Raw genomic sequence first — 49,611 nt, 5'->3', positions numbered from 1 at the left:
CGTCCTCTGGGCACGTCAGTCGGTTCTGAAATACGACCAGGTAGCATTGGCTGCTTTCCGAGAGGCTCCACACAGTCGCAGGGCGCATCCTTCAGACGAATACTATCTGCCTTTGCTGGTGGCAGCGGCTGCAGCCAGTTCTAGCGACCCGATCACCGTCATTGACGGCGGCGTGACTTACGGTGTGTTGTCGATGGAGGGCTATGTCTTTGGTGAGTTACCCGACTCCGACATAGCGATGCCTATTGCAGCCGACGCCGCAGTGCCTTCCTAAGCCTGAGCTTGAGAGCGAGCACGAACACGAACTCTGATTTCCACATCGTCAAATAACCCGAAGGCCAATCCTGGCAGTTTGTGCTGTTCATGCATGGCCGTTGGTTCAGCGCCGCAGTCCTTGATGGATGCCGACCAAGTTTTACGAAGCATGAACCATTCAGGAAGGCACTGGCAGGATCACCGCAGTTATGCAAGATTTGGGGGCAGGGGCTGTTAGGGCGCAATCGCTGCATGGCGGCCCTGCGAGCACCGATGCAGGTGCAGACCCCTGACAGGTTTGATGCGCGGCCGTTAGATGCAACCCGAAGGTTGCTGAGGGCTGTTAAAGCGATTCATGAGCAGGTATCTGCAGCCTCTGAGAAGCCACATTTTGATAGCTTCGATTGCATCCCATGTAGTCTGCAGTGAATCGACCAGCCTTTCCTAGATAGTTTGAGATTACAGCTTCAAGTCGGAACAGGTAATGCGCTGCAGACCAAGTCGAACCTGTGCCACAACTGTTGGATCCGCTAGGCCTCTCTCAGGGTGTGATCTAACAAGCTTGTCACGACACCATGCAGGCCACTGGAGAAAGTCGTCGTCGATAGCGAGCCAATCGGATGGGCGGCGACGAAACACGTCTGCCCAAACTTGCATGCCTCGGTAAGCCGAGTTGAATTCGGCCCGGTCCATTTGACTATGAAAGGTTGCCCCGATGACTCTGTTGCGCAACTCAAGAGGTAGACGACGCGCGGCACCATGGCAGCCATACTTCATGGCCCAGGACGTAGATAGGACGATGCGGACTGCAGAATGCGGCTCCAAGAGCTCGACCAGCAAAGGAGCATGTTTGAACAAACTGTCACTGGAAGATGCGTCTAGGTAGGGCCCTTTTGACGCTGACCAGAGTACGTTATGGTGATGTAAAACGCCATCGAAATCGAGGTACAGCACGGGCCCGCAACCAGACAAGCCTTGAGACTCTGGCCTTTCGATATGCATGTTTGTCATGGCCGATCTTCTTGGGAAAAGTGCAGTCATTTAGTAAAAGGCGACAGTCAGACTCTCAAACTTCAAGCTTACCAAATGAGGGACAGAGAAAGCTGTATTTAATGCCAATCAAAATGCGTACAAAGAAGCCTCTCTCTGTCAAAAAGCGCTGGTTTTCCCTAATAATTTTGAGGTTGGCCGGCAAGCTCAAGAGCTTGTCATTGTTGGGGCGTTGTTGTACATCCAAACTCTCCTTTGGTCACCTTCCCTTGTGCAATAGCACTCTGCAAATCAAGTTCCTTCCGTAATGCTTCGTTCTTACTTACCAGCCGCGTGATCTCTGCAAGCTGATCTTTGACTTGCTTGTTCAGTTGGCGGTTCCGTTCCCGCGCCTCTGCAAGAAGATCGGCCGTGTCGTTTCGCTGCTGGCGAATTGTGCGACCCACGAGCGCTCGTACCTGCTCGGCGAAGTCGGGGTAGCGGTGGTTAATCAATGAAGGAGACACGTTGGCTTGATCGGCAACCGCCTTCAACGTGATTTTCTGACCAAGACTCTGCAAGATTTCGAGCGCATTTTGTAAATCGGCCATGGTGCGCTCACGGTCTCGACGGCGCGGGGTAGGGCGACTTTCTTGCCCAGCCGATGAACCGGATCGTTGCGTTGAAGAACGTTGCAAAGCCGTACTTTCTTTAGGTTTTCCTGTCTTGGTGGGCATTTTCTGCCTCCGGATTGATGCCCAAGTCACGAAGAATTTTGCTTGCTTGTTCCAGATCCGCGCTGACCCGCTTGAGAGCTCCAGCACCCCACTGTTCTGCTTCTACTAACAGTTCCTTGTGATGTCGGTAGGCTTCCTCCCAGATGTTGATGAACCGGTTGTCTATGACCCCATCACGGCAGCTTCCGCATCTACCTCTCTCATATATGCCCGACCCACCACATCCTTCATCTTGAGCTAGGCACCATGAATGGCCTGTGGAGCGAATTAAGACTCGCTTAGATGCTTCCATCACCAGCGTCTTGCGATCAGGGAACTTGTGGGCGCGCATTTCCATGATTTTATGGCCAGCACCTCCTGCTAGTGGCTCATCTTTTTCCAACCAACTGGCAATAATCTCCCCCTTATAACGCATCAGTTCTGAGAGGATGTCGTCATATAGCGCACTGTCCTGACGGGGGCTCGCGGCATAGAGCTGCGCCATGTTGATGCTCGAATGCTTGAATTGTTCTTTCAGAAAAAGCAGGTCACCCAATTTATGGCGCACGAAGGTGTGGCCGTATAGTCGGCGCATCTGATGAGGAGCCAGAGCCCAGGTTGTCCCAGCTTTACGGGCAAGCCTCGAGAGGTTGAAACCCCAACAGGAATCCGACAACGTTGTTATCCCGCTATGTGGTGCTTTGCCGAGAAACAGCCGCCTACAGTTACTGCGGGCTGTGGCAAGCCAATGCAGTTCCTCCGCTGTGTGCGAGCCGGGTCTAAGCTCCATTTCGACGATCTGCTTTGCGAGCAACTGGCGGTAGGGTTCCGACCAGCGTTCCAGAATATGCAGTATTCGGTGGCCCATAGACGGCATCAGGTAGTCCACCAAACCTTTTTTTGTCTTGTACTCTGTACCGGTGAGCCAGTGAAAGGGGATGCCGTTTCGTTCCTCCGTACGCCCCGCACCGACTTCGATGCTGGCGAGTTCGGAGCAGCGCATACCTGTGAGCACTCCTAGGAGATAAAAGCAGGCATCGCGGATAATTGTGATCTGGGGGTCATAGAACGTTTTACGTTCTCCCCGATCGCGTTCGTCCATCAGAGACTCGGCCTTGTCCAGAGTACCCTCGGCAAACAAAAACAGAGTGGATGCCACATCCATTGGAATGAGTGGCGTTTGAGAAACTTTGCGCGAATTAGCGCGCTGCATGCTGGTGTTTCCCGCCATGTCGGCGGCACTCGAATCTGGCCACGGGTGAAGCGATAGAGTTCCCTCGTGCTCGGCGCGAAAGAGATAAAGAAGCTCTATGCTAGAAAATAAGTTCATCAGCGTGCCCGGCGATTTTCCGGAAAGCTTCTGCTCATGAACAAAGTTGGCAATGTGGAGTGCTTGTAGATCGGCCAGAGACTTTAGCTTAAATGCGCTGGCGTAGCGACAGAGGTGTTTTAGTTGTTTGATGAGCTTTAATAGTGAACTAACTTCTGGGGTTTTCAGCCCAGGCCTCCCTCGTTTCCAATAGGCATAGAGGACGTTTTGCACGGCCTCTCGATAATCGTCAGGAATGTCCAACCAGTTCAGCTTCTTTTCTGAGTTTCTGATGTTTGCGGTTCTCACGAATGGCCACAACTCCCACTCTAGATCACCGACCCGACTTATGACCAACGTATTGCCCGAATTATCAATAACAGCGCTGACTACTACCTTGGCCCGCTCCTCTTGCGATAGACCTGCCAAGCTCGGCGGTTGTTCTGCCAGGAGACCATAGGCTTTTCCAGTCCGTTGGCTGCCCGTGTGCATAAGGTAAAAGCGCTTGGCTACCGAAGGTGTCGCCAATTTCAACTGCTCGCTTGGGGAGAGGTTGTGCTTGACCATTGGTGATCCTTTACAAGGTGTAGGCCGCCCAGAAGCCGAGAGGCTCTGCGCGGGAGCGCTCGCGGGCAGCGGCTACCAACTCGACATCAAACTTATCGGCTGTAAATCGTTCGATCAGTAGCATGGTTTGGCGGAACTCTGTCCGCCAATCTTCGGATCTAGCACGATGCATCTCCCGTTCCAAAAAGAAGTAAAAGGAGAACAGGCGGTGTAGGTCGTCGGGCGAACCGGTGATAGCGTACGAAGTGCATGAGAAGCACGCGAGAAAATCGTCGCAGGCTGTGCCGTCTTTAGGTGCCCTGTCGCCTTTGTAGGGGTCTCTGCAGCGTCCTGTTGGCGTCCTCTCAGGCAGGATCGGGATTATCTTGTCCGTGTCGCTGCCATTTCGATATATTTCGGGTAGGGCCTCCCCGACGAAGGTGGCATTTTCCCGCATCTGCTGAGTGCAGGCGAGGTAATGCATGTCCGCTACTTTGGGGCTGTGGCCCATAAGCGCTGCTGTCGCGATCAAGTCTCCGCCCGAGAGGTCGAACAGGCGCATTTCCACCGTTTTTCGTAGGCGTGACAGGTTTAGCCTTAGCGGTTTCCCGTCATCCCCGCACAAATTGTTGCGAGTGACAAATGCTTTGATGCCATTTTTAAGCATGGCTGAGCTCAGGGGGATGGCTTTTCCAGCTGCCATGCTGTTGCGCATTGATCGGTATAGAAATAGCCGGTTGCTGTATTCCGGCGCTGCTTCGCTTACTAGATGCGCTGAGTAGGTCTGCGCTTTTTGCACGAGTGCGACACCATCCATGGCGACTGATACCGAATCTTCAACTTCCTTGCTGTAGCGAAGTTGAACGATTCTAGTTCCCTTTCCTCGTCGCTTGAACAGAACTAAGCGCTTCATGTTGGGCATGAAGGGATGATCCTGCAAGCAATCACGCTTGGCTTCAAGTAATGGTGCCGGATTAGCCCCGCATCGGATTGCCACGGCTAATACCAGAACGACCAGAGCGTGCGACTCAGGTCCTAGGAACTGACCGTGGTGGCTGGCGATTAAGTCTTCTCGCAGCGCATTCGCCACACGCATTCGCTCGGTTGATGACAGCGGCTCCTCTCCTCTGGCCTGGCTGTTACTACGCGGGAATGGATTAACAGGAAACAGATCTTCATGCGCCGGAAAGATTTGGCGTCGGCTGAGTGCGGTTAATACAGACTTGATGTCCCTATAGCGCCCGCGTTGGGTGTCGTATGACCAGCCATGTATCGAGATCCAACCGAGGAGGCGACGAATGGTTCGTGGTTCGAGAGCTGCGGGTTCGGAGGGGCCTTGATTGGCTACAAGGAACTCGAAAAAGTACCGTAGGCCATGGCTCCAGTAATGAGCAACCGTGGTTGGTGTCACACTTTTCCCTTGAATGAATGTGCGCAGTAGGGCAGCGCAGGCATAGATCCAAGCATCGATGCCTTTATTGAGCCACGGGGTCAGGTCAATGTTTCGTGTACCCGTTGTATTCTCAGGCAAAGAGATCACCAGCGGGCTATCTGCTCCCAGTCGGGACTCGGACGGAGGAGTCGTTGTTATCGCTATTGGAGCTGGAGCATCAAAGTTCTTCTTTGTTCTCATGAGGATTCATTTCCTACTGTTGAGCTGAACAGTTGGTCTATTTCGTCCTCGTGCGCTAGCACAAGCTGGCCTTTTAATATTCGGATTAGGTGCAAGTAGTGATATGTGGTTGACACGTTGCTATGGCCCATCCGATCACAGACATAAAGAATCGGCTCGCCCTGGAAGGTGGGGCTTTTATCTAGGCTCCACAGGAGGTAAGTGGCATAGCTATGTCGAAGCATGTGAGCGGTGACCTTGAAGCCTACTCTTTGTGAGAGCTTCGCGAAGATGGCAGTCACGGCGTTCCTGCTGTAGGGAACGCCACCTTCGGTCAGGAATAGATGAGGCAATTCTTTGGCCTCAGGGTGGTTGTTTGCCCGGACTTGCCTCTGACGCACGCTGTAAATCCACAGTTTTTCCATCAGGTCGTAGGGCATATCAATATCCCGTGGCTTTTCGCGTTTCAGATCCATGTGCTTAGGGTCGAGGTACAGCGAGAACTTTGCTCCTGCTCGTAAGTCCTTGCGCCTTGACGGATCGAAGGTATAGGCATCAGGGAAGCTCCTGCACTCAATCTGGCGCAAGCCCGTACGAACCATTAATTCGAACATGAGCTGGTGAGTAGGGTTGACCAGCGTCTTATGACAGAGGTCGATCTGCTCTTTTGTCAAGAACCGTATGGTTCTTTGTTCTTCGGAAAGCAGGATGGCAGGTGTTTCCATCTTTCCGCCGCTTGCGTCAACATGGGCGAGAAAGCCTGGTTCGCGGCTGGTTTGAACCGTCACATAGTCGAACGGCACGCGCTCAATGTAGCCTTGTTGTTCCGCCCATTTGTAGAAGCGAATGACCACGCGCATGCGCTGATTTATCGTGCGCGCGCTCAAACCCAGAGTGCCACGCGACCAATCACGCCAAGCCTCAATGGCTCCTGGATGGTCACTGGTGGGTGCCGCGCGCCAGTCTAGATGATTGGTCAGGGAATAAGCGAAGAAGTCGTAGATCGCGCGGCCATAGGCCTCCCAGGTCTTCTTGCTTTGAATCCGGCCCGTACTGGGGAGTAGATGCCACAGAAACGATTGAGCCGGCTGAATGGCGTCACCATCGTCGTCGATCAGCAGTGGAAAGCCTTCATAGACCATACCGGCGACCACCAGGTTGCTGTCCGCTAAAACGAATCTCATAGAGTTTCCCCAAGTCGCTTCCTAGTCTCTTTGAAGTCGAGCTCGAAAAGATCTGTCACCAAATCGTTCGTCTCCGTTTCGCTCCGTTGCACGTGCTTATCAAAGGGCTTTGTGCCGGCATCGGATGGCTCACAGTAACGCTCCCCCACAGACGCACCTAAACGTACGAAGCTCCTGCATTGGTGCGGGCTGTGCGTGGGGCGAAGCTCGATATGAGCATGCAGAGCAGGGCGCATGACCATTGTCGCGGGCATGAGTGTCCAGCTCTCCAATTCCAAATTACCTTCAGGTCGAGTTCGCATATTGCATCCCTTTGGCCCCGTCATACAGAGGAAGACGGCTAAGGAACTCTATCGAGGGATTGATGCTAAGTCAATTTGGTAACTATTCTGATCACGGCAGCCCCATGAATGTGATCGAGGACACGCACTGGCGCCAAAGCTGGAAGGCCCTGGGCCAGGAGCTGACGGCCAAGGGCATTGCGCCGCAGCTGATTCTCTGCGTCTCGGCCCACTGGCTGACCGAGTCCGACTGGGCGCTGACCGGCATGGCCCAGCCGCGTACGATTCATGACTTCGGCGGCTTCCCGCAAGAGCTGTTCGATCAGCAATATCCGGCCCCCGGCGCGCCCGAGGTGGCCAGGCAGCTGGCGGCCGAGCTGCATTCGCCGCAGGACGGATCGGCCTTGCTGCTGGACCAGAAATGGGGTTTTGATCACGGCACCTGGTCGGTGCTGCTGCCCATGTTCCCCGAGGCGAAGATTCCCGTCATGCAGCTGAGCATGCCCTATGGTCTGGCGCCCGAAAAGCATTTCGAGATGGGCCGCCAGCTGCGCGCGCTGCGCGAGCGCGGCGTGCTGATCGTGGGCAGCGGCAATATCGTGCACAACCTGCGCGCCATGCAGCGCGGTGCCAGCGACAACCAGGCCTATGACTGGACGATCCAGTTCGACACCGAAGTACAGCAGCGCCTGGACAGCGGCAATCTGGCCGATCTGAGTACCTTCCTGGACTGGGGCCCGCAGGCCCGTCTGGCCCATCCCACACACGACCACTATCTGCCCCTGCTGTATGCGGCAGGGGCGGTGCAGGAGGGCGAAGCGCCGCGCGTGTTCAACACGGCCTACCAGTATGCGGCGCTGTCCATGCGCTCGGCCATCTGGGGATTGGAAGCCTGATATGTGATTTTGATAGCTTGATGCGCTTTTTTTAAAAGGTTTTCAGATGCTTTTCTATCTGAAAACAATATAGGTAAGGCGCTAGCAGCTATCAAATATTGGGCGGCACTGAAACGGGTACTGAAACAGGTACTGAAGCCGGCATTGAAGCAGGCATCGAAGCGGCCATAAAAAAAGAGCAAGGGACTAAAAGTCCGTTGCTCTTTTGCTTTCAGGGGCCAGGCCCTGAATCGCGCGCTTAGATCACGGCGGCGATGGCCTTGCAGACATAGTCGATGTTCTTGCTGTTGAGCGCAGCCACGCACATGCGGCCGGTGTCGGTGCCGTACACGCCGAACTCGGAGCGCAGGCGCACCATCTGGTCCTTGGACAGGCCGGAGTACGAGAACATGCCGATCTGGGTGGTGATGAAGGACATGTCTTGCTGCACGCCGGCAGCCTTCAGGCCGTCAACCAGCTTCTGGCGCATGGCCTTGATACGCACGCGCATCTCGCCCAGCTCCTTCTCCCACAGAGCGTGCAGCTCGGGGTTGTTCAGCACCGCTGCCACCACGGCGCCGCCATGGGTGGGAGGGTTGGAGTAGTTGGTGCGGATGACGATCTTCAGCTGCGACAGCACGCGAGCGGCTTCGTCCTTGTCGGCAGCCACCACGGACAGGGCGCCCACGCGCTCGCCATACAGGCTGAAGCTCTTGGAGAAGGAGGTCGAGACAAAGATGTCCAGGCCGGCGGCCACGAACTTGCCGATCACGGCGCCGTCTTCGGCGATGCCGTGGCCAAAGCCCTGGTAGGCCATGTCCAGGAAGGGGATCAGGCCCTTGGCCTTGACGACGGCAATCACTTCATCCCACTGAGCGGCAGTGATGTCGTAGCCAGTGGGGTTGTGGCAGCAGGCGTGCAGCACGACCACGGTGCCGGCGGCGGCAGCGTTCAGGTCGGCCAGCATGCCGGCGAAGTCGATGGAGCGGGTCGCTGCATCGTAGTAAGCGTAGGAGCCGACTTCAAAACCTGCGTTGGTGAAGATGGCCTTGTGGTTTTCCCAGCTGGGGTTGGAGATCAGGACCTTGGCGTTGGGGTTGAGCTTCTTGAGGAAGTCGGCACCGATCTTCAGGCCGCCGGTGCCGCCGATGGCTTGCACGGTGGCCACGCGGCCGGACTTGACCACGTCGGACTCGGCACCGAACACCAGGGCCTTGACGCCGTTGTCATAGGCGGCGATACCGTCGATGGGCAGATAGCCGCGGGCGGTGGGTTTTTCCATCATGGCCTTCTCGGCGGCCTGCACGCACTCCAGCAGGGGCAGCTTGCCGTTGTCGTCGAAGTACACGCCCACACCCAGGTTCACTTTGTTGGGGTTGGAGTCAGCGTTGAATTGCTCGTTCAGACCCAGAATGGGGTCGCGGGGGGCCATTTCGACGGCGGTAAACAGAGACATGAAAAAATCCTTGAGGGATGGAAATAAGTCAGGTCACCCCCAGCTACTGCTCCGAGCGCGTTAGACGGGCAGGGCATTGCCCGGTGCTCGAAAAAACGCATCAGCCTAGGTTAGGCTTGAGGGTTGGGCTGCCATTCTACTCCGCGCTTACCCTATGCGTCATGGACATGAGATCATGCAAGAACAAAATATGAATGCCGAGCCGCAAGGCCGTTTCGTGCAATACCCGGACTCGCCGTTCGAGCTGTTCCAGCCCTATCCACCGGCGGGCGATCAGCCTGCGGCCATCGAAAAACTGGTCGAAGGCGTCAATGACGGCGAGTCCTTCCAGACGCTGCTGGGTGTGACTGGCTCGGGCAAGACCTTCACCATGGCCAACGTGATCGCGCGTCTGGGCAAACCGGCTATCGTGTTTGCGCCCAACAAGACCCTGGCCGCACAGCTGTACTCGGAGTTCAGGGAGTTTTTCCCGAAAAACGCGGTCGAGTACTTCGTCAGCTACTACGACTACTACCAGCCCGAAGCCTATGTGCCCCAGCGCGACCTGTTCATCGAAAAGGACAGCGCCATCAACGAGCACATCGAGCAGATGCGCCTGTCCTGCACCAAAAGCATCATGGAGCGGCGCGATGTGGTGATCGTGGCCACCGTCTCGGCCATCTACGGCATTGGCGAGCCCGAGAGCTACCACCGCATGATCATGACGCTGCGCGCGGGCGACACGCTCAACCAGCGTGACGCGATTGCGCAGCTGATCCGCATGCAGTACCAGCGCAACGACCAGGATTTCTCGCGCGGCACCTTCCGCGTGCGAGGCGACACCATCGACGTGTTCCCGGCCGAGCACTCGGAGCTGGCCGTGCGCATCGAGCTGTTCGACGACGAGGTGGAGACCCTACAACTGTTCGACCCGCTCACGGGCCGGGTGCGCCAGAACATCCCGCGCTTCACCATCTATCCCAGCAGCCACTATGTGACGCCGCGCGACAAGGTGCTGGCGGCCGTGGAGACCATCAAGGAAGAGCTGGCCGAGCGCCTCAAGCAACTGGTGGGCATGGGCAAGCTGGTCGAGGCGCAGCGCCTGGAGCAGCGCACGCGTTTCGATCTGGAAATGCTCAGCGAAGTGGGGCATTGCAAGGGCATCGAGAACTACACCCGCCATCTCTCGGCCTCCAAGCCCGGCGATCCGCCCAGCACGCTGACCGACTATCTGCCGCGCGACTCCATCATGTTTCTGGACGAGAGCCATCAGATGATCGGCCAGCTCAACGCCATGTACAACGGCGACCGGGCGCGCAAGACCACTCTGGTGGAATATGGCTTTCGCCTGCCGTCGGCGCTGGACAACCGTCCGCTCAAGTTCGAGGAGTTCGAGCATCGCATGCGCCAGGTGGTGTTTGTCTCGGCCACGCCCGCCGAATACGAAAAAACCCATGCCGGGCAGGTGGTGGAGCAGGTGGTGCGTCCAACGGGCCTGGTCGACCCCAAGATCGAAGTGCGGCCGGCCATTCACCAGGTCGACGACGTGCTGCAGGAAATCCGCCTGCGCGTGGAGCTGGAGGAGCGCGTGCTCATCACCACGCTGACCAAGCGCATGGCCGAGCAACTGACCGAATACCTGACCGACAACGGCGTGAAGGTGCGCTATCTGCACTCCGACGTGGATACGGTGGAGCGCGTGGAAATCATCCGCGACCTGCGTCTGGGAGCCTTCGATGTGCTGGTCGGCATCAACCTGCTGCGCGAAGGCCTGGATATTCCCGAGGTCTCGCTGGTGGCGATTCTGGATGCCGACAAGGAAGGCTTTCTGCGTGCCGAGCGCAGCCTGATCCAGACCATCGGTCGCGCCGCGCGCAACGTCAACGGCAAGGCGATCCTGTACGCGGACCGCATTACCGAGTCCATGAAGAAAGCCATAGGCGAAACCGAAAGACGCCGCGAAAAACAGATGGCTTTCAACGAAGCCAACGGAATTGTGCCCAAGCAGATTGTCAAGAGGGTGAAAGACCTGATTGATGGTGTCTACAGCGAAAAGAGCGGCAAAGAGGCCGAACGCCTGCAGGAGCAGGCGCTACAACAGGCACGTGTCGAGGATATGTCGGAGAAAGACATTGCCAGGGAGATCAAGCGTCTGGAAAAGCAAATGCTCGAGCACGCCAGGAACCTGGAATTCGAGCAGGCAGCGCGTGTGCGGGACCAGCTTTCGCTGCTCAAGCAGCAATTGTTCGGTGCGGCGCCGTAGGAATATTCCTTCGCCTTTCTCAGGGTTATTACGTGAGTGCACGCTGTTACCCGACAAAATTGATGGGGAATGTGATATACTCGCGTCAAACACTCAACAACAAACTTCCCTCACAGAAGGGCTCTGAACCTAATCACAGGACGGAGTAAGGGCGGAGACTGTGCTCGTCTAGGTACTGTGACCAGACGTGCGTTTCTGTAACGAACAATCCTGACTGAAGGAGCTCGTATGCGTCTTACGACCAAAGGCCGCTTTGCGGTCACCGCGATGATCGACCTGGCTCTGCGCCAGAACAATGGCCCTGTGACCTTGGCTGCCATCAGCCAGCGTCAGCAGATTTCGCTGTCCTATCTGGAACAGTTGTTTGGCAAGCTGCGTCGCCACGAACTGGTGGAATCCACCCGTGGCCCCGGCGGCGGCTACACCCTGGCCCGAAAGGCAACGGACATCACCGTGGCCGACATCATCGTCTCGGTGGATGAACCCATTGATGCGACCCAGTGCGGTGGCAAGGAAAACTGTCTGGGCGAAGCCGGCCGCTGCATGACCCATGAGCTGTGGGCCGCACTGAATCAGCGCATGGTGGAATTCCTGGACTCCGTCACTCTGCAAAAGCTGGTGGACGAGCAACTGGCCAAGGGCATCCAGATCGAGGACAAGCCCGTGGTGCGCCGCGCCATCTCCACAGCACCTGTGGTCAAGCCCATCCGTGTGAACGCACCGAACTCGGTGTTCGCCCTGGGTAACGCCTTCGCTAAATCCTGATCCGGGGCCGCTTGAGCAGTGCTCGGGCGGCAACCAGATCGGCATGAAGCCCGACTCCGATAGTCAGGGCCTGGATGCATGCATGGCTGTGCGGCATGTTTCTTCGCCCTGATGGCACCACAAGGTGCATCGATTCCTCACGATTTGTCAGCCAAAAACAAGACGAGCCAGTCATGGACATGACCCCGCACTTTCCCATTTATCTCGACTACGGTGCAACCACTCCGGTGGACCCCCGCGTGGCGGACGCCATGATTCCCTGGCTGCGTGAACATTTTGGCAATGCCGCATCGCGCAGCCATGCCTGGGGCTGGGAAGCCGAAGAAGCCGTCGAGAAGGCCCGCAAGCAGGTGGCTGATCTGATCGGCGCCGACCCGCGCGAGATCGTCTGGACCAGCGGTGCAACCGAGTCCGACAACCTGGCCATCAAGGGTGCAGCGCATTTCTATCAAGGCAAGGGCAAGCACCTGATCACCGTGAAGACCGAGCACAAGGCTGTGCTGGACACCATGCGTGAGCTGGAGCGCCAGGGCTTTGAAGTCAGCTATCTGGACGTGCAGGAAAATGGTCTGCTGGATATCGAGGTGTTCAAGGCGGCGATCCGCCCCGACACCATCCTCGCCAGCGTGATGGCCGTGAACAACGAGATCGGTGTGGTTCAGGACCTGAACACCATTGGCGCTCTGTGCCGTGAGAAGGGCATCATCTTCCACGTCGACGCAGCTCAGGCTTCGGGCAAGATGGATCTGGACATGCAGACCATGCCCATCGACCTGATGAGCCTGGCTTCGCACAAGACCTACGGCCCCAAGGGCATCGGTGCGCTGTATGTGCGCCGCAAGCCGCGCGTGCGCCTGGAAGCGCAGATGCACGGCGGCGGTCATGAGCGCGGCATGCGTTCGGGCACGCTGGCAACCCACCAGATCGTGGGCATGGGCGAGGCCTTCCGCATCGCCAAGGAAGAGATGGCCAAGGACATGGAGCACGCCCGTGCGCTGCGCCAGCGCCTGCTCGACGGCCTCAAGGATCTGGAGCAGGTGTTCGTCAACGGCGATATGGACAACGGTGTTCCCCATTACCTGAACATGAGCTTCAACTTCGTCGAAGGCGAGTCGCTGATCATGGGTATCAAGGGCTTGGCCGTGTCCTCGGGTTCCGCCTGCACATCCGCCAGCCTGGAGCCCAGCTATGTGCTGCGTGCCCTGGGCCGCAGCGACGAGCTGGCACACAGCTCTTTGCGCATGACCTTTGGTCGCTTCACGACGGAAGAAGAAATTGACTACGCGATCAAGTCGATCCGCGAAAACGTGCTGAAGCTGCGCGAGCTGAGCCCGCTGTGGGAGATGTACAAAGACGGCATCGACCTCAGCACTATTCAATGGGCTGCACACTAAGCACAGATTACAAAGAGTTCAAGAGGTAGACACCATGGCTTACTCCGAAAAAGTTGTTGACCACTACGAAAACCCCCGCAACGTTGGCTCGTTCGACAAGAGCGATGACTCCGTCGGCACGGGTATGGTGGGCGCGCCCGCCTGCGGCGACGTGATGAAGCTGCAGATCAAGGTCAATCCCGCCACCGGCGTGATCGAGGACGCACGTTTCAAGACCTATGGCTGCGGCTCTGCCATCGCCTCGTCTTCGCTGGTGACCGAATGGGTCAAGGGCAAGACGCTGGACGAGGCTGCGGCCCTGAAGAACAGCCAGATCGCTGAAGAGCTGGCGCTGCCCCCGGTCAAGGTTCATTGCTCCATCCTGGCCGAAGACGCCATCAAGGCAGCCGTGAACGACTACCGCGCAAAGCGCACTGCAACGGAAGCCTGAGGCCATGGCCATCTCAATGACCGAGGCGGCTGCCCGTCATGTGAACCGCTATCTTTCACGTCGCGGCAAGGGGATTGGCGTGCGCCTCGGCGTGAAAACCACCGGCTGCTCCGGTCTGGCTTACAAGCTGGAGTATGTGGACGAGGTCCAGCCCGATGACGTGGTGTTTGAAGACCATGGCATCAAGGTTCTGATCGACCCCAAGAGCCTGGCCTATATTGACGGCACGGAACTGGACTTTGTCCGCGAAGGCCTGAACGAAGGCTTCAAGTTCCACAACCCCAACGAGCGTGATCGCTGCGGTTGTGGTGAGAGCTTCAGGATTTGATTTCTCCCTGAGTCGCTTCGCGCCTTCCCCCAAAGGGACGACACCTTCGCTGCGAGGCGGCTCTTGCTCGGTGTCCCTGGCGTGTGTAGCGCCCAAGCGTAAGAACGGAACCGCCTCAGCGCTGCTGTAGGCGGTTTTTTAATGCCATGAATCTGCAATCTGACGACTTTGAATTGTTTGGCCTGCCGCGGCAGTTTGCGCAGGAGCGCAGCCAGGTCGATGCACGCTGGAAAGAGCTGCAGCGCGAAGCGCACCCCGACCGTTTTGCCGCACAGGGCGCTGCCGCGCAGCGCGTGGCCATGCAATGGTCGGTACGCATCAACGAGGCCTATCAGCGTCTGAAGGATCCGCTCAAGCGCGCCGCCTATCTCTGCGAGCTGGCGGGTGCGCCGGTGCGCGCCGAAGACAACACGGCTATGCCTGCGGCATTTCTGATGCAGCAGATGGAGTGGCGCGAAGCGCTGGAGGATGCAGCCAGCGAGCAGGAACTCGATGTCCTGGAGGCCGAGATGCTGGCCGCCAAGAAGCAGATGCTTGGCGAATGCGCGCGTCTGCTTGACGAGGCTGGCGATGCCGCAGCTGCCGTGCAGCAGGTGAGAGCCCTCATGTTTGTTGCGCGATTTGCGCAAGATGTGGATCGCCGTCGCGATCAACTGGGACAATAAGACCCAGAGCAACGCTTTGCGCCCATGGCGCATGGCGTATCCATCTTGAGCGGGCCAGCCACGCTGGCCTCAGACGTTTCAAAAGAAGAATTTCATGGCGCTTTTGCAGATTTCCGAGCCCGGCCAATCCCCCGATCCCCATCAGCGACGCATTGCCGTGGGTATCGACCTGGGCACCACGCACTCTTTGGTCGCCGCCGTGCGCAATGGCGTAGCCGAATGCCTGCCTGACGATCAGGGGCGTGTGCTGCTGCCGTCGGTAGTGCGCTACATGGAAATGGGCCGCCGCCAGATTGGCTTCGATGCCAAGGCAGCGCAGGCTCAGGACGCCGTCAACACCATCAGCTCGGCCAAGCGCTTCATGGGGCGCAGCCTGGCCGATATCGAGTCGCCCGAAAAGCTGCCTTATCGCTTCGGTACTGGGGACAGCAGCGTGATCTCCATCGAGACCGTGGACGGTGCCAAGACGCCCGTGGAAATCAGCGCCGAAATTCTGGCGACCCTGCGTTTCCGCGCCGAAGACACGTTCGACGACGAGCTCTACGGCGCCGTCATCACCGTGCCCGCGTATTTTGACGATGCCCAGCGCCAGGCCACCAAGGATGCGGCCAAGCTGGCAGGCATCAATCTGCTGCGCCTGATCAACGAACCCACGGCGGCAGCCATTGCCTACGGCCTGGACAATGCGGCAGAGGGCGTCTACGCCGTCTACGATCTGGGTGGCGGCACCTTCGATATCTCGGTGCTGCGTCTTGCACAGGGCGTGTTTGAAGTGATCGCCACCGGCGGCGACTCGGCACTTGGCGGCGACGACTACGATGACGCGCTGGCGGCCTGGGTGGCGGAAAAGACCGACACGCAGCTGGAGTCGGCGGCAGACAAGACCGCCTGGCGTATTGCCGCGCGCAATTGCAAGCAGGCCCTGACTGAATCAGAAGTTGTAGCGTTTACCGCTGATGTTTCTTCGGGTTCAGTGTCTTTTGATGTCAAACGTGAGGAGTTCATTGCGCTGACTGCTTACTTAACCAGCAAGAGCCTTGCGGCCGTGCGCCGCGCGCTCAAGGATGCAGACCTGAGCCGCGATGAAGTGCAGGGCGTGGTCATGGTTGGCGGCTCCACCCGCATGCCCCAGATTCGCCAGGCCGTGGCGGACTTCTTTGGCAGCGAGCCGCTGACCAATCTCAATCCCGATGAAGTGGTGGCGCTGGGCGCTGCCATTCAGGCCAATCAGCTGGCCGGCAACAATACCGCCGGCGATTTGCTGCTGCTGGACGTGATCCCGCTGTCGCTGGGCGTGGAAACCATGGGTGGCCTGTCCGAGCGCATCATCACGCGCAACGAGACCATTCCCACGGCTCGCGCACAGGACTTCACGACCTACAAGGACGGCCAGACTGCTCTGGCCATTCATGTGGTGCAGGGCGAGCGTGATCTGGTGGCGGACTGCCGCAGCCTGGCGCGTTTCGAGCTGCGCGGCATTCCGCCCATGGCCGCCGGTGCGGCGCGCATCCGCGTGACCTTCACGGTCGATGCCGACGGCCTGCTGTCCGTCAGCGCCAAGGAGCAGACCAGCGGCGTCGAAGCGCATATCAACGTCAAGCCTTCGTACGGGCTCTCCGACGACCAGATCGCCCAGATGCTGCAGGACGGCTTTGCCACGGCACAGGAGGACATGAAGGCCCGCGCCCTGGTCGAGGCCCGCGTGGATGCCGATCGCATGCTGCTGGCCACACAGAGCGCGCTGGACGTGGATGGCGATGTGCTCAGCGCCGAGCAGCGCGACAGCATCGACGGCCTGATGACGGCGCTGCGCGCGGCCGTCGCGAGCGATGATCCGGCCGTCGTGGAAGGCGCGACGCAGGCCCTGGCCAAGGGAACCGAGTCGTTTGCGGCCGAACGCATGAATCGCAGCATCCAGCGGGCGCTGGCCGGCAAGAGTGTCAACACCATTTAATTCATAAACAGAACAATGCCCATCATCAAAATTCTCCCTCACGCCGAGTACTGCCCCAACGGAACAGAAATCGAAGCTCCCGTCGGCACTTCGATCTGCGAAGCCATGCTGGACAACGGCATCAATATCGAGCATGCCTGCGACATGAGCTGCGCCTGCACGACCTGTCATGTCATCGTCAAGGAGGGGTTCAACTCCCTGAACGAGGCCGAGGAAGAGGAAGAAGACCTGCTGGACAAGGCCTGGGGCCTGCAGCCTCAGTCGCGCCTGTCCTGCCAGGCCATTCTGGCGCGCGAGAATGTGACGGTGGAGATCCCCAAGTACTCCATCAATCACGCTAAGGAAAATCACTGAGCACCCCCTGAGGCGCTTTGCGCCTTCCCCCTCTCTCTGCGCGCTTCGCGCTAGGGGAGGGGGACGACACCCTCGGTGCGCGGCGGCGCTTCCTCGGTGTCCTGGCTTTGGTACGCGCTTGTTTTAGAAATTGTTGGGCGATGTGAGCGCCGCAGGTAATTGGGAGAAATTGAATGTCGCGCCAAATTGTTCTGGATACGGAAACCACCGGTCTGTCGGCCATCGATGGCGATCGCCTGATCGAGCTGGGCTGCGTGGAGCTGGTGAACCGAAAGCTCACCGGCAACAATCTGCATCTGTACTTCAATGCGGGTCGCGACAGCCACCCCGATGCCTTGCGCGTGCACGGCATCACGACCGAGTTCCTCAAGGACAAGCCGCGCTTCGAGGAAAAGATCGACGAGATCTGGGAGTATCTGCAAGGCGCAGAACTCATCATCCACAATGCGCCGTTCGACCTTGGCTTTCTGAACAACGAGCTCAAGCTGGCCAAGCGTCCACCGCTCAAGCAGTGCGTGGGGGGCGTCATTGACACTCTGGTCATGGCCAAGGAGATGTACCCGGGCAAGCGCAACTCGCTGGACTCGCTGTGCGATCGCCTGGGTGTCGACAACTCCAACCGTACGCTGCACGGCGCCTTGCTGGACGCGGAGCTGCTGGCGGATGTCTACATCAATCTGACGCGCGGGCAAGATGCCTTGCTCATGACAGAGGAGCCTGCAGATGCCCCGGCGGCCGGGACGATGATCGTTGCCTCGGTAGACCTGAGCAGCTTCAAGCTGCCGGTGCTGCGTGCCAACGAGCAGGAGCAGGCGGCCCACGACGATGTGCTCAAGCAGTTGGATAAATCCAGCGGCGGCAAGACTGCTTGGCGCAACTTTGAAAATGTGAGCGCCAATCCCTGATACAATAACGCTTATCGGGTGATTAGCTCAGCGGTAGAGCACTGCCTTCACACGGCAGGGGTCACATGTTCGATCCATGTATCACCCACCAGATAGCAAACCCTCTTGAGTCAATGATTCAAGAGGGTTTTTTGTTTTGGGGATGCGGGCTGCATTCATCCCGTTGATGCATGCCGAGCTGCTCCAGAGCTGCGGAGTTCGGGCTCGCGCGCGAGCCGTTGGGACCTGGCGGGCGCCGTGTGCTCAAAGCATGACTGAGTGGCAGAGTGCCTGCTCGGCCTCGGCAGCTTGCGCAGGGCCAGGCAGTCAGTTGCCGGTGATGCGGCGCACGGCCGCGAAATACCAGGCATCGGGCAGGCAGCGCAGCAGACGCATCCAGCGTGTGAAGCGGCGCGGAAAATTCATCTCGAAACGTCCCTGGGCCCAGCCTTGCAGCATATGCCGGGCAGCCTCGTCGGCATCGATCAGGGCCGGCATGCTGAAGTGGTTTTGCGCCGTCAGCGGCGTATCGACAAAGCCGGGGTTGATGATGGATACACCCAGGCCCCTGTCGTGCAGGTCCAGATAGAGGTTCTCGGCCAGGTTGTTGAGTGCTGCCTTGGTCGGGCCGTAGGCCAGGGACATCGGCAGCCCGCGATAGCCGGCCACCGAACCGACCAGTGCCAGATGGCCTTGCCCGGCGGCCAGCAGCATCGGAAGCACGGCATCGAGCAGATGCAGGGCGCCGCCATAGTTCACGGCCAGATGGCGCTGCATCTCGGACAGGTCGAATTCCGTGGCGCGCTGGGGCTTGTAGCGGCCTGCGCAATAGACAATCAGATCGGGAGCCTTGCCGCAATGAACCTGCACCGCCCGGGCTCCTGCAGTCAGGGCTGCAGCGTCGGTCACGTCCAGCGGCAGGGCCAGGCAGCCATCGTGGCTGCGCACGAAATCCTGCAGGGCGTCGCCTTGGCGCGCAGAAACGATCACTCTGGCTCCTTGTCTGTACAGCGCGTCGGCCGTGGCGCGGCCTATGCCCGACGAGGCTCCCAGAATCCATGCCGAGCGACCCTGCCAGTCGCGCAGTGGCGGGTTCAGCCGTGCACACAGCAGCGACATGATCATCACTCCTTGATGATGGCAAGTGTCACATCGCCCAGGTGCAGGCCCAGCTTGCTCATGGCGGTGCGGTTGAGCAGGGTGCGTCCGTCGATCAGGTACATCCAGTCATCCATGCTGACATTCCAGACTCTTCCATTCACGGGCAGAGCGAGCACATAGCTCCAGCGAATGGCATTGCCGGCGCTCTGGCCCTGGGCTTCGCCCACCACGTCGTCGGCGCGGCCGCTGTAGCGCCCGTCGCCCAGGTGGCGGAGATGCCAGATGCGCTGCTGCGTGCTGCCGTCGCTGTAGACGAAGTGCTCGTCCAGCGTGCCTTCGTCGCCTTTCCAGCTCCCTGTCATGCGCACGGTGAAGCGCTTGACCACCTTGCCCGAGCGGTCGGTGAACATGCCGTGCGCCGTCAGCGGCCCGTTGAAATACTGGCGCAGGTCCAGTTGTGGCTGCTCCCTGGCATAGTCCTGCACGGAAGGCCCTGCGCAGCCAGCAAGGCTCAGTGCCAAGGCCGCACCCAGGCAGGTGCGCCGCAGTGGCGAAAACGAGGTGGATCGGATGATGTGGCTCATGTGTGCCTCCATGAAGAATGCAGACGCTCGGCGCGCCAGAGCAGGGCCGCTGCTGCGAGCTTGAGCAGGCAGGGCAGGCCGCCATAGGCCCAGGCCAGTGCCTGCAGGCCTGCAGGCTCGCCGGTACCGCTGCGATAGCCGGCTGCCGACAGCAGGGGCAGGGCCAGACCCGCAGCCAGGGCCAGGTTGAGCTTGGTGGCGCAGGTCCACCAGCCCAGGTAGCGGCCTTCGCTGCGGCCGCCTTCGCCAGATTCGTGAATCACGCCTGTGAGCAACGCCCCCGGCAGGGCCAGATCCGCGCCCAGGGCCAGCCCGCTGGCCAGGCAGATCACGGCAAAAGCCATGCCATCGCCTTCGCCTAGCCAGGGCGTGAAGCCGAAGGCCAGCACGCTGGCCAGCATGCCGGCCCGCCAGCTGGGTGCCAGACCCCAGCGTGCAACGGCTTTCACCCATAGCGGCAGGCCCAGGGCTGCAGCGCCGAAGAAGCAAAGCAGCAGCACCGGTAGCAGTTCCGAGGCCTGCAGCCGGTCTGCCACGAAGAAAGGCAGCAGGGTGGCGGGAATGGCGGCAGCCACCCCATTGACCATGAAGATAGCCAGCAGCCGCCTGAAGCCTGCATTGGCCCATGGGGAGTTGGCAGGCCCGGTCACGGGCTGCGGCTGTTGTTGCTGTGGAACCGGAGTCTTGAGCCGCAACAGGCTGGTCAGGCCCAGTGCCAGACCCAGTGCGAGAAAGCCTGTGGTCGCATCCAGTCCCAGCCAGGCCGGCAGCATGCTGGCCAGCAGCACACCCGTCAGGCTGGCCCCCTCGCGCCAGGCCGTGACACGCGCACGCCAGGCGGGCTCACCGCCCCAGCGCGTGCCCCAGGCCTGGTGGAGGATGACGAGCATGCTATAGGCCAGCGTGCACACCAGCAGGCTGCAGGCAAGCCAGCTCAGCAAGGCCGCCGTGTCCTGCGCATCGAAAGGCGGATGCCAGAGGGCACCGAAGCCCAGCGCCATCAGCAGGCTGGACAGGACCGCCGCACCTGCGGTGCAAGCCACGCCCCGGCGCAGAAGCCGGTCGACCCAGCGGCCTAAGGCTGGGTCGACCAGGGCATCGAAGGCCCTTGTGGCCAGCAGCACGGCGCCCAGTCCCGCCAGCGGGGCTCCCGCCACGCTGGCGTAGTGGTAGGGCAGGTTCACATACAGCGGCAGGGAGGCGAAGGCCAGCGGCGCGGCCAGCGCGCCATACGCCAGCCCTGTGCGCCAAGGCAGGAGGGGGGCGGTGGCCGTATGCGAAGGCATGAGATGCTCCACTGGCGCTCAGCCCAGGCCCAGCAGCGAGCTGCGCATGGCAGGGGCCGAAGTCTGAGGCGAGAGCCAGATGCCGAAGAACAGGCGTGCATACTCAGCATCGCGCAGCTGCGCAGTCTGGCGGCCGTTGTGGAAAAAGCGCACTTCGCCCTGGCCGTCGTTCAGGCCCAGCAGCCGGTCCTGGGCCTGTACGTCGGGGAAGGCCTGTTTCATCAGCTCCAGCCATTGGCGGGCCTGCTCCTCGGTGAAGCTGCCCACTCTGCGCATTTCGGCGATGGAGCGCTCGGCAATGGCTGTGCCCTCGAGCTTGCGGTCATAGACCAGCTCCAGCGCAAACAGGTGCCGGGCGTAGTCTTCTGGAGGGAACCCGGGGGCGGCCCACAGCCGTGCCTCGTAGACGCGCAGGCCGAAGAAGCGCAGCACGCCTTTGCCCACCAGGCGTCCGGCAGGCAGCGTGCTGCGCAGTTCGGTGGGGAGATCTGCTGTCGGGGTCATGGCGTGAATCAGGTTGGACATGGCGGTCAGTGAAGGGGCAAGAGCGCAGGCAGCGCCCCAGGCCAAGGCCTGGCGGCGGTGCGCGCGGGGTGGAGGGGCAGTCATGGCAGGGGCCTGCGCAGCGTGAACTGGACGACATCGGTGTTGCCGGTGTCGAAGGCCGCCTCGCAATAGGCAAGGTAGAAGCGCCAGATGCGTACAAAGCGCTCGTCAAAACCCAGGGAGTGCACGGCGTCGAGTCGGTGCTCGAAGGACTGGCGCCAGCGGCGCAGCGTTTCCGCATAGTCGCGGCCGAAGGCCAGGTGATGCTCGACCACCAGGCCGGCGCGCCGTGCTTCCTGCGCGAAGGCGGAAATACTGGGCAGCAGCCCGCCCGGGAAGATGTACTGCTGTATGAAGTCGGTGGATCGCAGATAGCGCGCGAACAGGTCTTCGCGCAGCGTGATGGTCTGTATGCAGGCCAGGCCCCCGGGCTTGAGACAGTCGCGCAGTGTCTGGAAGTAGCCGCGCCAGTATTCGCGGCCCACAGCCTCGAACATCTCGATGGAGACGATGGCATCGAAGGGCTGGCGGGCATACAGGGCAGGCAGGTCACGGTAGTCCTGGTAGCGCAGCTCCACGGCATCGGCCAGACCGGACTGCCGCATGCGCTGCTGCCCCCAGTTCAGCTGCTCGCGCGACAGCGTCACGCCTGTGACCCGGGCGCCGAATTCGCGCGCTGCCGTCTCGGCCAGGCCACCCCAGCCGCAGCCGATCTCCAGCAGGCGCTGGCCGGGCTGCAGCCGTACCTCGTCCAGCGTGCGCCTGAGCTTGGCCTGCTGGGCTGCCTGCAGGTCGGCTTGTTGCAGCGACTCGCCCGTGCGGCCCTCGAACCAGGCTGCGCTATAGCTCATGCCGGGGTCCAGCCACAGCTGGTAGAAGTCATTGCCCAGGTCGTAGTGGGCATGGATGTTTCTGGCGCTGCCGGCTCGCGTATTGCGCTGCAGCAGGTGACGCAGGCGGTAGCCCAAGCGGCCCCACCAGCTGCCGTAGATCAGGCTTTGTACATGGTCGCGGTTGGACATGCACAGCCGCAGCAGCGCAGCCAGGTCGGGGCTGTCCCACTCGCCCGCGATATAGCCCTCGGCCAGACCGATATCGCCCGACTTCAGGGTGCGCTCCAGCGCCTGCCAGTCGTGCAGCACGCAATGCGCATCGGCAGCCCCCGAAGGCGGGCGGGGCAGGTGCAGCAGGCGGCCATCGGGCTGCTCAAGGTCCAGCTGCCCGTGGGGCAGGCGTTCGAGCAGGTTCAGCACCTGGCGTGCCCGCGCAGGCATGCGGCGCGGCACTGCGGCAGAGCGGCTCAGCAGGGGGGCGGCAGTGGTGTTCATCGTGTGACAAAGCGCTCGGGCGCTGTGGGTTTGCCATGGAAGGGCAGGCGCTTGGCCCAGAGGCGCAGCGCCTGCCAGTGGATGCGGGCGATGACGCCCAGCGTCATCAAAGGAGTGCCGAAGAAGGCGCGGCGCACGGTGGCCGCGTCCAGCGGATGCAGCGTGCCGCCCACGCAGGTCTGCAGCAGCGGGCCGTTTTCGTCATGCAGGTCCACGCGAGCCAGGGTGCGCTTGTCACTGCGCTCGAAGCGGAAGCGGTACTCACCCCGCACTTCACAGAACGGCGAGACATGGAATTGCTTGCGTGCCGTCTGCTCGCGGCCCCAGGCCAGGTCCGGGCCGGCCAGCAGATAGGCATGGCGCTCGCCGAAAGTGTTGTTGACCTCGGCCAGCACGGCGGCCAGCGAGCCATCGCTGCGGTGCGCATACCAGAAGCTCACGGGCTTGAACACATAGCCCAGCACGCGCGGAAAGGTGTGCAGCCAGACTTCGCCGTCGGCATCGTCAATGCCTTCGCTGTGCAGCAGTTGCTCGAACCAGGTCAGGGCGTCGGCTCCACCCTCGCCGTGGTCGCTGTCGTGAAAGCTGATCCAGCCGCGCCGGTTGCGCCGCAGCACGGCTTCGGGCTGCGTGCGCAAGCTGCGCAGTGGCAGCATGAGGAAGTAACCGGAATATCGGAAAGCATGCTCGACGGGCCGCAGGCGGCGATGCCAGACATGGCCGAAGCCGATGAGGGGGCGGGCCTTCATGCTGCCCCCCTGATGACAGGGCTGACAGGCAGCTTGGGCAAGGCGTCCAGCAGAGCATCGGCCGCGTCCAGCCCCGAGCGCAGGCCGTCTTCGTGAAATCCGTAGCCGCACCAGGCACCGCAGAACCAGGTCCTGCGCTGACCCTGCACAGCGCCCACCTGAGCCTGTGCCCTGATGGCCGCCAGGTCGAACACCGGGTGGCTGTACTCTATGCGTGCGTGAACCTTGCTGTCGTCGATGGGACGCACCGGGTTCAACGAGACCATCACGGGCTGCTGCCACGGCAGAGGCTGCAGGCGGTTGATCAGATAGTGCAGGCATACACCTGTCTGGTCGCGCCCCGCATCGGCCGCGCGCTCGTAGTTCCAGGCTGCCCAGGCCGCCTCGCGGCTCGGCAGCACGCTGGCATCGGTGTGCAGCACGGCTTGGTTGGGCTGATAGCGTATGGCTGCCAGCACGGTTCGCTCTTGCGGCGTGGCATCGAGACCCAGCAGGCGCAGGGCCTGGTCGCTGTGGCAGGCCAGCACCACGGCATCGAAGTGTTCCGTGCCATGCGCCATCTGCAGCAGCACGCCATGCGCCACGCGGCGCAGGCCCAGCACGGGCGCGTTCAGACGGGCCTCGTGGCTGCCATCTTGTTGCAGCGCGCTCAGCATGCGCCGCACATACTGGCGCGAGCCGCCGCGCACCGTGTACCACTGCGGCCGGTTCGAGACCTGGATCAGGCCATGGTTGTGGCAAAAGCGAATCAGCGTGGCCACGGGAAAGCGCAGCATCTGGTCCGTTGGGCAGGACCAGATACAACCCATCATGGGTAGCAGGTAGTCCTGCCGGAACGCGGTGCCAAAGCCGTGTTCATCCAGAAAGACTTCGATGGAGCTGCGCAGGCCGGCTTCGTCGCCTTCTTGGGCGATACGTGTGGCCAGACGATTGAAGCGCAGGATCTCGGCCAGCATCTTCAGAAAACGGGGGCGCAGCAGATTGCTGCGCTGAGCGAAGACAGCTCCCAGTGAACTGCCACTCCATTCGAGGCCCTCACGTCCATCGGCCTGCGGTACCTGCACCGAGAACGACATTTCGGCTGCTGCTGTAGGCACTTGCAGATCTTCGAACAGCTGCGTCAAAAGCGGATAGGTGCGGTGATTGAAGACCAGAAAGCCTGTGTCCACCCCCTGGCTCACACCATCCAGCGTCATATCCACGGTGTTGGCATGGCCTCCGAAATGACCACCGGCCTCCAGCAGCGTCACGCGATGTCCACCCGGAGTTTCGGCCAGCCGCCGGGCCGCTGCCAGACCCGCAACCCCTGACCCTATGACTGCAATGCGATGCATGGGAATGCCTTTCCTGCTTTTACCGCTAGTTTAGACCATGAAGGTCAAACTGTGAACTGATGAGTTCAAACTATAAACCATATATTTATGTTTTGTACTATCTAGTACGAGGTGTGGCCTATCAGGTCTAAAATACGCACATGACAAGCCGCTCCTCCATCAAACAGCAGATACAACGCGTGCGTGAGCAGGCCATCGTGGTAGCCGTCAACCGGCTGCTAGCCACCAAGGGCTATGACGCCATGACGGTGGACGAGGTCGCGGCCGAAGCCGGCATGGCCAAGGCCAGCCTCTACAAGCTGTTCACCTCCAAGGAGGAACTGGCGGGTGCCGCCATGGTCGGTGTGCTGGACCGTGCCCTGGCCTTCGTGGAGGGGCTGCGCGACGAGGCAAGCCAGGCGGCAGAGGCCGGTGCGCCCATGCGCCCGCTGGATCAGCTCAAGTCCGTGACGCGCTGGGCCATGCAGACGCAGCTGGAGGGTGAAATGCCTTCCCTGCCGGCGCAGAACTCAAATCTCAGCGCCTCGCTGCAATCCAACGATGCCTACATGGACCGGCTGATTGCCCTGAGCAATCGGCTCAGCATCTGGATCACCGAAGCCCAGACCAGCGGCCAACTGCAGTCCGCTCTACCCCCCGAATTGGTGCTGTATACGCTGTTCGCGCGAGCCTGCGATCCCGTCGTGGCCCTGCTCAAGGAATCGGGCCAGTACACGCAGGCGCAGATCATCGACTGGGTGACGAGCACCACGTTTGACGGGCTGGCGGTGGCGCGCTGAGGAGCCTGCGCCGGCAGATACACCAGCTCCTGGTGCTGCCCTGGCAAGGGCTCGATCCGGTTGGCGGGAGTCTGTCGCTGCCTCAGGATTGCATGACGACCGGCCCGCCCTTGCTCAAGGCTCGCTGGTATGCAGCACGCTCATGCATGCGCTGGCGATAGGCGATCAGATGAGGCCAGGCGTTCTCGTTTTCGCTGCGCACCAGAGCCGCTTCAACGGCAAAGCTCATCTGGAAGTCGGCCATGCTCAGATGTTCGCCGGCAAACCAGCGATGTTCTGCTAAATGCGCTTCCATAAACGCCAGCGCTGTCTGCACATTGGGCGCAACGAGTTTTTGCTGCACCCGCTTGCACAGAGCACGGGCGATGGGGCGCACGAAAAACGGCATGGGCTGGCGCGGGATGGTGTCGAAAACTAGTTTCATCATCAGCCAGTTCATCAGCGAACCCTCGGCATAGTGCATCCAGAAGCGGCACTCACGGTATTCTTTGGTGCCTCGCAGGGGCTCAAGGTGCGAAAGCTCCGAAGGCAGCTGATGGCCGTAGCGCTCAACCAGATACTCGATGATCGCGCCTGATTCGGCGACGACTATGCCAGCATCCGTAATCACCGGCGATTTGCCCAGCGGATGCACGCGCTTGAGCTCCGGCGGTGCCAGGCGGGTCCCGGGATCGCGCTGGTAGCAACGCAATTCGTAGGGAACACCGAGCTCCTCAAGCAGCCAGAGTATGCGCTGCGAGCGCGAAGTTTCAAGGTGATGAACGGTGAGCATGGGGCGTTTTTCTGGAAGCGGAACCTGCTTTGCGCAGCCAGCGCATCAAGATTCCAAGCAAAGGCAGCTTCTCGTAAAGCTCTTCAGCTGCATCCCAGTAATCGCGATGCTGGCAGACGAGACCTTGTGCATCAAAGCGCAGCAGGCTGGCACCGCGAATGCATTGCTCGGAACCGGGGCGCCAGCGCCGCAGGCGAAAGCGAAACTCCCAGGCCAGAAAGGCCTGCCTCTCCTGTACCAGCCGCTCGGTGACGACAAAACGCGGCTCTTGCAGCGTGTCGAACATATGGGCGAAGATGCCGGTGATTGCGGTCACGCCGCGCACCTCGTTGAACGGATCCTTGAAGTGTGCATCGCTCGCGTAATAGCTGTCGAGTCGCTGCAGATGGCCAGGAGCCAGTTGTTCGTACAGCTGGACAAGCCGCTCCACTGCGGCACCCGTATTGGTTGAGGAGGAGGGGCTTTGCTGCATGCATCAAATTGTAGGCAAACTGCTCTGCATCGCCCGTGGCGGGTGCGCCACGGCTGTACTCCGTTTCCGATGATTCTTGGCTGCCTAGCGATTGGGGCTGTGGCTGACTCGCCGCTGATCGCCCAGATGTTCGGTGGGCACGCTGCGAGTGCTCCCGTGCGGTGCCGCTTGCAGCGCATTTCGTCGGACTGCTACGGATGCGCTTTCTTGGTCAGCACCGGATCGCTCCGGTAGCGGTTGGGGAAGAGGCGCTTGAGGTTGTTCACCTTGGGCAGATCATTGAAGATGATGTAGGGGTGACGCGGGTTTTCGGTCATGAAATCCTGGTGATAGAGTTCAGCCGGATAAAAGCTGGCCTTGCCTTCGAGGCGGGTGACTATAGGCTTGGGATACAGGCGTGCAGCATCGAGCTGTGCAACATAGGCCTGTGCCGTCTTGAGTTGCTCGGGACTGGTCGCAAAAATGGCCGACCGGTACTGCGTGCCGGTGTCAGGCCCCTGCCGGTTGAGCTGGGTGGGGTTATGGACGACCGAGAAAAATATCTGCAGCAGCTCTCCATAGCTGATCTGGGACGGATCGAAGGTGACTTCCACCGATTCGGCATGGCCGGTGTTACCGCGGCTGACCAGCTCATAGGACGCGTTGGAGGCCGCGCCTCCGCTATAGCCCGAGACAGCACGTTGCACGCCTTTGACATGCTGGAAAACGCCCTGTACTCCCCAGAAGCAGCCGCCGGCAAAGATTGCACGTTGTGGGGATTGCCCTGCGGCTGGAAGATCCGTGGCAGGTGCAGGAATGCGAACTGCATCCTCGGCCGAGAAGGCAGTTGGCTGCCATAGCAGTCCGCTGCCCAGCAAAACGATGCTGCTTGCCATTGTCTGGAGCAGGTCACGTCGGTTCGAGATAGTCGCTGAGGTGAGGCTGGTGTTCATGATGGTCATCCGAAGGTGAAGGCATAGGCGGAGACGCCGCTGTCAAGGAACTCGATGCTGAAGGTGTGCTCGGCAACGGCGCCGGACTGGCGCACCAGCTGATAGAGTCGCTGTCCGGTAACGATGCCGCTACCGTTGCTCGCCACGTCCACGCCGTGGGCATCGCCGGGTGGTTTGCCGTCGATGCAGACCTTGAAGCGCACGGGTTTTCCGTCCGGGCCGGGGCTCAGCACCAGATGCAGGTCACGCGCCTTGAAGCGGTAGACGATGCGGCCCGAGGGGCCGGTCAGCAAGGCGCTTTCCGCCCCCACCATCCATTGACCGGCCAGGCCCCAGGTGTTCAGCCTGGGCTCTTGCGGCTCCAGATACGTTGTCGTTCTGTCGTGCACGGCTTTGGGAGTAGAGGTGAAGTTCTCGGCGCGCTCGTAGCCCAGATAGGTTTCGGGCGAGGCGACCTCATCCATGCTGGCGGCCAGTTGCAAGCCCCCCGCATCCACCTCCGTCAGGCCCATGGCCGAACGGGTGCTGCCTGCTTCTTTGAGAAGCTGCTGTATCACACGTTCAGACTCTGCATAGCCGCCCTCGCCAAAGTGGTGGTGGCGTATGCGTCCCGTGGCATCGATAAAGTAATGAGCAGGCCAGTATTGGTTGCGGAATGCGCGCCAGATCGCATACTGGTTGTCCACAGCCACCGGATAGCTGATGCCCAGATCTTTCATGGCCTTGCTCACGTTGCCGATGTCACGTTCAAAGGCAAACTCGGGTGCGTGCACGCCGATCACGATCAGGCCCTGGTCGCGGTATTTTTCGGCCCAGGCCTTCACATAGGGAAGAGTGCGCAGGCAGTTGATGCAGGAGTAGGTCCAGAAATCCACCAACACCACCTTGCCTCGCAGGTCCTGCTCGCCCAGAGGCTTGGAGTTGAGCCATTGGGTCGCACCGTCCAGGGGCGGTGCGATGCCTTCATCGGGCAGCGCCTGGGCTGTGCCGGACGGCCCGCTCATGCGCATTGCAGCTCCTGCGGCCATCATGGCGGCTCCGTCAGCCGGCGCCTGGGATGGCGCTTGCATCATCATGCCTGGGTTGCCACGCATGGCAATCTGGTTGTCATTGTGCGGCTGGTTCAGGTGCTCGAGCAGTTTCTGCTCCAGGCCGCTGGTGGATGATGTTGACAGTCGGGCCAGCAAGCCAGTGTCGATTCCCAGGGCGATGGCTGCAACGCCGGCGAGCATGGCTGCCCCGAGGCCGCGCCGCACCCATTCACCGGCACCCAGCGAGCGCTTGAGCGCAGCAAATACCCGGGCGCCGAGCAGCAGAGCCGCGGCCATGGAGGTCGCAGCCCCGGCGGCGTAAGCCAGAAGCAGCAAGGTCGAAGTGGTATTGGCACCCTGCAGGGCCGCGCCTGTCAGTATGAGGCCCAGGATGGGCCCGGCGCATGGGGCCCACAGCAGCCCTGTCGCTACTCCCAGCACGACAGAGGATCCGATCTGCGGCGTGCCGCCGGTCTGTGCCGACTCCGACAGGCGTGCGCCTGCAGCCACCAATGGTCGGGTCAGCCGCTCCGACAGATGCGGCAGCAGCAGGGTCAGCCCGAAAACGGCTACCAGCGCCAGAGCCAGCCAACGGCCATATTGATTGGCAGTCACGACCCAGCCGCCGCCTACGGCTGCGAGAGAGGCAACGACCGCGAAGGTCAGCGCCATGCCTGCCAGCAATGGCAGGCCGCTGCGCACAAAGGGCTGATTCGCGCGAGAGAACACGAAGGGCAGCACGGGCAGGATGCAGGGACTGACGATGGTCAGCACGCCGCCCAGATAGGCAAGGACGATCAGCAGCATGGCCTGTTTCTCCTCAAGCGGGCTTGGGCGTGAAAGTCAGCGCAAGACCGTTCATGCAGTAGCGCAGGCCTGTCGGAGGCGGCCCGTCATCGAAGACGTGGCCAAGGTGACCGCCGCAGCGCCGGCAGTGGGCCTCGATGCGCACCATGCCGTAGCTTCGATCCTTGCGGGTGGCGACGGCATTGTCTAGGGGCTTCCAGAAGCTGGGCCAGCCGGTGCCGCTTTCAAACTTGGTGGTGGAGGCAAACAAGGGCAATGAGCAGCCGGCGCAGGAAAAGGTACCCGGGCGGTGCTCCTTGTTGAGCGGGCTGCTGCCCGGAGGCTCCGTAGCCTCCTGGCGAAGCACGGCATATTGCTGGGGACTGAGCCGAGCACGCCACTGGGCGTCGGTGTAGCTGATTTCGAAGGACTCGGTCGCCGCAGTGGCGCGGCGGTGGAACGTTGCGGCGCAGAGAGCAGCGGCGGAGGCTGCTGCGCCCAGGAGCATGTGGCGTCGGGTGGTCATGGCATCGGCTTTCTGGGTTCGATGACATTGAGCTTATGGAGTGCCGGTCCCGAAGTCCTCACGCAAAGTTAAAAAAAACGTGATAACTCCCAGCGAGCAGTTTGAGCACAATGTGAAACCAAGCGGCACTGCGCCAAAGTGCTGCATCAACTGCCCCGGAGACCTGAATACCCATGACCATCGCCCGTCGCATTCTGCTGGTCGAGGACGACGCCCATATCGCCGATCTGCTGTCGCTACACCTGCGGGACGAGGGGCTGGATGTCGTGCATTGCGCCCGCGGCGACGACGGTCTGGCGCATCTGGAGCGTGGCGGTTGGGATGCGCTGGTACTGGATCTCATGCTGCCTGGCGTGGACGGTCTGGAGATCTGCAGACGTGCGCGCGCCATGACGCGCTACACGCCGATCATCATCATCAGCGCCCGCTCCAGCGAGGTGCATCGCATTCTGGGACTGGAGATCGGCGCGGACGACTATCTGGCCAAGCCGTTTTCCGTGTTGGAACTCGTGGCCAGGGTGAAGGCCCTGCTGCGCCGGGTCGACGCGCTGGCTCAGAGCGCGCGCCTGGAGTCGGGCAGCCTGTCGGTCAACGGGCTGGTCATGGATCCGGTAGCCAGGGATGCCAGCCTGAACGGACGCCATCTCGACCTCACGCCCCGGGAATTCGATCTTCTGTATTTCTTTGCCCGCCAGTCGGGCAAGGTGTTTTCGCGCATGGACCTGCTCAACGCGGTTTGGGGCTATCAGCACGAGGGCTACGAGCACACCGTCAACACCCATATCAACCGGCTGCGTGCCAAGGTGGAGGTCAACCCAGCACAGCCCACGCGAATCCTCACGGTCTGGGGGCGAGGCTACAAGTTTGCCGAAGCCGGGGAGGGCGAATGAACCTGACTCTGACTCAGCGGCTGGCGATCGTGTTTGCCCTGCTGCTGCTGGTCTGCAGCGGCACTTCCGCCTGGCTGCAGCTTCGCTCCAACCGCATGCACGAACTGGAGGTGGTGCAGGCCTTGTCCCGCGACGTTGCCGAGAGCATTGCCCGCGACGCCCAGTTGACGGATGCGAACGGCTTGATGCCGAACGCGGTGCGCAATCTGTTCAACCAGCTGATGATGGTGAACCCGAGTGTCGAGGTCTATCTGCTGGAGCCTGATGGGCGCATTGCCGGTCATGCGGCCCCCGAGGGGCGCCTGCGTCGCGACCGGGTTGACCTGGAGCCGGTTCATCGATTTATCGATGGTCATATGCTGCCCATTCTGGGTGACGATCCGCGCAGCCGCGATGGCCGCAAGGTCTTCAGTGCCGCCCCCTTGAGCGTGAACGGCAGGGAGGTCGGCTTCATCTATGTGGTGTTGCTGGGCGAGGCCCATGATCTGCTTGCCGCCAGAGGCTCCGCAGACGCGGTGCTGAAGACCGCATTGCTGTCGATCGGCATGGTGGGGTTGCTATGCCTGGCTGCTGGGCTTGTCGCCTTCACCTTGATCACACGCCCCTTGCGGCGTCTGACCGAGTCGGTGCGGCAGTTCGACATGCAAGGCGTTCCGCCCGAGATGCCGGAGCGTGCTTCGGAGGCGGCCGATCACAGCCGTGACGAAATCGCCGTGCTGGACTCGGCCTATAGGCAGATGGTGCTGCGCATCAGCGAGCAATGGCAGGCGCTGAGGCGACAGGATCAGGAGCGCCGGGAGTTGATCGCGAATGTTTCCCACGATCTGCGCACGCCGCTGTCGTCCTTGCATGGGTATCTAGAGACCCTGCTGCTCAAGGATGCAAGCCTGGATCCCGCAGAGCGCAGGCGCTATCTGGGCATTGCGCTCGACCAAAGTCAGAGGGTGGGGGCTCTGTCCCAAAGCCTGTTCGAGTTGGCGAGGCTGGAGTATGGCTTTGTGCAGCCCGAGCTCGAATCCTTCTCGCTGCGGGATCTGGTGCAGGACGTTTTTCAGAAGTTCGAGCTTGCCGCGGAGTCGCGCCATATCGCCCTGCAGGCGGATCTGGCCCCGCAGTTGCCGGCGGTTCGTGCAGACCTGGGAATGATGGAGCGAGTCCTGAGCAACCTGCTCGATAACGCCTTGCGCTACACCCCTGAAGGCGGGTCGATCAGGGTAGGCATCCGAGGTGTGGGCCAAGAACTGGAGTTGACGGTCAGCGACACCGGCCCAGGCATTCCGCCGGAGTTGCGCGAAGGTCTGTTCAGGCGTCCGTTCACGGTCGGCGGCGCCCGCCGAGACGGAGGGCTTGGCTTGAGAATCGTGCACCAGATGCTGGAGCTGCATGGGGTCAGAATCCATCTGGTCGAGGGTGACGGCGGGGGCGCTGCGTTCCGGTTTTCTCTGCCACGTGCTCCCGATGCCTGATGCACAGCAGAGCTGCAAGCAGGCGTTTCCTGAGCCACGAAGGCCATCCCCGGCCGTCGGTATCGCCTTGAGTCGGGCCCCGCTGCGGGCTGTGTTTGGCGACCTGGCAATCGCCTGCAGATTCATAGCAGTCTTATGTCTTATATCTAAGTGAAAACCCCAGTTGCGCACTCCAATAAAAGACCATCACCTACTAGCAGTCAAGGCAGTCGTCTGACACAAGTACTTGCCAGCGCAACTATTATCAATTTGTTAAGGCGGTTTGGGCCGGCTTGAAAAATGCTTTGGCTCTGTGTACGAGTGCCCGCTTTGCGGGCATTTTCTTTGGGCTGCAGCTTTCGGTCGGAACCACCGCTGATTCAAAAAACTTGAACACTTGCTCATCGCACAACTGGCTGTGCATGAGCGGGTTCACACGATGTAGGAATCGCAAAATGTCCAACTTTTCCCCACCCAGCCGCAGATCCTTTCTGTTCGCCTCCGGTGCTGGCGTCGCACTGGCCGGAACGGCCGTGACCATGCATGCCAACTCCAAGGAGCCAGCGCTCAAACTGGATGCATACAAGCCCGAGTATTTCGATGCGGATGAGTGGGCCTTTGTTCTGGCGGCGACAGCGCGCCTGATCCCGTCCGAAGGCGACGGTCCCGGAGCGATCGAAGCCCATGTGCCGGTGTTCATCGACCGTCAGCTCAAGAGCTACTACGGCACTGCTGATATCTGGTACATGGAGGGGCCGCACGATCCCACGGCCAAGCCTGACCGCGGCTGGCAAACGCCTTTGACGCCTGCACAGCTCTATCGCAAGGCGATTCCTGCCTTCAACGCCGAGTGCAAGACACGCTACGGCAAGGAATTCAAGGACCTGTCACATGAGCAGCAGGATGAAGCGCTGACGGCTTTGCAAAAAGGTGAGATCAAGCTGGACCCCGAGTTGAGCATCTTCTTCACCACCTTGCTGGCCAACACCAAGGAGGGCTATTTCGCCGACCCCATGCATGGCGGCAACTACGGCATGCAGTCCTGGAAATACATCGGCTTCCCTGGCGCTCGTGCCAGCTTTTCCGAGTGGGTTGACCAACACAACAAGAAGTACCCGCTGGGTCCGGTTTCCATCAAGGGCGAAAGGGCATAAACCATGGCACGCATTGAAAAGAAAAAAGACGTGGTCATCGTGGGCCTGGGCTGGACCGGCTCCATCGCCGGCATGGAGCTGGCGGCCGAAGGCCTGGAAATCGTGGCGCTGGAGCGTGGTGGCGACCAAAACACGGTGCCCGAGTTCAAGTACCCCAACCAGATCGACGAGCTGACCTGGGGCGTGCGCCTGAAGAACATGCAGCATCCGCGCCAGCAGACGGTGACGATCCGTCGCAATGACGGCGAAATCGCGCTGCCATACCGTGCGATGGGTTCGTTCCTGCCTGCCAACGGCGTCGGTGGCGCGGGCACCCACTGGAATGGGCTGCTGTGGCGCCCTCAAGCTGAAGAAATTCAGCTGCGCAGCTATGTGAAGCAGCACTGGGGTGAGTCCATCATTCCAGAAGGCATGAATCTCATGGATTACCCCGTCAGTTACGACGAGCTGGAGCCCTTCTTCACGCAGTTTGACGAAGTAGCGGGTATCTCCGGCAAGGCTGGCAATCTCAACGGCAAGATTCAGCCTGGCGGCAATCCTTTCGAAGGCTGGCGCTCCAAGGATTACCCCATGCCCCCGCTGCCTGCGACCTACGACGCAACTTTGTTCGAGGCGACGGCCAAGCAAATGGGCTATCACACGTTCCCGGCGCCCGCAGGCATTGCCTCCACCGCTTATGTGAATCCCTATGGCATGCAGATGGGGCCCTGCAACTTCTGCGGTTTCTGCGAGCGCTACGGCTGCTACCAGTATTCCAAGTCGTCACCCCAGACGGCTGTTCTGGACGCGCTCAAGCGCAAAAAGAATTTCAGCTATCGCACGCATTGCGAAGTGCTGCGCGTGGAAAGCTCGGAAGACGGCAAGACCGCCACCGGCGTGACCTACTTCGACTCCAACACCAACGAAGAAGTGTTCCAGCCAGCAGATCTGGTGATTCTCTCTTCCTTCCAGCTCAACAACGTGCACTTGCTGCTGGTTTCCGGCATCGGCAAGCCCTACGACCCCAAGACCAACGAGGGGGTGACCGGCAAGAACTACGCCTATCAGATGAATGGTGGCGTGACGATGTTCTACAAGGAGGCGAACTTCAACCCCTTCATCGGTCACGGCTCCAACGGGTTCTGTATCGATGACTTCAGCGTCAATCAGAACGACTTCGGCAAGCTGGGCTTCATCGGCGGTGCTTACTGGCGTTCGGGGACCTTCAACGGCCAGCCCATCCGCTCCATGCCGCTGCCCAAGGGTACGCCGGGCTGGGGTGCCGGTTGGAAGAAGGGTATCGGCGAGTGGTATGGCCACTCCATGTCCATCGGCACGCACGGCTCGCATATGTCCTACCGCGCCAATCACCTGGATCTGGACCCCACCTACAAGGATCCACACGGCCGTCCGCTGATGCGCATGACCTTCAACTGGCAGGACAACGACCTGAAGATGAACCAGTACCAAAAGCTCAAGGCTGCAGAAGTTGGCAACAACATGAAACCTGATCAGATCCAGCTGGGTTTCAAGGACATCGGTGCGCAGTTCGACGTGCGTCCCTACCAGACCACACACACCACTGGCGGTCACATCATGTCCGACAAGCCTACGGAAGGCGTGGTGAATCGCTACTGCCAGACCTGGGACAAGCACAACGTGTTCGTCTTCGGTGCCGGCAACTTCGTGCAGAACACCCAGTACAACCCGACCGGCATGGTCGGCGGCCTGGCGTACTGGACGCTGCATGCGATTCGCACCATGTATCTGAAAAACCCACGTCCGCTGGTCTGAGGAGCAAGACATGAAGAAAATCCTCAGCATTCTGATTGCGCTGATCGTTCTGGGCATTATGGCGGCGCTGGCGCTGATCTATGTGCCTTTCAAGCCGACACCGGCGAATGAAGCGCTGGCCGCCGACTGGAAGGCCGAAGCCGGTCGTGGCGAATATGTCATGCGCGCCAGTGACTGCATGGCCTGTCACACCGCCAAGGGTGGCGAGCCCATGGCTGGCGGTCGCGGCATTGAAAGCCCTATGGGCACCATCTGGTCCTCCAACATCACGCCGGACAAGGAAACCGGCATCGGCAGCTGGACTCTGGACCAGTTCCGTGCTGCGATGGTGGACGGCATCGGTGGTCATGGCCAACAGCTGTATCCGGCCATGCCCTACGAGAACTATCGCTTCATGAAGGAAAGCGATATTCGCGCACTGTATGACTACATCCAGACCGAGGTGAAGCCCGTCAGGAACGAGGTGCAGGCCACCAGCCTGAGCTTCCCGTTCAATATGCGCTTTGGCATCCGTGCCTGGAACTGGCTGGCGCTGTCGGGTGATTCCGACTTCAAGCCCATGGCCGGTGACGATCAGCAGATTCGCGGTCAGTATCTGGTCGAAGGCGCAGGTCACTGCGCCGCCTGCCACAGCCCCCGCACTGCCTTCATGGCACAAAACGGCACACGCCTGTCCGATTCCAGCTTCCTCACGGGCGGCATGGTGGACGACTGGTCTGCTCCTGCGCTGCGCGGCAAGGACGCGCGTGCCCAGAAATGGAGCACCGAGCAACTGGCTGCCTATCTGGCAACCGGCCGCAACGCCCATGCGGTGGCCAATGGCGAAATGGCGCTAGTGGTCGAGCACTCCATGCAGTACATGAGCGACGCCGACCTGAACGCCATGGCCAGGTTCCTCAAGACCATGGATGGCCAGAGCGCAGATGCAGCCCCTGAAAAAGTGGTGACACCGGGTCCGCGCAGCACTGCGGTTGCCAAGGCTGATGAAGCTGGTGAGGCCACGGCCAAGCTGCTGAAATCCGCCTCTGCCGACATGCCCTTGGGCGCTCGCCTGTATCTCGACAACTGCGCGGCCTGCCACTTTGTCAGCGGCAAGGGCGCGCCCGAGATCTTCCCCGAGCTGCAAGGCAATGCCATGGTGCTGGGCAAGGACGCCGGCCCCCTGGTGTCGGTGATTCTGCAGGGCGCTTCTTCGCCCGCCACGGATCGCCGCCCCATGCATCTGGTGATGCAAGGTTATGCCGACCGCCTGACCGACGGTGAAGTCGCCGCACTGGCCAGCTTTGTGCGCAAGGGCTGGGGCAATCAGGCTTCGGATGTGAGCGAAAGCCAGGTCAGCAAGGTGCGCAAGCATGTGCAGGCCGCAGCTGCTCCGCAGCGAGCCCAGTAAATAGCACGAACATCCGCCAGGTGTCTTGCGCACCAGGCGGGCGCCCGAAAACCCAGCCCGATGGAAATCTGGCTGGGTTTTTTCATGCAGCTGCTCATGGCCCAGGCGATGGAGCCGTCCAAAAATCAACAGGCCGCATCACTGTGCTTGAGTGATGCGGCCTGTTGCGTGTGCGTGCTGCGGATCAACCAACCGGATGCTGACGGTAAACGGCGCGGTATGTTGAATGGTTTTGCTGCGTCGGTAAACGTGCTTCCATGGACTCAAGTGTGCATGTTGCGCTGCAGAAAATGTTGCTTCAAATTCTGTGAATATAGGTCTGCTACAGAAAAATTTTCTGTTTTTGATTATTTTGCGGTAAATTCCAGAATATGGACACCTTGGATAAAAAGATTCTTGCTGCCTTGCAGGCCAATGCGCGCGCCAGCCTGCAGGACATTGGCGCGGCCGTGGGCCTGAGCGCATCGCCATGCTGGGCGCGCATCAAGAAGATGGAAGAGGCCGGCGTGATCGAGGGCTATACCGTGCGTCTGAACCCCCAGGCTTTGGGACTGGCCGATTCGGTTCTGGTGATGGTCACGCTGGACAGCCATTCGGACAACACGCTGGAAAAGTTCGGCGAGGTGCTGGCCACCATTCCCGAAGTCGTGGAAGCGCATCTGGTATCGGGCGAGTACGACTATCTGTTGCGTATCGTCGTCAAGGACACGCGCGACTACGAGCGCCTGCTGCGCGAGAAGCTCTACAAGATCAAGGGCATACGCCACAGCCAGTCCAGCTTTGTGCTGCGCACGTTGAAAAAAGCCGATCTGCCTCTGGGCGTGTGAAGCAGCATCGCTCTACGTGGTGCGATCAGTCGCGGCGCGGAGCAGGTGTGGCTGAAGCACTCAGGTTTCAACTCTCGTGGAGAACTGGATGCAGACCGGATCGCTGGCAGCGTTGGCTCATCTGGGGGCTGTGCGGCGGATGTGATGGAGGAGCGGGTGAAGCTGACGCGGTGCCGGGGCGCCGCGTCAACCGCCTCAACGCATGGCACGGCGCAAGCCGGCGCTGCTCCAGTCCACGGCAATACTCAGCAAGAGCATGGCCATGATCACGGTGCTGGCCTGGGCATAGTGGAACAGCGAAAGTTCGAAGTACAGCAGCTGGCCCAGCCCGCCAGCTCCCACAAAGCCCAGAATCGCCGCCATGCGGATATTCATCTCCCAGCGGTACAGCGTGTATGCCAGCAGCTGCGGCGCTGCGCCGGGCAGGGTGCCGTAGAAAAAGGCCAGCAGGCGATTGCTGCCGCTGAGCTTGAGGGCATTCGCGGGAGCTGCCGGGGTGTTCTGCAAGGCCTCGGCAAACAGGCGGCCCAGCACACCAGTGGTATGCAGGGCCAGGGCCAGAGCACCGGCAAACGGGCCCAGGCCCACGGCCAGCGCGGTGATCGTGGCCCAGACCAGCTCGGGCACGGAGCGCAGCACGTTGAGCACCACATTCCACGGCGCACGCCAGCGCGGCAGGGCCAGCAGCAGGCCCCCGATCGCGGCCAGCAAGGTGCCGACGATGGAGATGGCCAGAGTCTCCCAGATGCCTTGAAGCACCTTGAGCAGCCAGGGCTGGCTCAGATCGGGCGGGAAAAAGCCGCGTACAAAGTCGCCCATGCTGGCGGCTGCATCTGCCGTGAACAGTGCCGAGAAATCAATATCCAGAAGCCGCAGACTGGCCCATAGCGCCGCGCAGGCAGCCAGCAGAAATGTGCCGGTTCGCCAGCCGAAGGGCAAGGCGCGCGGGGCAGGCGCGGCGTCGAGTGCGCGACGCAGCCACCAGGAGAGCAGATCGGCTGCCGCCACCAGCAGCATGAAGGCCAGCAAAATGCTGGCGGCTTCGCCGCCGTTGAGCATCTTCATGGCCTGGTCCATGAGCTGGCCCAGGCCTCCTGCACCCACAAAACCCATGACCACCGAGGCGCGGACTGCGCATTCCCAGCGATAGACGGTGTAGGAGGTCAGCTCCTTGGCGGCCTGGGGCAGCAGGCCATAGAGCAGAGCCTGGATGCGGCCGGCACCGCAGGCGCGCAGGGCGCGGGCCGGCGCCGGATCGGTGGATTCGAGAATTTCGGCATAGACCTTGGCCAGCATGCCTCCATAGGTCAGGCCTAGGGCCAACACGCCGGCTGCGGGGCCCAGGCCAAAGACACGTACAAATACCAGAGCCCACACCAGCTCGGGAATGCCACGCAAGATGGTGAGCATGCTTCGGGCGATGGGGTTGAGTGTGACCCTCTCGCGTGCCGCGCCCGTGGACAGATAGGCCATGGGCACGGCAATCACAAAGGCCAGCGCCATGCCGGCCGTGGCGATGGCCAGGGTCTCCAGCGTGGCCTGACCCAGGTATGCCAGGAACTCCCCACTGGTTTCGGGCGGCAGAAATTGCGCGAGAAAGCCGCCTATGACCTTGAGATTGTCGGCAGCGAACAGCGGCTTGAGCGAGAAGCCCGAGGTCTGCAGCATGGGCCAGAGCACGACCAGGGCCAGGATCAGCGCGGCGAGACGGCCGCGTGCGGCGGGGTCGCGGCGCGGCGCGGCAGTTGGCGTGTCCCTGTTCACCGGCATGCGTTGACCTGGATGGGGGCGGGCGCCGCCGTGCCGGCAGGAGCGACTGGAGCCAGGCGGTTGTGCAGCGTGGGCAGATCGGCCGGGCTGCCATCGGCATGGGCATAGAGGGCTTGCAGCTGGGCATCGCTGACCTGCGCGGCCGGCAGGTCAAAGGCCAGGCGGCCATCGCGCACGCCCACGATGCGGGCAAAGTTGGCCAGCGCCAGATCGACGGCATGCAGGCTGGCAACCAGCGTGGCCTGGCGCGCGGCGGCTTCCCGCACCAGCAACTGCACCGTGGCCTGCGAGAGTGCAGGGTCCAGTGCCGAGACAGGCTCGTCGGCCAGAATCAGCTCGGCCTGCTGGTAGAGCACGCGGGCAATGCCCACACGCTGCAGCTGACCGCCCGAGAGCTGGTCGCAGCGTGCAAACAGCTTGTCCTCGAGCTGCACACGGGCCAGGGCTTCGCGTGCGCCCGTGATGTCCTGCGGATAGGCCAGCGATGCCAGCGCCTTCCACAGCGGCCACTGGCCGAGCTTGCCGGCCAGCACGGCCGTGACCACGCGCTGGCGCAGCGGAATGGGCGCGGCCTGATGCACGGTGCCAATGCGGCTGCGCAGGGGCTTGAGATCGCGGGCGGCGGATTGCGCAGACGCGGCCCGGCCCAGCACCTGCATGCGGCCTGCCGTGGGCAGATAGGCCGTTCCGATGGTGCTCAGCAGCGAAGTCTTCCCGGCGCCCGAGGGCCCGATGAGCGCAATGCTCTCGCCCTGTATGGCGGACAAGGAGATATGGGACAGGGCGGTAAAGCCGTTGCTGTGGGTCAGGCCCACATCGTCCAGCATGAAGCTCATGAGACGAACATTCTGAAAACAATAGCTGCCAACGCTTGATACATAAGCGTTGGCAGTCAAAAAAGCTGAATTTTTTACTTCAGCAGACCGGCGGACTTGGCGGCGGCTTCAATGCCGTCGTAGTTCTTGGAGTCGGTGGCGATGAACTTGGAGGCGCGCTGCAGGTCCATGATGGCCTTGTGCTCTGGCTTGCTGGGGTCCAGTGCCAGGAAGGCTGCGGTCAGCTTCTTGACGATGGCTGGGTCCAGGTCGCCGCGCACCGTCCAGTTGTAGTCAAAGTAGGTGGGCGTCGTGGCGAACACACGCACCTTGCTGGTGTCCACCTTCTTGGATTCGACCAGCTTGTCCCACACCGAAGTGTTGAGTACGCCGGCCTCGGCCTTGCCTGCGGCTACAAAGGCCACGGTGGCATCATGCGCGCCCGAGTAGGCCACGGTCTTGAAGTCTTTTTCGGGGTTCAGGCCGTCTTGCTGCAGGAAGAAGCGCGGCATCAGGCTGCCCGAAGTGGATGAAGGGGCGCCGAAGGCAAAGGTCTTGCCCTTGAGGTCGGCCAGCGTCTTGATGGCGGGGTCGGCCGTGATGAACTTGCTGGTGAACACCGCATCCTCGGCCCGCTGCACGATGGGGATGGCTGTGCCGTTGGTGCGAATCTTGGCCTGCACATAGGTGAAGCCGCCCAGCCAGGCCAGGTCCAGCTTTTTGGTGGCAAGGGACTCGACCACGGCCGCGTAGTCGGACACGGGGGTGAACACCACCTTGATGCCGGTGGCTTGCGAGAGGTATTCGCCCAGGGGCTTGAACTTGCGCTGCAGCTCGGTCGGTGCCTCGTCGGGAATGGCCGAGACGCGCAGCACGGCAGGGGTGTCTGCATGGGCTGCGGACAGCAAGGAGGAGGAAGCGAGAGCTGCCACGGCCAAGCCGCGCAGCGCCTGGCGGCGAGCGAAAGAGTGCTTCATTAAGTGCTCCGTTCAAAAAGCCACCGCCGTCCGGATACACGGCGGTTTAGTAGGTCACAAGCGTTTGGCTTGCGGCGAATGGGAACCCATAGGCGGTACACCGACCGCTGGCGCTTATTGTTACGTAATTGAGAAACCCTGGGCGCAGTCTTTGCTTGATTTGAATAGCAAAAAGCCCCGTGGGGACGGGGCTTGGCATGAAAGCGACTGCTTGTCTGCAGGTTTCAATATTGCAGATTGAGCTGGTAGACGGCCGTGGTTCCGCTGACCTCGTTGCCCACCATCAGCAGGGGCTTGCCGTTGGGCGACTTGGCGGCGGAAATGAAGTGCAGGCCTTCGGGGCCCAGATCGCCCACATTGCTGAGTGCGGTGCCGGCCAGGCCGGACTTGCTGTCAAAGTTGGCCGTCCAGTTCTCGCGGGTGTTCAGATAGTCGATCTGCTTGGGTGCCTTGGGGTCGGTGATGTCGAACACCAGAATGCCGCCCATGCGCTCCAGGCCCACAAAGACAAAGGTCTTGGTGCCGATCTGGCCCACGGTCAGCCCTTCGGGCTCGGGACCCTTGGCGCTGCTGCGCGCATCGAGCCTGGCCGTTTCGTCATGACCGGTGTTGAAGTAGGTGGCGCAGGCAATGTCACGTTTGGAGCCCAGCTTGCATTCGGGGCTGGCGAGGAATTTCTCGAAGGCTGCGCCAGAGTCCCAGACCTGCTTGCCCTTGGCATCCCAGATGGAGATGGAGCGACCTCCATAGGCATAGAGCCTGTCATAGGTCAGGTAGCCCTTGCCGTCCTTGACGGGGTTGCCGCTGCTGTCGCTCTGGTAGCCCATGGTCCAGGTGACCTTGAGGCGTCCCAGTTTGTCGTCGTCGCGGCAGGTCTTGGGATCCGTGCCAGCCGCGCCGCACCAGGCAAAGTTGGCGCCATTCAGATAGGCGCCATTGGCCAGCTGAGCCAGGTGGGCCGGCAGGTCGTCACCCGCACGGCGCATAAAACCGTCCTTGTGCACCAGATGCTTGATGCGCCACTCTTCCACAAAGCCCTTGGTCACATCGCCTGCCGCAGCCGGGGCGCCGCTCGTCTTGTCGGCGGCTGTGCCGAAATAGCTCTTGTTGCCTTCACCCCAGGCACGTGCATCGCCTTCGTTGGCTGTGACCAGATAGGTTGCACCGTCGGCGGCCTTGTAGGCGGCGATGGAGTCCGGCTGGAACATGCCGAAGACGTTGGGGGCCTGGGTGATGTCGATGATCGGGCTCTTGCCGTCACTGTCGGCGAAGTCAAGCTCGTTGCCGGCTGCGCCATGGTCCTTGTAGCCCAGCGCCACCACATCGGTCACGGTGGCGCTGGCAATGTCCACAATCGCCAGCGCATTGTTTTCCTGCAGCGTCACCCAGGCGGTCTTGCCGTCGGGGGCCACGGCAATGTATTCGGGCTCCAGGTCGTTGGCCACGGCGGCCGTTCCCTGGCCGTCTGCGGTCGGGCCGAAGATGCGCACGCCCTTGGCCAGCAACTGCGCCTTCTGGCTGTTGAAGGCCTTGAAGTCGGCAGTGCGAGCCACAGGCTTGGCAGGCGTGCTCACGTCGATCACGCTGATCGAGCCTTCGGGGTCGAACTGGTAGTCATCGCTGGGCTCGCCCTCGTTGGCGACCAGAATGGTCTTGCCGTCGGGGGTGAAGGTCAGCATATCGGGCAGGGCGCCCACGGGCACTTCGGCGATCACGCTGAGCTTGTCGGCGTCATAGATGACGACCATGCCCTTGTCCGTCTTGACCGATGCCTGCACGGCAGCAGCCACCAGGCCGCCATGCACAGCCACGCTGTTGATGGAGGCACCCGCACCCAGCGAGAGCTTGGTGGCATCCAGGCTGGCCAGCATGCGCGGGGCAGCGGGGTTGCTCATGTCCAGCACATCCAGCGCACCTTTTTGGGCATTGACCACAAAGCCGCGTTTGGTGACGGGATCGAAAGCCGTAATTTCAGCGGCGCTCTGCAAAAAGATGCCCGACTGATAGCTGCCGATCTTCTCAAGCAGGAGCGAGACAGGCGTCTTCTCGGGTTCGGGAGCCGGTGCAGGGACCTCGGGAACCGGGGCAGGCGCTGGGGTGGTGCTGTTCGTGTTGTTGTCACCGCCACCACAGGCGGCCAGGGCGGCGGCTGCGATCAGGGAAATCAGAAGAGGTTGGCGCAAGGTCTGTGCAGATGTCATTGAGCGTTTGGCAGGTGCAGTAGGAAAACTTCGATTTGTAACCAGCCTGTGTTTCATCTCTGTGAAACCGATTCGTGGTCTATGCACCACAGGCCCTGCAAAGCGCTTGGCAGTTGCTATACCAAGCCGATAAACTCGCCAGCCTTTACCTCACTTGCGTTATCTGCTCTCATTTTCGAGGTACACCATGTCCTGCCGCATTCGTTTTCGCTAAACGACTTCGCCACACGCTGATCTCTCACGTGTGCGCTGCGGCGTGGACTATCGATCCCCTGCGACGCTTGGCCCGGGCGACCCCGGACGCCTGCTTGTTGCTCCAAGGGGTACTTGAAACCCTTGTTTGGCGCCTGTGACCTCGCTCACGCCCAGGTCTTGCGCTCTTTCACTCTCTGAATCCCGGCCTGTCCTTTGCTCGACGGTCAGGCTTTTCTGTCTTCGTCCGGTGGTGGCGGCGAGCGCCGCTGTCTTTGTCCTTGGTTTGTCTGCCACGCCTTTGGGCGCGTGGCTTATTCCCTCTTTGGAAAGCACAACATGACTACTTCCCATTTATTCAACCTGGAGATTCTCAAATATCCGCGCACGCCGCATTTGCGTGGCTCGCGGCTGCAGGTCGGCGATCAGGCCGAGGCCGTCTCCTATGAAGCGCTGGCCGGCCGGCATATCGTGGTCGAGGAAAAGCTCGATGGCGCCAATGCGGCGCTGAGCTTTGGCGCCGACGGCAGCCTGCTGCTGCAGTCGCGCGGCCACTATCTGCAAGCCGATCAGATGGGCGGGCGCGAGCGCCAGTTCAATGCCTACAAGCAATGGGCCAGAGCCCATGAAGGCGCGCTGATGGCGCTGCTGGACGAGCGCTACGTGATGTATGGCGAGTGGCTGTACGCAAAGCATTCGCTGTACTACGACGCCTTGGCGCACTGGTTTTGCGAGTTCGACATCTGGGACCGCTCGGCGCAGCAGTTTCTGGACACGCCGCAGCGCCATGCGCTGCTGGCGGGTGTGCCCGTGGTGTCCGTGCCCGTTCTCTACGCCGGCCTCGCTCCCAGGCGAATACAGGATTTGCTGGCATTGCTGGCACCGTCCCTGGGGCGCAGCACACGCTGGAAGGCGGTGTTCGAGGATCAGGTGCAAAGGCAGAAATTGGATTTGCCGCTGGCCTGGCGCCAGACCGACAGATCCGAACTGGCCGAAGGTCTGTACATCAAGGTCGAGGAGAACGGCCAGACCGTGGAGCGCTACAAATTCGTGCGCTCCGACTTCGTGCAGGTGATCCTGGAGTCGGGCTCGCACCACAGCGAGCGGCCCATCGTCGCCAACGGTCTGCGTGCAGGCGTCGATATCTTTGCCAGCAAGATTCAAAAAAGCTGGTGAGGCCTGTCCAACAAGCGCTGATAGCTATCAAGACCGTGGTTTTCATGAAGAGGCTGCGGTGAAAGGAGAACTTATGTGGAGCTGGAAACAGATAGCGGCCCTGGTGCCGCATTCCGCTCGCCATGCGGTGGACTGGGCGGCCTGCCTGGAGGCTTTTCCGCAACTTGAGCTGGCCAAGACCACGCCGCAAGACCCGATCTACCATGCCGAAGGCGATGTCTGGACGCATACGCAGATGGTGGTGACCGAGCTGCTGCAGGATGGCGACTATGCGGGGCTCACCAACGAAGAGCGCGAGACGGTCTTTCTGGCCGCGCTGCTGCACGATGTAGCCAAGTGCTCGACCACGCAGATAGCCGACGACGGCCGCATCGCGCAACCCGGCCACTCACGTCGGGGGGCGCTCGACGCGCGGCTCATGCTCTGGGAGGCTGGCACGCCCGTGGCCCGACGTGAGGCGGTATGCCGCCTGATTGCAGTGCATCAGGTGCCGTTCTTCGCCTTTGCCGATTCGCGCAGAGGCGTCTCGTCCGAGTTCATGGTCAGAGAGCTGTCCTGGCAGGTCGATCTGCATTTGCTGGTGCTGCTGGCCAGGGCAGATATTCGCGGCCGCATCTGCCCCGATGTGGACAATGTGCTCGTGAACATCGAGCTGTTCAGGGAGCTGGCGCTGGAAGAGGGCTGTTTGCACAAGCCGCGCAGCTTTGCTTCGGCCGAGACGGCAGTGCGCTATTTCCGCGGTGCCGAGTTGCATCCGGACTATGCCTTGCACGAAGAGCCGGGATCGCGCGTCATCGTCATGTGCGGTCTGCCGGCATCGGGCAAGAATCACTGGGTGGCTCAGCATCATCCGGGCTTGCCCGTGGTGTCGTTTGACGATGCGTGCACCGAGCTGGGCCTGCGCCACGGCGAGAACGAGGGCGCGGCCGCCCATCATGCCGTGGACAAGGCCAAGAGCCTGCTGCGCTCCAAGGCAGCTTTTGTCTGGAATGCCACGCACCTGTCCAGGCAGATGCGCGGCAAGACGCTGGACCTGTGCCTGGCCTACGGCGCGCAGGTGGAGTTGGTGCACCTGGAAGCGAGCAGGTCCACCTTGCTGGCGCGCAACAGCAAGCGCGACACCACGCTCGGCAATGCCGCACTGCTGGGCATGTTGCACCGATGGGAGGTGCCCTTGCCGACCGAGGCGCATGGGCTGCAGCTGCTGGTCAACGAGTAGTCCGCGCAAACATGAAAAGGAAAAAGGGCCTGGAAGTTTCCAGGCCCTTTTGTGTTTTGGCAATGTCGTGCTCAAGGCCGCTGCATGGCTTGCGGATAGCCCTGGGGGTTGAAGCGTGTCACCAGCAGGCAGACCAGTGCGGCCACGCCGGCCTGATAAAGCCAGCCCGTCATCCAGCTGCCGCTGATCTGGTGCAGTTGCGCCATGATCAGAGGGGCCAGGGCTGCAAGGATGAAGCCGCCGCCCTGCATCAGCGAGTTCAGCGCGCCGGCCTGCATGGGTGAAGGCAGATGGTCCAGCGCCACCAGCATGAAGAGCGAAAAACAGCCGCCCAGACCCAGACCCAGCACGATGGCATTGAGAGTGGGCATGGCGTCGGGCCAGAGTCCGAGGCCGGCAAAGCCGATGATCTGCAGCAGCAGGGCCAGCATGAGCCAGCAGCGACGGTCCAGGCTGCGGCGCGCGAGAGCGGGCATGGCCAGCGCCGATGCAGCCTGCGCAATCGACAGAATGGCCAGCAGCGAGCCGCTTTGCGTGGCCGTCCAGCCATGGGTTTGATAGAACGGAGCGAGCCAGGCGACGGTGGAGCCATAGCCGCCGTTCATCAAGCCAAAGCTGATCAGCAGCAGCCAGGTGCGGCTGCGGCGCAGCAGCCAGCCGGTGTCGTTGTCGGCCGCTACCTGGGGCATGGAGGGCCCGGGGGCAACGGGCTCGCGCATCAGGGTCAGCGCATGCCAGGCCAGCGGCAATGCCAGCAGCACGGGAATGGCCCAGATGGCCAGCGAAGCCTGCCAGCCCAGACCCAGCTGCATGGCCACGGGCGAGAGCTGGGCGCTGAGCGCGCCGCCGCCCATGAGTGCGGCCGAGTACAGGCCCATCATGGGCGCCACATTGTGGGGCGACTGGCGCTTGATGAGTCCCGGCAGAATGCTTTGCGCCAGCGCCACGCCCGCGCCGCACAGGCCGGCCGTGACGATCAGCAGACTGCCGGTCGCAGCTCCTGCAGGCGCGAGGCGCAGGGCGCAGCCCAGCGCAATCAGCAGCAGCGAGGCGCAGATGGCAGCGCGCGCGCCCCAGCGGCGCAGGGCCGTGGGAGCCAGCCAGCCGCCAATGCCCATCAGCGCCATGGGCAGCAGCGTGAGCCAGGAAAAGCTGCGCAAATCCATACCTGTGGCCTGCTGTATGGTCGGGGCCAAGGGGCCTGGAGCCGTCAGAAAAGGACGCAGATTGATGGTGACCAGTATCACCACGGCCAGCCACAACAATGGCGGCACGCGGTGCGTTCGGGAAGATGTCGATGTCATGAAGCTCGGGGGCTGGCTGCGCTGCGGTGCGCCGGTGTGCGCGCCGCTCGTCCTGGGCAGCCCGGTTTGTTGTTATGGTTTTGGCGGCAACGAGGATCAGGCGGCGGGCCAGGCCTCATCCCCATAGAGCTGGGCTGCGCGGATGCCGGTGTCGATGCGGGTAATGGGCAGCGGCGGCGGCGTCAGCGACAGGCGCAGGCGCTGGTACGTGCCCTCGCTGGACAGGCCATAGGGCGCGGCGTCCTGGTTGTCGAAGGCGAAGAACACCTGCTCGGCACCATTCATGACCAGGGCCGCCAGGCACATGGGGCAGGGGTGGCCGCTGGCATAGATGGACAGGCCCGCCAGGCTGGGGTTGGCGCGTTTTTGCGTGCCCGCGCGTATGGCCTGCATTTCGGCATGGGTGCTGGGGTCGTGGCTGGCAATGATGTTGTTGACGCCGGTGGCAATGACTTCGGCGCCCTTGGCGAGCACGGCGCCGAACGGACGGCCGCCGTTGACGCGGTTGGCATGGGCCAGGTCCACGGCCAGGCGCATCAGTTGTTGTGGGGTACCGGAAGTTGGGCTCATGACTATGAAAGATATGGCGGCGAGCGCCGGATGCTGATGCATCAGCGTCGCAGCTCTTGTGTTTGAAAGGGGCGGGGCGGCGCCCCGCGCCGTGCAGCGTACACCTGCAGGGCCATGCCGCTACCCGTCTGCAGAGCAAAGCTCATTTGCTCTGAGGGCGTTGGCGGCCTATTAGTTCCGCCCAGGTCGAGCAGGCAAGCTCGACCTGCTGGCGCGCCGCCGGGCTGGCAGCCAGCATGCGCGCAAAGCCGTGAACCATGGCTGGGGCGCGCAAAAGCTGCAGCGGTGCGCCCAGTGCCTGGGCCGCGTTGGCAAAGGTTTCGGCCTCGTCGCGCAGAATATCGTGGCTGGCCGTCATCAAAAGCGTGGGCGGCAGATGGGCGATGGCTGCGCTGCAGCGGCCCGGCGTCAGCCATTGCGCGGCCTGGCCGTCAGGCTGCCCTAGCTCCTGCCAGTAGCGCTGCATGGCGGCGGGCATGAGCCCGAAGCCTGTGGCAAAACAGCGCATGCTCTCGTTGTCCTGATCGGGCTGCAGCGGTGGGTAGAGAAGCAGCAGGCCTGCGATGCGGGAGGCATCGGTGGGTTGCTGAATCTGGCGCACGGCCGCTGACAGTGCCAGATGGGCGCCAGCGCTATCGCCTCCGAGCAGGACCTGCTCAGCCGCAAAAGGCAGCAGCCCACGCATATCGCTCAGCCATTTCAGCACGGCCATCACATCGTCCAGCGGCGCGGGAAAGCGGCTCTCCGGCGTGCGACGGTAATGCACGGACAGCACCACATGGCCGGTGAACTGGGCCAGATGCTCGCACAGGTCGTCATGGGTGTTGAGATCGCCCACCATCCAGCCGCCACCATGCAGCCAGACCAGCGTCCGGCCGCTGCCCGCGCCTTGTCGGCGATAGCTGCGCACGCAGATCTCGCGGCCCTCGGCAGCCACAAAATGCTCGGCCCTGGAAATGCCGGGCAGGGCCGAGCGAATCAGCCCGGCCTGCAGCTCGCTGAGCAGGCGCCGGCGCTGCACATAGTCGAGCTGTGGGGTCGGCGTTTCTGCATCGAGCCGGGCAAAGCGCTTCAGCGTGGCTGCCAGAGCCGGGTCCACGGGTTGCAGAGGCAGGCTGCGGCCCTGATCCGTGCCCTCGCTCATGGCTGCTGGGCCTCTGTCAGCGCAGGTGCGCGATAGACCATGACCTTGAGGCTGCGCTCCTCGTCCACATCGGCAAATACGGCCGGGTTGGCCAGTCGTTCCACGAACTCCAGCTCGGGGGCGATTTCCGCCATCTGCTCGCGCAGAAAGTCGGTGCCGAGTTCGGGTGCGTTCAGGCACAGCAGGACCTGGCCGCCCGGCACCAGCAGATCGGGCAGGCGGCGCATCAGGCGCGCATAGTCCTTGGTGGCGATGAAGCTGCCTTTCTGGTAGCTGGGAGGGTCCACGACGATCAGGTCGTACGGTCCGCTGCGGTTGA

General features: G+C 61.5%; 44 protein-coding genes, 1 tRNA gene and 2 pseudogenes (1 of these 47 running past the window's edge). 21 read left to right on the top strand and 26 right to left on the bottom strand.

The genetic code is table 11. The annotated features are described in order from the left end of the window. Positions 1-274 (top strand): annotated as a pseudogene (locus tag P353_RS29905) (hypothetical protein); the annotation flags it as partial. Positions 275-714: 440 nt separating this feature from the next. Here P353_RS29905 and P353_RS10075 read toward each other — a convergent pair. The 5 genes from P353_RS10075 to P353_RS10055 form a co-directional block, all read right to left on the bottom strand. Then, positions 715-1,257 carry an HAD domain-containing protein gene (locus tag P353_RS10075; protein WP_113707709.1) on the bottom strand — a complete coding sequence of 181 codons (543 nt, stop codon included), beginning with the start codon at positions 1,255-1,257 and terminating at the stop codon, positions 715-717. 206 nt (positions 1,258-1,463) lie between these two features. Next, complete coding sequence (locus P353_RS10070) at positions 1,464-1,961, bottom strand: TetR family transcriptional regulator (RefSeq protein ID WP_157839589.1); 498 nt, start codon at positions 1,959-1,961, stop codon at positions 1,464-1,466. After that, on the bottom strand, positions 1,936-3,816 hold the full coding sequence (locus P353_RS10065; RefSeq protein ID WP_034368691.1) for a tyrosine-type recombinase/integrase: 1,881 nt from the start codon (positions 3,814-3,816) through the stop codon (positions 1,936-1,938). Before P353_RS10065 ends, P353_RS10070 begins: the two co-directional genes overlap by 26 nt. Before the next feature lie 10 nt (positions 3,817-3,826). Then, positions 3,827-5,428, bottom strand: a complete 1,602-nt coding sequence (locus P353_RS29195) for a hypothetical protein (protein WP_157839588.1) — start codon at positions 5,426-5,428, stop codon at positions 3,827-3,829. Continuing rightward, complete coding sequence (locus tag P353_RS10055) at positions 5,425-6,591, bottom strand: tyrosine-type recombinase/integrase (protein WP_034368689.1); 1,167 nt, start codon at positions 6,589-6,591, stop codon at positions 5,425-5,427. Before P353_RS10055 ends, P353_RS29195 begins: the two co-directional genes overlap by 4 nt. A gap of 394 nt (positions 6,592-6,985) precedes the next feature. On the opposite strand from P353_RS10055, the pseudogene ygiD reads away from it, so the two are divergent. Next, positions 6,986-7,768, top strand: a pseudogene (gene ygiD / locus P353_RS10045) (4,5-DOPA dioxygenase extradiol); the annotation flags it as partial. Positions 7,769-8,006: 238 nt separating this feature from the next. Here the strand turns inward: ygiD and P353_RS10040 are convergent. Continuing rightward, on the bottom strand, positions 8,007-9,203 hold the full coding sequence (locus P353_RS10040) for an amino acid aminotransferase (protein WP_034368685.1): 1,197 nt from the start codon (positions 9,201-9,203) through the stop codon (positions 8,007-8,009). A gap of 175 nt (positions 9,204-9,378) precedes the next feature. On the opposite strand from P353_RS10040, the gene uvrB reads away from it, so the two are divergent. From uvrB to P353_RS09990, 10 genes are all read left to right on the top strand, one after another. After that, positions 9,379-11,445 carry an excinuclease ABC subunit UvrB gene (uvrB, locus tag P353_RS10035; protein WP_034368737.1) on the top strand — a complete coding sequence of 689 codons (2,067 nt, stop codon included), beginning with the start codon at positions 9,379-9,381 and terminating at the stop codon, positions 11,443-11,445. A 228-nt stretch (positions 11,446-11,673) separates the two neighbouring features. Then, positions 11,674-12,210 carry a Fe-S cluster assembly transcriptional regulator IscR gene (iscR, locus tag P353_RS10030; RefSeq protein WP_003054211.1) on the top strand — a complete coding sequence of 179 codons (537 nt, stop codon included), beginning with the start codon at positions 11,674-11,676 and terminating at the stop codon, positions 12,208-12,210. Positions 12,211-12,383: 173 nt separating this feature from the next. Next, the gene (locus P353_RS10025) at positions 12,384-13,604 is read left to right on the top strand and encodes an IscS subfamily cysteine desulfurase (protein WP_034368684.1); all 1,221 of its coding nucleotides are present in this window, start codon (positions 12,384-12,386) and stop codon (positions 13,602-13,604) included. Positions 13,605-13,638: 34 nt separating this feature from the next. Further along, complete coding sequence (gene iscU, locus P353_RS10020; RefSeq protein ID WP_003054213.1) at positions 13,639-14,034, top strand: Fe-S cluster assembly scaffold IscU; 396 nt, start codon at positions 13,639-13,641, stop codon at positions 14,032-14,034. Positions 14,035-14,038: 4 nt separating this feature from the next. Continuing rightward, positions 14,039-14,362 carry an iron-sulfur cluster assembly protein IscA gene (gene iscA, locus P353_RS10015; protein WP_003054214.1) on the top strand — a complete coding sequence of 108 codons (324 nt, stop codon included), beginning with the start codon at positions 14,039-14,041 and terminating at the stop codon, positions 14,360-14,362. Positions 14,363-14,508: 146 nt separating this feature from the next. Then, positions 14,509-15,027, top strand: coding sequence for a Fe-S protein assembly co-chaperone HscB (hscB, locus tag P353_RS10010; RefSeq protein ID WP_034368682.1), 519 nt, complete (start codon positions 14,509-14,511; stop codon positions 15,025-15,027). A 94-nt stretch (positions 15,028-15,121) separates the two neighbouring features. Then, positions 15,122-16,981, top strand: a complete 1,860-nt coding sequence (gene hscA / locus P353_RS10005) for a Fe-S protein assembly chaperone HscA (RefSeq protein WP_034368680.1) — start codon at positions 15,122-15,124, stop codon at positions 16,979-16,981. Between the two features lie 15 nt (positions 16,982-16,996). After that, positions 16,997-17,335, top strand: a complete 339-nt coding sequence (gene fdx, locus P353_RS10000) for an ISC system 2Fe-2S type ferredoxin (protein WP_003054218.1) — start codon at positions 16,997-16,999, stop codon at positions 17,333-17,335. A gap of 173 nt (positions 17,336-17,508) precedes the next feature. Then, complete coding sequence (dnaQ, locus tag P353_RS09995; protein WP_034368677.1) at positions 17,509-18,240, top strand: DNA polymerase III subunit epsilon; 732 nt, start codon at positions 17,509-17,511, stop codon at positions 18,238-18,240. A 16-nt stretch (positions 18,241-18,256) separates the two neighbouring features. After that, positions 18,257-18,331 (top strand) — tRNA-Val (locus P353_RS09990). A gap of 215 nt (positions 18,332-18,546) precedes the next feature. Here the strand turns inward: P353_RS09990 and P353_RS09985 are convergent. From P353_RS09985 to P353_RS09955, 7 genes are read right to left on the bottom strand one after another with little or no spacing between them, the layout of a single operon-like run. Further along, a complete protein-coding gene (locus P353_RS09985) occupies positions 18,547-19,338 on the bottom strand; it encodes an SDR family NAD(P)-dependent oxidoreductase (RefSeq protein WP_034368735.1) in 792 nt (263 codons plus the stop codon). A 5-nt stretch (positions 19,339-19,343) separates the two neighbouring features. Further along, positions 19,344-19,904: a DUF3833 domain-containing protein gene (locus tag P353_RS09980; RefSeq protein ID WP_034368675.1), complete on the bottom strand. Its 561-nt coding sequence runs from the start codon at positions 19,902-19,904 to the stop codon at positions 19,344-19,346. Beyond that, entirely contained in the window at positions 19,901-21,190 is a 1,290-nt protein-coding gene (locus tag P353_RS09975; RefSeq protein ID WP_034368673.1) for an MFS transporter, read from the bottom strand. Before P353_RS09975 ends, P353_RS09980 begins: the two co-directional genes overlap by 4 nt. A gap of 18 nt (positions 21,191-21,208) precedes the next feature. Further along, positions 21,209-21,799, bottom strand: coding sequence for a hypothetical protein (locus P353_RS09970; RefSeq protein ID WP_034368670.1), 591 nt, complete (start codon positions 21,797-21,799; stop codon positions 21,209-21,211). Then, positions 21,796-23,064, bottom strand: a complete 1,269-nt coding sequence (locus P353_RS09965) for an SAM-dependent methyltransferase (protein WP_034368668.1) — start codon at positions 23,062-23,064, stop codon at positions 21,796-21,798. Before P353_RS09965 ends, P353_RS09970 begins: the two co-directional genes overlap by 4 nt. After that, positions 23,061-23,813, bottom strand: coding sequence for a DUF1365 domain-containing protein (locus P353_RS09960; RefSeq protein WP_034368665.1), 753 nt, complete (start codon positions 23,811-23,813; stop codon positions 23,061-23,063). The genes P353_RS09965 and P353_RS09960 overlap by 4 nt, the downstream gene beginning before the upstream one ends. Continuing rightward, positions 23,810-25,147 carry an NAD(P)/FAD-dependent oxidoreductase gene (locus P353_RS09955; RefSeq protein ID WP_034368662.1) on the bottom strand — a complete coding sequence of 446 codons (1,338 nt, stop codon included), beginning with the start codon at positions 25,145-25,147 and terminating at the stop codon, positions 23,810-23,812. The genes P353_RS09960 and P353_RS09955 overlap by 4 nt, the downstream gene beginning before the upstream one ends. A 140-nt stretch (positions 25,148-25,287) precedes the next feature. Here P353_RS09955 and P353_RS09950 point away from each other — a divergent pair, with 140 nt between their 5' ends. Continuing rightward, positions 25,288-25,926, top strand: coding sequence for a TetR/AcrR family transcriptional regulator (locus tag P353_RS09950; RefSeq protein WP_034368659.1), 639 nt, complete (start codon positions 25,288-25,290; stop codon positions 25,924-25,926). An 82-nt stretch (positions 25,927-26,008) separates the two neighbouring features. Here P353_RS09950 and P353_RS09945 read toward each other — a convergent pair whose 3' ends face one another. The 5 genes from P353_RS09945 to msrB all read right to left on the bottom strand — a co-directional run bounded on the left by P353_RS09945 (position 26,009) and on the right by msrB (position 30,445). Next, on the bottom strand, positions 26,009-26,698 hold the full coding sequence (locus P353_RS09945; protein ID WP_034368656.1) for a glutathione S-transferase family protein: 690 nt from the start codon (positions 26,696-26,698) through the stop codon (positions 26,009-26,011). Next, the gene (locus P353_RS09940) at positions 26,676-27,170 is read right to left on the bottom strand and encodes a nuclear transport factor 2 family protein (protein WP_034368653.1); all 495 of its coding nucleotides are present in this window, start codon (positions 27,168-27,170) and stop codon (positions 26,676-26,678) included. Before P353_RS09940 ends, P353_RS09945 begins: the two co-directional genes overlap by 23 nt. 191 nt (positions 27,171-27,361) lie before the next feature. Beyond that, positions 27,362-28,102, bottom strand: coding sequence for a peptide-methionine (S)-S-oxide reductase MsrA (msrA, locus tag P353_RS09935; RefSeq protein WP_034368733.1), 741 nt, complete (start codon positions 28,100-28,102; stop codon positions 27,362-27,364). A gap of 5 nt (positions 28,103-28,107) precedes the next feature. After that, positions 28,108-29,940, bottom strand: a complete 1,833-nt coding sequence (locus tag P353_RS09930) for a cytochrome c biogenesis protein DipZ (RefSeq protein WP_034368651.1) — start codon at positions 29,938-29,940, stop codon at positions 28,108-28,110. A gap of 13 nt (positions 29,941-29,953) precedes the next feature. Next, entirely contained in the window at positions 29,954-30,445 is a 492-nt protein-coding gene (msrB, locus tag P353_RS09925) for a peptide-methionine (R)-S-oxide reductase MsrB (protein ID WP_034368648.1), read from the bottom strand. A gap of 173 nt (positions 30,446-30,618) precedes the next feature. Here msrB and P353_RS09920 point away from each other — a divergent pair, with 173 nt between their 5' ends. From P353_RS09920 to P353_RS09895, 6 genes are all read left to right on the top strand, one after another. After that, positions 30,619-31,335, top strand: a complete 717-nt coding sequence (locus P353_RS09920; protein WP_034368646.1) for a response regulator transcription factor — start codon at positions 30,619-30,621, stop codon at positions 31,333-31,335. Next, entirely contained in the window at positions 31,332-32,801 is a 1,470-nt protein-coding gene (locus tag P353_RS09915) for a sensor histidine kinase (protein WP_034368643.1), read from the top strand. Before P353_RS09920 ends, P353_RS09915 begins: the two co-directional genes overlap by 4 nt. Positions 32,802-33,235: 434 nt before the next feature. Beyond that, the gene (locus P353_RS09910; RefSeq protein WP_034368641.1) at positions 33,236-33,934 is read left to right on the top strand and encodes a gluconate 2-dehydrogenase subunit 3 family protein; all 699 of its coding nucleotides are present in this window, start codon (positions 33,236-33,238) and stop codon (positions 33,932-33,934) included. Positions 33,935-33,937: 3 nt separating this feature from the next. After that, on the top strand, positions 33,938-35,707 hold the full coding sequence (locus P353_RS09905) for a GMC family oxidoreductase (protein WP_034368638.1): 1,770 nt from the start codon (positions 33,938-33,940) through the stop codon (positions 35,705-35,707). A 10-nt stretch (positions 35,708-35,717) separates the two neighbouring features. Then, positions 35,718-37,097: a cytochrome c gene (locus tag P353_RS09900; protein ID WP_034368637.1), complete on the top strand. Its 1,380-nt coding sequence runs from the start codon at positions 35,718-35,720 to the stop codon at positions 37,095-37,097. Between the two features lie 371 nt (positions 37,098-37,468). Further along, positions 37,469-37,924, top strand: coding sequence for an Lrp/AsnC family transcriptional regulator (locus tag P353_RS09895; protein WP_003054244.1), 456 nt, complete (start codon positions 37,469-37,471; stop codon positions 37,922-37,924). A gap of 195 nt (positions 37,925-38,119) precedes the next feature. Here P353_RS09895 and phnE read toward each other — a convergent pair whose 3' ends face one another. From phnE to P353_RS09875, 4 genes are all read right to left on the bottom strand, one after another. Then, complete coding sequence (gene phnE, locus P353_RS09890; protein ID WP_034368635.1) at positions 38,120-39,694, bottom strand: phosphonate ABC transporter, permease protein PhnE; 1,575 nt, start codon at positions 39,692-39,694, stop codon at positions 38,120-38,122. Next, the gene (locus P353_RS09885) at positions 39,685-40,530 is read right to left on the bottom strand and encodes a phosphonate ABC transporter ATP-binding protein (RefSeq protein WP_034368632.1); all 846 of its coding nucleotides are present in this window, start codon (positions 40,528-40,530) and stop codon (positions 39,685-39,687) included. The genes phnE and P353_RS09885 overlap by 10 nt, the downstream gene beginning before the upstream one ends. 74 nt (positions 40,531-40,604) lie before the next feature. Next, positions 40,605-41,486 carry a putative selenate ABC transporter substrate-binding protein gene (locus P353_RS09880; protein ID WP_034368629.1) on the bottom strand — a complete coding sequence of 294 codons (882 nt, stop codon included), beginning with the start codon at positions 41,484-41,486 and terminating at the stop codon, positions 40,605-40,607. Positions 41,487-41,710: 224 nt separating this feature from the next. Next, positions 41,711-43,669: a choice-of-anchor I family protein gene (locus tag P353_RS09875; RefSeq protein ID WP_420093380.1), complete on the bottom strand. Its 1,959-nt coding sequence runs from the start codon at positions 43,667-43,669 to the stop codon at positions 41,711-41,713. Between the two features lie 549 nt (positions 43,670-44,218). Between P353_RS09875 and P353_RS09870 the strand changes: the two genes are divergently transcribed. Together P353_RS09870 and P353_RS09865 are read left to right on the top strand one after the other, a co-directional pair. Next, positions 44,219-45,055, top strand: a complete 837-nt coding sequence (locus P353_RS09870) for an RNA ligase family protein (protein ID WP_034368623.1) — start codon at positions 44,219-44,221, stop codon at positions 45,053-45,055. Between the two features lie 73 nt (positions 45,056-45,128). Continuing rightward, positions 45,129-46,274: an AAA family ATPase gene (locus P353_RS09865; protein ID WP_034368621.1), complete on the top strand. Its 1,146-nt coding sequence runs from the start codon at positions 45,129-45,131 to the stop codon at positions 46,272-46,274. Positions 46,275-46,345: 71 nt separating this feature from the next. On the opposite strand, the gene P353_RS09860 is transcribed toward P353_RS09865, so the two are convergent. The 4 genes from P353_RS09860 to P353_RS09845 all read right to left on the bottom strand — a co-directional run. Then, on the bottom strand, positions 46,346-47,578 hold the full coding sequence (locus P353_RS09860; protein ID WP_034368619.1) for a cyanate transporter: 1,233 nt from the start codon (positions 47,576-47,578) through the stop codon (positions 46,346-46,348). 96 nt (positions 47,579-47,674) lie between these two features. Next, on the bottom strand, positions 47,675-48,115 hold the full coding sequence (locus P353_RS09855; protein ID WP_034368730.1) for a nucleoside deaminase: 441 nt from the start codon (positions 48,113-48,115) through the stop codon (positions 47,675-47,677). A gap of 175 nt (positions 48,116-48,290) precedes the next feature. After that, positions 48,291-49,292: an alpha/beta hydrolase gene (locus tag P353_RS09850; protein WP_034368616.1), complete on the bottom strand. Its 1,002-nt coding sequence runs from the start codon at positions 49,290-49,292 to the stop codon at positions 48,291-48,293. Further along, a protein-coding gene (locus tag P353_RS09845) for a class I SAM-dependent methyltransferase (protein WP_034368613.1) crosses the window boundary here: on the bottom strand, positions 49,289-49,611 show its final stretch. It continues 634 nt past the right edge of the window; 323 of the gene's 957 nt are visible here — the last part of the coding sequence; its start codon lies off the right edge, out of view — the gene reads right to left on this strand; the stop codon is at positions 49,289-49,291. The genes P353_RS09850 and P353_RS09845 overlap by 4 nt, the downstream gene beginning before the upstream one ends.

Source organism: Comamonas testosteroni, from assembly GCF_000761245.1.
Taxonomy (GTDB): domain Bacteria; phylum Pseudomonadota; class Gammaproteobacteria; order Burkholderiales; family Burkholderiaceae_C; genus Comamonas; species Comamonas testosteroni_C.
Note: the sequence above shows the minus strand (reverse complement) of the source record. Positions and strands in the feature narration are given on the sequence as shown.

Bases quoted from the DNA above. Each gene is read 5' to 3' on its own strand.
- P353_RS10075 (WP_113707709.1), bottom strand. From the start codon at position 1,257: ATGCATATCGAAAGGCCAGAGTCTCAAGGCTTGTCTGGTTGCGGGCCC.
- iscU (WP_003054213.1), top strand. From the start codon at position 13,639: ATGGCTTACTCCGAAAAAGTTGTTGACCACTACGAAAACCCCCGCAAC.
- P353_RS10065 (WP_034368691.1), bottom strand. From the start codon at position 3,816: ATGGTCAAGCACAACCTCTCCCCAAGCGAGCAGTTGAAATTGGCGACA.
- P353_RS09885 (WP_034368632.1), bottom strand. From the start codon at position 40,530: ATGAGCTTCATGCTGGACGATGTGGGCCTGACCCACAGCAACGGCTTT.
- dnaQ (WP_034368677.1), top strand. From the start codon at position 17,509: ATGTCGCGCCAAATTGTTCTGGATACGGAAACCACCGGTCTGTCGGCC.
- msrA (WP_034368733.1), bottom strand. From the start codon at position 28,102: ATGAACACCAGCCTCACCTCAGCGACTATCTCGAACCGACGTGACCTG.
- P353_RS09985 (WP_034368735.1), bottom strand. From the start codon at position 19,338: ATGTCGCTGCTGTGTGCACGGCTGAACCCGCCACTGCGCGACTGGCAG.
- P353_RS09980 (WP_034368675.1), bottom strand. From the start codon at position 19,904: ATGAGCCACATCATCCGATCCACCTCGTTTTCGCCACTGCGGCGCACC.
- P353_RS09905 (WP_034368638.1), top strand. From the start codon at position 33,938: ATGGCACGCATTGAAAAGAAAAAAGACGTGGTCATCGTGGGCCTGGGC.
- hscA (WP_034368680.1), top strand. From the start codon at position 15,122: ATGGCGCTTTTGCAGATTTCCGAGCCCGGCCAATCCCCCGATCCCCAT.
- iscR (WP_003054211.1), top strand. From the start codon at position 11,674: ATGCGTCTTACGACCAAAGGCCGCTTTGCGGTCACCGCGATGATCGAC.
- msrB (WP_034368648.1), bottom strand. From the start codon at position 30,445: ATGACCACCCGACGCCACATGCTCCTGGGCGCAGCAGCCTCCGCCGCT.
- P353_RS09850 (WP_034368616.1), bottom strand. From the start codon at position 49,292: ATGAGCGAGGGCACGGATCAGGGCCGCAGCCTGCCTCTGCAACCCGTG.
- P353_RS09960 (WP_034368665.1), bottom strand. From the start codon at position 23,813: ATGAAGGCCCGCCCCCTCATCGGCTTCGGCCATGTCTGGCATCGCCGC.
- uvrB (WP_034368737.1), top strand. From the start codon at position 9,379: ATGCAAGAACAAAATATGAATGCCGAGCCGCAAGGCCGTTTCGTGCAA.
- P353_RS09975 (WP_034368673.1), bottom strand. From the start codon at position 21,190: ATGCCTTCGCATACGGCCACCGCCCCCCTCCTGCCTTGGCGCACAGGG.
- P353_RS09950 (WP_034368659.1), top strand. From the start codon at position 25,288: ATGACAAGCCGCTCCTCCATCAAACAGCAGATACAACGCGTGCGTGAG.
- P353_RS09860 (WP_034368619.1), bottom strand. From the start codon at position 47,578: ATGACATCGACATCTTCCCGAACGCACCGCGTGCCGCCATTGTTGTGG.
- P353_RS09970 (WP_034368670.1), bottom strand. From the start codon at position 21,799: ATGACTGCCCCTCCACCCCGCGCGCACCGCCGCCAGGCCTTGGCCTGG.
- P353_RS09930 (WP_034368651.1), bottom strand. From the start codon at position 29,940: ATGCTGCTGATCGTCCTTGCCTATCTGGGCGGCGTGCTGACCATCGTC.
- phnE (WP_034368635.1), bottom strand. From the start codon at position 39,694: ATGCCGGTGAACAGGGACACGCCAACTGCCGCGCCGCGCCGCGACCCC.
- P353_RS09945 (WP_034368656.1), bottom strand. From the start codon at position 26,698: ATGCTCACCGTTCATCACCTTGAAACTTCGCGCTCGCAGCGCATACTC.
- P353_RS10070 (WP_157839589.1), bottom strand. From the start codon at position 1,961: ATGCCCACCAAGACAGGAAAACCTAAAGAAAGTACGGCTTTGCAACGT.
- P353_RS10055 (WP_034368689.1), bottom strand. From the start codon at position 6,591: ATGAGATTCGTTTTAGCGGACAGCAACCTGGTGGTCGCCGGTATGGTC.
- P353_RS09870 (WP_034368623.1), top strand. From the start codon at position 44,219: ATGACTACTTCCCATTTATTCAACCTGGAGATTCTCAAATATCCGCGC.
- P353_RS10040 (WP_034368685.1), bottom strand. From the start codon at position 9,203: ATGTCTCTGTTTACCGCCGTCGAAATGGCCCCCCGCGACCCCATTCTG.
- P353_RS09915 (WP_034368643.1), top strand. From the start codon at position 31,332: ATGAACCTGACTCTGACTCAGCGGCTGGCGATCGTGTTTGCCCTGCTG.
- P353_RS09895 (WP_003054244.1), top strand. From the start codon at position 37,469: ATGGACACCTTGGATAAAAAGATTCTTGCTGCCTTGCAGGCCAATGCG.
- P353_RS09920 (WP_034368646.1), top strand. From the start codon at position 30,619: ATGACCATCGCCCGTCGCATTCTGCTGGTCGAGGACGACGCCCATATC.
- iscA (WP_003054214.1), top strand. From the start codon at position 14,039: ATGGCCATCTCAATGACCGAGGCGGCTGCCCGTCATGTGAACCGCTAT.
- P353_RS09955 (WP_034368662.1), bottom strand. From the start codon at position 25,147: ATGCATCGCATTGCAGTCATAGGGTCAGGGGTTGCGGGTCTGGCAGCG.
- P353_RS09910 (WP_034368641.1), top strand. From the start codon at position 33,236: ATGTCCAACTTTTCCCCACCCAGCCGCAGATCCTTTCTGTTCGCCTCC.
- P353_RS09900 (WP_034368637.1), top strand. From the start codon at position 35,718: ATGAAGAAAATCCTCAGCATTCTGATTGCGCTGATCGTTCTGGGCATT.
- P353_RS09880 (WP_034368629.1), bottom strand. From the start codon at position 41,486: ATGAAGCACTCTTTCGCTCGCCGCCAGGCGCTGCGCGGCTTGGCCGTG.
- P353_RS29195 (WP_157839588.1), bottom strand. From the start codon at position 5,428: ATGAGAACAAAGAAGAACTTTGATGCTCCAGCTCCAATAGCGATAACA.
- fdx (WP_003054218.1), top strand. From the start codon at position 16,997: ATGCCCATCATCAAAATTCTCCCTCACGCCGAGTACTGCCCCAACGGA.
- P353_RS09965 (WP_034368668.1), bottom strand. From the start codon at position 23,064: ATGAACACCACTGCCGCCCCCCTGCTGAGCCGCTCTGCCGCAGTGCCG.
- P353_RS09940 (WP_034368653.1), bottom strand. From the start codon at position 27,170: ATGCAGCAAAGCCCCTCCTCCTCAACCAATACGGGTGCCGCAGTGGAG.
- hscB (WP_034368682.1), top strand. From the start codon at position 14,509: ATGAATCTGCAATCTGACGACTTTGAATTGTTTGGCCTGCCGCGGCAG.
- P353_RS10025 (WP_034368684.1), top strand. From the start codon at position 12,384: ATGGACATGACCCCGCACTTTCCCATTTATCTCGACTACGGTGCAACC.
- P353_RS09865 (WP_034368621.1), top strand. From the start codon at position 45,129: ATGTGGAGCTGGAAACAGATAGCGGCCCTGGTGCCGCATTCCGCTCGC.
- P353_RS09855 (WP_034368730.1), bottom strand. From the start codon at position 48,115: ATGCGCCTGGCCGTGGACCTGGCCCATGCCAACCGCGTCAACGGCGGC.